The sequence below is a fragment of the Acinetobacter sp. ANC 5414 genome (assembly GCF_013004295.1).
Classification (GTDB): Bacteria; Pseudomonadota; Gammaproteobacteria; order Pseudomonadales; family Moraxellaceae; genus Acinetobacter.
Map to the genome: position 1 here is coordinate 230686 of NZ_JABERM010000001.1, position 57671 is coordinate 288356.

Genomic DNA, 57671 nt, shown 5'->3' on the forward strand with positions numbered 1-57671 from the left:
CAGCATCCTGCACCTCAATCAGGCCATAATCAATGGCAGCAAATACACTTTGCGGTTTAAGCACCCATTTGACTTCTGTATAAAATGCATCAAAGTCAAACCAGTGAATGGCTTGTGCCACGGTAACCAGATCAATAGATTGTGCAGGAATACTGGTCTGCTCGGCCGCCTGCACCTGATAGCTGACATTTTCAAAATAAGGCGCTTGCTGCAACTGTGCTTCACTGATATCAGTTGCGATCACATAATCGAAATACGGGGCTAATAATTGGGTGAATTGTCCAGACCCTGCTCCACAGTCCCATGCAAACGCCCGTCCTGTAACATGCTTTAAAATTTCTTTCACAATTTGGATGGAATAATTTGGGCGGGCTTGTTTATAGCGAAGACTCTGATTGGAAAACAGGTCTTTCATTGAATGATTCTCAAAATATTCCTTAATTCAATCAATCACCTGATCAATTTTAAAACTGGTTTAGGTATCATTGGTAAATCTTAACACGCAGCCATCAGTTGTTACTCTATGCGTATTTGCGACTGGCTGAGCACATACTTGAGTAATCACAGGTGAAGATGATGACTGTAATTCACATGCTGAACAGTCCTGACTCGCACCGCCACAAGCATTGGCCGCTTTTTCACTGCGACAAACATAGGTTTGTGAACCGAAGGTAAAAGTTTGCTCAAAAGAAGAGTTGAAGTGATCTCCGCCGCCACCACTACAAGCCGTGAGTAACACCGATAAAAAAGTGAATACGGGGAGCACCATTCTTTTCATTTTTTATTATCGAATTGTTATTACTTTGATTCTATTAAGAAATAAAGCTCAATCTGTAGAGATGTAAAGCAAGAAAAATTGTTACTTTTTCGGTGTCATAACATCAGGTACAGAAAAATTATTAATAGACTGTTCAAGCGTACCAATGCTGACATTGTTCAGGTCGATCTGTATATGCATACCACGGTCAATATGTTGCATACTGTTGCTACTGTCGATCTGCACATTACCACGTTCGATATGTCGCATACTGTTGCTACGGTCTATACCAAAGGGTTGCAACATAATATACAAGCCTTGTGTAGGATCACTCGACTGTAAACCCTGAGCAATACTCAATACATACTGTTGTAGTAAGGGGGATAACGAATTCAGGTCTGGTTGTGGTTCTAAGGGCTGAATGTCAAGATTGGCAATCATATGGCTGTCGATCATAAAGTTTTGTGCTTCACGTGAATTACGAATGACTTGATGCTGTAATGCACGGAGATTTTTTTCCTCATTCTGATATGGCACAATCCCTGTTTCTTTACGTAATTCTGGCTCAGCCAATACTTTTAGTGTTGGCAAGATCACAATGTCATCAGCGTGGGCCATCATGCTCCAAGTACAACCTAATATCAGCATTAAAGCAGAAATTTTTATAAGATTCATAAACTTGACTCGCAACGTAATTTCAAGACAATCCAGTTTCACATCATGCAAGAAAAATATTTTTCACTGTAATTGTATACATTACAGCCTACATGAAATTCCATTGTGGCTCACCTTGACTCGGATGAACGGTCTTTCAGCCCAAATCTATTCTTGATATGCAATTTTTCTCGGTGTTTTACTGCACTTTGCATGCAATTATAAATGCCCATAGCCAACAGCTAGACAAAAAAAAACCTCAAACATTGTTTGAGGTTTTTTCAAATATGGTGGCGAGACCCAGGATCGAACTGGGGACACACGGATTTTCAATCCGTTGCTCTACCTACTGAGCTATCACGCCGATGCGGTGTATTAAGCCGTATCTGGCATCAATAGTCAATATAATTCATCACATTTTTATTTGATCGAATATTTTTTACCCAAAAAAAATCCCTGATCGGATCAGGGATTGAAATCTTGAAATAGATTTTGAATATGGTGGCGAGACCCAGGATCGAACTGGGGACACACGGATTTTCAATCCGTTGCTCTACCTACTGAGCTATCACGCCGATGTCGCGTATTAAACAGTTTAAGTGTTTTTCAGTCAAGCAGGTTTTATGCTTTTTTAAACAAGTGTTTATTTTTACAGCAAATCTCAAGTTATTTGCTTATTTTTTATTTAAAACTCAATTTATTATTTAACCCAGTACTATTTTCAGGCATAAAAAAACAGCGCAATGGCTGCTTTTTTATAAGGTATTCAAGCTTAAATTTTTTCTAAATGCGCTAAGCAACGATGAATTGCCCCACATCCCGGTTCAAAAACTTTAACGCCTTTTTCTTCTTCCAGTCGGCAGACTTCGCTCACCAGTCGTTCTGCAACCCCGCGTCCACGGTTAGCCGGATGCACTACAATATTTTCCAAAACTCTACTTTCCCCTTGTCCGGTACACCAAATCGCCCCAATCAACTTAGTATTAAATTCTGCTGTGTAAACTAAGGTATACTGAGCCAAGTTTTGCTCTAGTTGTTCAATGGCATCCTGCCCATCTCCAAATTCCGGGCTGGTGTCATACAGTCGCTCAAGCTGGCTGCGCACTTCGTCATTTTCTAGTGAAGTATAAGCATGTACGGTAATAGGCATTGATTAACCCTCCTGAGCAATCTAATATGCGATGATTTCGTCATCGCGAAAAATTTTTACATCATCATTTTTGACGTTTTTTGAGGAACGTGTCTATGACGCAACGTATCAGTGAAGTGGTAAGAAACACTAACGAAACCAAAATTCGAGTTCGGGTGAATCTTGATGGTACGGGTCAAGGCACCCTCAACACAGGTGTTCCATTTTTAGATCATATGATTGATCAAATCAAGCGACACGGCTTATTCGATATCGATATTCACTGTGATGGTGACCTGGATATCGATGATCATCATACAGTAGAAGACTGCGGGATCACACTCGGACAAGCATTTGCGCAAGCACTTGGCGACAAAAAAGGCTTAAAACGCTATGGTCATTTTTATGCACCACTGGATGAGTCTTTAAGTCGTGTCGTGGTCGATTTATCCGGTCGTCCGGGCTTGTTTATGGATATTCCATTTACACGTTCGATGATTGGTCGTTTTGATGTGGATTTATTCTCTGAATTTTTTCAAGGCTTTGTAAATCATGCATTAATGACGCTGCACATTGACAACCTGAAAGGTAAAAACAGCCATCACCAAATCGAAAGCGTGTTTAAAGCATTTGCACGCGCTTTGCGTATGGCCTGTGAAGTCGATCCACGTGCAGAAAATACTGTTGCTTCAACCAAAGGTACTTTGTAATGACCCGTATTGCCCTTCTTGACTATGGCATGGGAAATTTACACTCTGCAGCCAAAGCCCTGGAACATGTGGGTGCAACTGTAGATGTGACCAATGATCCCAAACTGATTGCCCAAGCCGATAAAATCGTATTTCCAGGTGTAGGTGCCATGCGTGACTGCATGCAAGGCATGCATGAAGCAGGTATTGATGAAGTGGTACGCAATGCCGTATTCAACAAGCCTGTTCTTGCAATTTGTGTCGGCATGCAAGCTTTGATGCAGCACTCTGAAGAAAATGGCGGTACCGATGCGCTGGGCATTTTTGAAGGTGAAGTGAAACATTTTCCAGAGATGGCGGGTTTAAAAGTTCCCCATATGGGCTGGAACCAGGTACATCAGGTCGACCCAAGTCATCCAATGTGGAAAGACATTGAACAGGATGCGCGCTTCTACTTCGTGCATAGTTTCTATGTTGAACCGAAAGATGCTGCTCTGGTCGCTGCAACTTGTGATTACGGTTTAAAGTTCTGCACGGCGCTGCATAAAGACAACCTGTTTGCTACTCAGTTCCATCCAGAAAAAAGCCATACTGCTGGTTTACAATTGCTGAAAAACTTTGTGGAATGGGATATCTAAAGCTCTTCCAACCAGTTTTAAACAAAGCTCACTTCGGTGGGCTTTTATTTTGCCTAAACTCGGAAAAGCGATTAAGCTGAATCATAATCCCCCCTCTATTGATAATTATGGAAGTACCACTGCTTCAAACCTTACCGAGCAAAGAACAAATTCAGGAATTGCCTTTATTTCAGAATCTTCCCTTGCAGCAGATTCATGTGATTCACAGCATTGAACAATGTCTTGCCCTTGAACAAGAGCTGAAAAGCTGTGCATTACTTGGTTTTGATACTGAATCCAAACCCACCTTTAAAGTCGGTGAAGTATCAACAGGACCGCATCTGATTCAATTGGCCAATCACGATAGCGCTTATTTATTTCAGATTAGCCCACAAATTCTAGAATTTCTAAAACCTGTTTTTGAAAATCGGGATCAAGTTAAAGTCGGCTTCGGTTTAAAAAATGATGCACATCTGTTTCGTAAAAAAGGCATTGAGCTGAATAGCGTGATTGAACTGTCTAAATGCTTCTCCGCCTTTGGTTTCCCCAATCCCATGGGGCTGAAAAATGCCATGGCGCTTTTATTTCAGGTGAATTTTCCTAAAAGTAAAAAAATCAGTACCTCCAACTGGGCACGCAAAATACTGACCCCCCATCAAATTCAATACGCGGCTGCCGATGCTTATGCACCGGTACTAATCTTTGAAAAATTACTTGCTTTGGGCTTACTTCCTAAACATATTCCCAACAGTTCATTAAAATTACGCATTCGCCCGAATAAAATAAAAGCTGAAACTGAGGCTTAGAGATTTAGCAATACTTTGCTAAGATGGCACACAACGAATTTAACGAGATTAGGCAAGGAGCGAAAGCATGCTGATCATCCCTGCAATTGACCTGAAAGATGGCAAATGTGTCCGTTTAAAACAAGGCCGTATGGAAGACGATACCGTATTTTCAGACGATCCAGTTGCAACTGCACAGCATTGGGTAAATGAAGGCGCGCGCCGCTTACATTTGGTTGATTTAAACGGTGCTTTTGCCGGAACGCCAATCCATAAACCTGTGGTTGAAGCGATTGCTAAAGCTCAACCTGACCTTCCAATTCAAATTGGGGGTGGTATTCGCTCGTTTGAAACCATCGAACATTACTTGGATGCAGGTGTATCTTTCGTCATTATCGGGACTAAAGCAGTTCAAAATCCTGAGTTTGTTGAAGAAGCATGCAAGAAATTTGCCGGTCACATCATTGTCGGTATCGATGCCATGAATGGCATGGTGGCAACGGATGGCTGGGCAAATGTCACTGATATAAAAGCGACTGACCTTGCAAAACGCTTCGCAGATGCAGGTGTATCGAGCATTGTTTATACCGACATCGCCCGTGACGGCATGATGCAAGGGGTAAACATCGAACAGACTGTGAACCTAGCGACTTATTCAGGTTTGCCAGTCATTGCCTCTGGCGGTGTAACCAATCTTGACGACGTTCGCAACTTAAAAGGCCAACCGGGCATTTTAGGGGCGATTACCGGTCGTGCAATTTACGAAGGCACACTAAACCTTCGTGAAGCACAATCACTTTGGGATGACCAATCTATTTAAGATTTGATTCCTCCTAAAGAGGTCTTCGGACCTCTTTTTTATTTTTTAGATTCTCAAATGAATTTCTCCCTCGTGTAAATATGTCAAATGCTCCTTCCTGGTTTAAAACCAAAGCCCCGCAACTTGCCTTAATTTTGATTACCATGATTTGGGGTGGGTCATTCCTCACTGTGCAATACAGTTTAAATTTTGCCAGCCCGATGTTTTTTGTCGGCTGTCGTTTTGCTGCAGCGATGTTATTTGTCTGTCTTTTTTCCTGGAAAGATTTAAGCGGTATAAATCTGAAAGAAATTGCTGCAGGTGCGTTGATTGGCTTGGTGATTGCCATTGGCTATGGTACGCAGACGATTGGATTGAAAACCATCAGTAGCAGTGAATCGGCTTTTTTAACTGCATTATATGTGCCTCTAGTGCCGATTTTATTATGGCTGTTGTTTCGTAAAACGCCACAAATCATGACTTGGTGCGGTGCAGGTTTAGCCTTTCTCGGTTTAGTATTTTTAACCGGCAATGGCTTTGGTCAAATCCAGCTGAACTTTGGGCAGATCATTACCATTCTCGGTTCAATCGCCATCGCCCTTGAAATTATTCTGATTAGTTTCTTTGCGGGTAAAGTCAATGTTCGCCGTGTGACGGTGATTCAGCTCGGTTTTGCTTCTCTTTTTGCTTTTTGCATGATGCCTGTGGCCGGTGAAACGTGGAATCCATCATTTTCTTGGCCACTTATTATGATTCTCTGTGGACTGGGCTTAGCCAGTGCAGCCATTCAACTGGTGATGAACTGGGCACAACGCGAAGTTGCTCCTTCACAAGCGGCAATCATTTATTCAGGTGAACCGGTTTGGGCAGCATTGATGGACGTATCGCAGGTGAACGTTTAGCTATACTTGCCATTTTAGGTGGGGTATTGGTGGTGCTAGGTGTGATTGTGAGTGAATGGAAACCGAAGTTTTTAAAGAAAAATAAAGAAGTGAATCCTTAAAAATTTAATTGCTCTCTATTACCCTCACCCTAGCCCTCTCCCATAGGAGAGGGAACAAACTAAATTAGGCGATAAAAAACAATGTTCTGCAAGTAAGAAGTAAGCTACCCATTTTTAAAACAATGTTATTTATAAAAAAAGCAGCTTTACGCTGCCTCTTTATGATCAAATATTGTTATTGATACATTGGCTTATTATCATTCAATCGAATAATGCCTTTGATGGCACGATAGACAATCCAGATCCAGGAAATCCCAATAACACTTAGACAGAACGTGGTTGCAATAAGTGCCACACCCGCGAAAAGATCGGTATTTTCACCCGTAAAAAACAAGAAAAAGAACGGAATAAAAGCAATAATATTCCAGAATAAATACCACCAGAAGGTCCGAATTTGCCAGATAAAATGGCTTTCAAAAATAGAGCCGCGTACATCGCTGCGTTTGACATAGTTAATGATTAATGCAATAACCGCCAGTAAGCCACCGGTAAAAATAGCAATAATATAAAGGACATAAAGAATTAAAGTCAGGGTACGATTGGAATCTTGATCTATAGAATAATTCATTGTTATACCTTTTAAAGTAAGCATTCTCTTTTAAAATTTAATGACATTTAAAGGAGAAATCAGCCATAAAATCAAAAGAATGTTTAAGGCTATAGTACAAAAATAAATTTTTCTAAACGGTTGTTTTTGTGTTTTATGGCGCATTTTTTCCTGTGCCAGCCATGCTGTAGGCCAGCCCCCAAGAAAGGATAAAATATGTAAGGTTTGCTCAGGTACACGGCGATTGCCCAGCAGAGCTTCCTCTTTATCTTGGGCATACATCCAGTAAGTCAGGGCATTAATGATGCTGATAAACAGCAACACCATTCCACTCAACATTCCCAATAGGGTGAAAACAGCCAAAGCCAAAATATAACCCACACAGGCGATTTGCATGGGTTTTAATTTTTGTTGTTGTACATTTACATTTTTCGGTTTGGGCAATATTTTTTGTGTTTGAGATGCTTTGAGATACATCACCTGTTGCGCACGAAAACGCCCTTCTCCATCCAACAATACCGTGTATTCAAGTGCACAACCAATAATAGGACGTGGACCTTGACGAGCAAAATCCTTAATGTGTAAAAACACGCGATCTTTCGAGGCATCATTCGGTTGAATAAAACCATAGCCTTTCTCATCAAACCATTCGACTAATCGCCCCTGATCGCGCATTTTTATTTCCTATTTTTAAGCAGTCACAAATTTTAGTCTCTCTACCAGCATATTACGCATCTCTTGTGGATTTTTCTGCAAAATATCATCTCCAGTACGTCCCTGTTGTGCATTTTTTTGTGCAACTTGTAAACGCATCAGCCAAAACCGAGCTGCTGCCATAGCCAAATATATCTCTAAACAGGCTTTTTCATCAGTTGTTAATGGACGTACGGTTTCATACGCTTCCAAGAAAGCTTGTGCCTTAACTTCGTTTAAATATACGTCTGGATACTCGGTACAGAAGTCATTTAAAGTAATGGCGATATCAAACAGAAACTCATCTTTATTCAGTTCGTAAAAATCCAGAATACCTTTTAATTCGTTACCTTCAAACAAGGTATTATCACGGAATAAGTCTGAATGAATAAAACCTTTAGGACGGTTGGGATAGACCGCAGTTAAAGCCTCATACAGACCCAGAACTTCACTCAACAAAATAGCATCCGCAGGATTTAAAGTCGGTTTTAATTCTTTAGCGACTTGTAACCAATAATCATGATTACGATATTCTGCACGTTCTAAAGGAAAATCTTGTAATGCGATATGCATTTTCGCCTGGGCAATGGCAATCGCTTGTGCTTGTTCCACAGTCGATGGCATCGGGTGTTGACCGATCATGCGTGGTGCAATTTGAGCAGGCTTATTTTTAAGCGTATGAATGGCTTTACCCGCATAATTTAACGGCACGGGTACTGCTAAACCATATTTGCCTAAATGCTCAAGTACTGGAACCAATTCCCCTGCGCCTTGCTCATCCATCTCTTCAAATATAGTCAGCACATACTGCGTAGCATTTTTACAAACTAAAAAATAGTTTGTATTCTGAATACCTCCTTGAATGGGAATCAGGTCAATCACCTCTAATCCATAAGGTGCTGCAAAAGCCTGAACTTCCTGTAAAGTCAAAGTGGTATAAACCGACATAGAAAACCTGCAAAAAAACTTACATAATTTTGATAGAATACATTCTCCAACTACCAAGGTGTAGCACCTTCGTGGCGAAGTTTCATAATCGGCTGTTATTTTTGGAAAAAATTATGCTTGCTAAACGTATTATTCCTTGCCTTGACGTAGATAATGGTCGAGTGGTGAAAGGTGTGCAATTCCTTGATATTCGTGATGCAGGCGACCCGGTTGAAGTTGCACGTCGCTATAACGAACAAGGTGCCGATGAAATTACCTTCTTAGACATTACTGCAACCTCGAGCGGTCGTGACACCACTTACCGTACTGTTGAACGTATGGCAGAAAGTGTATTCGTTCCCTTAACCGTGGGTGGCGGTGTGCGTAAAGTTGAGGATATTCGCTCATTACTCAATGCGGGTGCAGATAAAGTCAGCATTAATTCGGCTGCGGTATTTAATCCGGAATTTGTACAAGAAGCATCGCAACGCTTTGGGGCACAATGTATTGTGGTCGCCATTGATGCGAAAAAAACCGGTGAAAATAAATGGGAAATTTTCACTCATGGTGGTCGTAAACCTACCGGTATTGATGCCATTGAATGGGCTGTGAAAATGGCTGAATATGGTGCAGGTGAACTACTGATTACCTCTATGGATGCGGATGGCACCAAATCGGGTTACGACCTCAAGTTAATGCGCCAAATCAATGATCGCGTAAACATTCCGACCATTGCTTCGGGTGGTGTCGGCTGTTTACAACATTTAGCGGATGGGATTTTACTCGGCGGAGCAGATGCAGTTTTGGCAGCGTCTATTTTCCACTTTGGTCAATACACCATTCCAGAAGCAAAACAATATTTAGCAGCACAAGGCATTGAAATGCGTCTTTAATTTTTTGATGTGATCAAGCTTTAAAAGGGTGTTTTAATAACACCCTTTTTTTATTTTAATAAAGCCAGAATAAAATTTGAGATAAAAAAAAGGAGTCTTAGAGACTCCCTATAAACCAAGAAAACTAGAGCGCGTGGTTTCTTGCAAGGTAAAACAAAAGATATATACACTGACTAGGTCAAGTTTGCTTACAACTTAACGATGTGGCAAATATAGAATAAAAAAGCAGTGGAATATTGACCATCAATGCCAAAAATATTGACAATTTACGACATGACTTTAAAAAGTGAGTATTGATCGTCCATTTAAAATAAAAAGATGTTTAAACTCACTAAAATTAAAAATCATAAATGCTAAATCCTTTACTTCTCAACCGATAATGGAAGCACTTTTTCTACCCATTTTGCCGGAAAGTAAGTCTCTGCCACAAAATTCAATACCTTTGAAATAGATTGAGGTAATGCGATGCCCAGCGGATTCTGTTCTTGCAAATCTTTCGATGAAATCACCCGGGTTCCGAGCAGATAGTCAAACCAAGGTTTGGTCACACACCAGTTGGCATCCTGATTAGCATTCATATGATGATCATAATGCCAGGGAATTTTTTTCATTGCCCAGTCTGGCTCTAAATGGGCACGGCGATGAATATAATAATAATTACAGGCACTATAGACTGCAGCCAAAGCCATGCCTTTCGAGACAGGATAAAACATTAAACTGGTGCTCGTCGCCACTACTGCCAGAGAAACGATTTCATTTTTAGTGCGCCAGTTTGAAATGCCTTCGACATAGCCATGGTCATGAAATGCCGTTTTTCGTACTTCACGATGATGCTCCCAATGCGATTTCATACTCTCTGGCACAGGGCTATAACGCGGCTTTCCAGTACGATGCGTACCATGCAGAATATATTTATGTGCAATCCATTCAAAGCCATTGGCCACCACCAATCCAACCAAAAAACCTTTCCACATATCAGTTCTCCTTCAATTGTATTGAATATAGACAATGAACTGTGCTAAATATTGACCCTAAAATAAAATTTCATTGACAAATTACGACAATAAAAAGATCAATATGCAACAACTCAAGGATTACACAGGCTCCGTTTACGGGGGACTTGGACATTTACTTTATGCCTATAGCCAGGCTAAAGGCATAACTATTTCTAAAAAACTGGAACAAATTCAAAACTTGGAACGTTTTGACTTCTGTGTTTGGCGTGACTTACTGACGGATATGCAACAGCATATTCAAGTGCCTGCACTGGGCTTGGATATTGCCGAATTTGTACAACCCAAACATCTCGGTATCCTTGCTTATATTGCGCTGTCCTGTAATACCTTAGGGGAAGTGTTACAACGTTATCATGATTTTCACCGCTTGATTTACGATGGCAGTGCTTTACATGTCAATATGCGGGGTGACTATTTAACCATTGGTTGGGGGGATATTCCCTTTCATATGACCACCCAACTCACCCATGAAATTTCGATCGCCTTGCTGTTTCAGTTTGTGAAACACTTCATGGAATTTGATGATATTCATCTGCATGAAGTTCATTTTGTTCATCCGGCACCGAAAAATATCGCGCTATATGAGCAATATTTCCGTTGTAAAGTTCGCTTTTCACAACCGGTTGCACAAATTGTTGTGCCTGTTTACGAGCTTGCCAGACCTTTTCAGCAAGGTGACCAAACCCTGCAACATCTGCTGATGCAGCAAGCTCAAGCGCTGTTGGACAAGCTTCCCAATTCCACCCAACTGGATCAACGTCTACAACAGGCAATTTTAACCGGCTTACAAAAAAACCTGTATCAAATCGAACCCATTGCCCAGCAATTAAACATGTCGGTACGCCAGCTACAACGCCATTTACAACAACAAGGCACAAGCTATCAACAGCGCATGCAAGAAGTTCGACATCTGCTAGCAGAACAATATTTAAAAGATCCGCATTTAAGCCTGCAAGACATTGCTTTATTGCTGAGTTATTCTGAACAAAGTGCTTTCCAACGCGCCTTTAAACAGTGGACTGGCTCTACACCACAACAATGGAGACAACAACAATATTGCTAAAATCTAATCCCGGTCATACTAGTGTCATGTCTCTTCATCCTGTTGGGATTGAGAAATGTTCAATTACTTCGGTTAATCCAGCACGGAGTACCGGCGTTGCCTTCTTTGCGGAAACAGCTGTGTTAATTCAGCTTTGGCTATTCTGGGTAGCTCCGATTTTTGGTGCCATTGTTGGCGCGCTCATTTATAAAGTAGTGGCCTCGAAAAAAGAGTAAAATATCACCCATAAAAAAGCTCACATCAGGTGAGCTTTTTTATGTTCCATGTGGAACATTTTGTTTTTATAGCTATTTATAAAAATGGATTTTCAATTTCCTGTTCATCTTGACGATCAATTTTCTCCGGCAAATTGGGTTCGTTCTCTAAGGCACTGACCACATCATTTAAAAATGCCTGTAAAGCCTTGGCAGCTTGTAAGCCAGCCTGATCTTTAGTCAACTGCAAATTGCCATAAATACTGACACAATCTTCTTGGTTTTCTAAAGTGAGGTCGTGAATAGCATGCGATTCGGTACCATTTACAAAAGGCTTGAACATTGTATTCTCACTGATCTTTGTTGTTATTTAAAAGGTAGGATGATTTCCCTCATCCTACCTAAAAAAGGCTTATTTCAACAACTGTAAAATGTACTGTAAAAGTCCTTCAATCAATTGTTTAACAATTGAATCTTGAGTATTTGAATCCATCGTTGGTGCCACATTCTTGTTCTCACCCACTGGTGTAGTGGTAGCGGTTGCAGACGAGCTTAGCGAGGAAGATTTAAACTGTTTCTGCAAAGTGCTGAGCGCATCTGCACTGACTTCTTCGGCACACTGGCTTTCTGCGTCCCAATGTGAATAGGCAATTTTCTGCGTCGCTTTGACCGCACTTGCCTTTAATGGCAAATTGTAAGTATTGCGCTTTTGGTCTTCTGTTAACTGAGGAAAAATATTAATCCCAGTGAGATCTTCCAATGCACAGATACTGATCACATGCACTTTTGGTGCAGTATCTTTCAGGGTATTGTCGGCATAGTACACACCTGCAGCCCCTGTTTTTGGCATATATATGGCTTTGTAGGTCGCTGTTGGAACAATGACACCCTTACCAATCGTTTTGAGTTTTTTCGCAGAATATACTGGCCCTGTGACCACATAAACTTCCTGCTTCTGCTTGGTCACAATCGCCCGCGTAGCTTCCTCTAACTCACGCCAGACCTGCTGATTATTTTTAGGCGCTTGCGGCACCATATTGGCGAGAGAAAAACTGTCATATTGCGCAGCTTTGGTGGGCATGTCTGCATTCGGTGCCATATGTCCGCGGTCATAACCTGACGCTTTATAATCCGCTAATGTCGCCTGATGTTCCACTTTGAGTTTGGTTTCTTCATGAAAGCTATCTTCACGTGGAATTTTTTGACTTAAGCGTTGTGGAGTCAAAGCTTCTGCAACCCACAAAGGCGTTTTAGACACCCCTGAATACATTACATTGAAACCATTAAAACACAGTGGATAAGTATTTTTATTGAGACTTTCTTTTGTTAAATAAGGTGGAATATCACGATAAAATTGATCTAGACAAGCCGAATTTGATGAAGATGGCAATGAAACAAATTGCTGGATTTTTTCTTGTCCAAACGCAATCGCAAAACTACTGGTCGCGACCAAACCTAAAATAATTTTTAAACTATTTTGATTTAAAAGTTGAACCCAAGATTTACTGGTTTTACGTTTCTTAATTGCCATTTCTAGATAAACACTCATTTTCCATGAGCTTAACAAGCAGGGAAAATGAAGTATATGTAGCGAAAGTTATTTGTTTAACATTTAAGCAAAACATGGTTAACAAAAGCACAGTTGTTGTAACAGTATGTCTCATTTTCTAAAGCTTTTATAAAGACTCTTAATGGCTTTACGTATGTTTGATTGAAAAACCGATCCTCATTATGACAAGGTAAAAATACGCAAGATTCGGAATTATTATTTCTACGGAGTATTTTATGCATTCGAAGCTGTTAAGTTTAAGTCTCATTACAGGACTAATGAGTGCAACTGCATTCGCAGAACCCGCAATTCAACCTGGCGATTCTTTAGAAAGTTTATCTAAAGTTAAAATGACGACTAGCGTGAATGGTCAAGCAGGTTCGATTCAAGATTTAGTGACAAGTGGTCAAATCCGTATTGTCGATGCAAGCCAAATCGCTGCTGAACCGACTCAAGCTGGATCTGAGACACAAGTACAAACCCATTTAGCTACAGATGCATCACAAGCTGCCGATATAAATACAACAGCAAAACAAACCGCTGAGCCAGCCCAAGCAACGTCTGAGACAGAAGTTCAAAGCACTGCAGCTGCACAAGTGCCAGTGAATGATGCCAATGAAAATATGGCGGCGGTACCGGTGAATACTGCAGAAACAGGTATGAACAATGAAGCTTTTGCGGCTGCACCTGAAACTGCACAACCAAATGATGTGGTACAAGCAGCACCTGAAGCTGATGTTACAGATGCGCCAGTGAATGCCTCTCCAGAAGCTCCGGCTGCAGAACAAACAGAGAACTAATCACTCTCTCGTTTTCAGGGCTTTCATCCTCCAAATAAAAAACCAAGGATTTTCCACCTTGGTTTTTTATTGTCTATCATTTCTGGCCGTTAAATTTCGATTTGACTGCCCAGCTCGACCACGCGATTGGGTGGGATTTGATAAAAATCGCTGACTGGACTGGTATTGCGTTGCATGGAAATAAACAGTTTTTCACGCCACGGAGATAAGCCATCTCCAACTGTATGAATCAGTCGATCACGTGAAATAAAGAAGCTCATTTGCATCATGTCGAAGTCAAAACCTAACTGTTGATATGCCTGTTCCAGTGCCTCTGGAATATTGGGCTGATCTTTAAAACCGTAATACACTGAAATACGATAGAAACGATCATCCAGTTTCTCGACTTTATTACGCTCTTCTTCTGCCACATAAGGAATATCACGGGTGATGACCGTCACCATAATATTCAACTCATGCAGTACTTTATTGTGCTTAATATTGTGCAACATGGCATGTGGCACAATATTTGGCGTACCGGTCAGGAATACTGCAGCACCGGGAACAAAGTGTGTTTCTGCACTCATGCCAATACTTTTGATAAACAGATCGATCGGCAATGCATCTCTTTCCAAACGCGCAAGTACAATTTCTCGTCCTGCTTTCCAGGTCATCAAAATGGTATAAACCACTGCACCAATCACAATTGGTACCCAACCACCGGCAATAATTTTTAATGAAGTTGATGCCACAAAAACAAAATCAATCAGCAAGAAAGGTACGGCAAATAACAAAACTTTCCACACTGGCCAACGCCAAAAACCATAGGCCAGAAATGAAATCAGAATGGTTCCGCAGAGCATGGTCATGGTCACGGCAACCCCATAAGCACTGGCTAGGTTGGCACTATTTTCAAACAATAAAATCAGGATAATCACCGAAATGAATAACACCCAATTGATGAACGGCAAATAGATTTGACCTTGTTCAACATCCGAAGTGTGATGCACGGTTAAGCGCGGCAAATAGCGCAGTTGAATCGCCTGATTGGTCATTGAGAACACGCCAGTAATGACCGCTTGTGATGCAATAACTGCCGCAGCAGTTGCTAGACCAATCATGGGAAATAAAGCCCAATCCGGAACCAGCATATAGAATGGATTGGCAATTGCATCGGGGTTACGGAGCAACAGTGCTCCCTGTCCTGCATAGTTAAACAGCAGACAAGGTAAAACAATGATGAACCAAGCGAGGCGTATCGGTAAGCGACCAAAATGTCCCATATCTGCATATAAGGCTTCGCCCCCGGTTATGGTCAGAATCACTGCACCCATGGTCAGGAAAGCCACATACGGCTGATGGACAATAAAGTTAAAGGCCCAATGCGGGCTCACCATGGTCAATACAAATGGCGTTTGGATAATACTCCACATACCTAGTGCACCAATAGATAAAAACCAAGCCATGGTTAAGGGGCCAAAATATTTCCCCATGGTCGCCGTACCATGCCGTTGTACGAGAAATAATCCAGCCAAAATACCAATCGCTAAAGGCATTAACCATTGGTTAAACATCGGTGTCGCGATACTCAAGCCTTCAATGGCTGACAAGACAGAAATTGCCGGGGTAATGATGCCATCGCCAAAGAACAGCGATGCACCAATAAAGCCTAAAGCAATCAGATAAATCTTTTTGTTCTCGGCAATACGTGAGGTCCGCAGGTTCAATGCCAATAACGACATAATCCCGCCTTCACCATTATTGTCTGCACGCATAATGAGGGTGACGTATTTGAAACTAATCGTCAGCATCATGCACCAAAAGATCAGCGATAAAATTCCAAGCACGGAGGCTTCAGTGATAGCGAGATGGGCGGTGAGGAAACATTGCCGAAGGGCATACAATGGACTGGTACCAATGTCTCCGAATACAACCCCAAGTGCTGCGAGGGTAATCACAGGTAAGGCGGCTTTCTTTGCAGTACTTTGCATATTTTGTCTTCGTTTGTAGACACAATTTTTTCGCCATCATATCACCGAGAAAAAACTTTTGCTTTAAATCAATTGTTTCAACTTGGCAGAGTTGATTTTTTTGGTTATCATCGCGGCGCAATGGTGAGGTGTCCGAGTGGCTTAAGGAGCACGCCTGGAAAGTGTGTATACGTTTGCGCGTATCGAGGGTTCGAATCCCTCTCTCACCGCCAGAATTTAAAAAAGACCTAAATCGAACGATTTAGGTCTTTTTTATTGCTTATAAAATCGCTTAAAACCCTACTCGGTGCATTTATTTTCAAAATTTTTATGCATGACTATAAATAATTTTTTAATCTTCTTATTTAAAATTTCGAATCAAGCAACGATAAAAACAACAATTAAAAAAATTATCATCAAGCTGCAATATTCTGCTGATAATAATCGTATTACAGCACCTTCAATCAAATCATAAAAGCATATTCAACATATAAAAAACTTCTATTCGGGAGTAAGCATGAATACCAGCCATAATTATGTAAAACAGATCAAGAATGCGAAACGTGGGGGCTATACCCCAACCATTGCCAAAGATATTAATAAACATAAGGTTCAGAAAGCCATACGTTTAATTGAACAATGGAGAAAGCTCGCAGATGAACTTAAGCCACAAATGCAAATCGACATGGCATTAACATTAGAAGAATGTGCTGAAGATTTATATCAAATTTTAAGGAATAAATAACACTGCTAAAATTGAAAGATTGTTTTACGTCGATACATTTTTTGATTTTTCAAAATATCAAAAAATATGAATGCAATTCAATCGCTCATTTTTTGGCTTGCGTTTTTAACAAAATTCGCTATTATTCATCCCACGTTGCCGGCATAGCTCAGTTGGTAGAGCAACTGACTTGTAATCAGTAGGTCCACAGTTCGAATCCGTGTGCCGGCACCATTTTATACTTAGCCTCGCTTTTTAGTGAGGCTTTGTTGTTTCTGGGCTTTGGCTTTTCAAAGACTATCTAAAATATCAGTGCTTATTATTTTTTCGCGCTGATTTGCACATACTTGACCCAACCATCTGCATAAAGCTTGGCACATAATTTTGCTGTCATGCGAATTTTAAATGCATCTAAATCTGTAGTCTGTTGGGATAATTGCTGCAATTTGTGAAAATATTTTGCAAAACCCTGTAAGACTTCTTCAGATAAATCAAAGATTTCAATCTCTTCAAAATCATAGCTCTGCAAAGTTTGTTTCAGGACTGATTCCGTCATTAAATTATTTAAATTCACATCCGCTGCTTTTAACAACCACTGATACTTTTTCTTTTGGAATGAATTTAAATCCAGCCATTGATCAGACAACATTAGATAATGAAAGCCCAGTCTGCCCTTTGAATTTAAAACACTCCCGACTGAATCTAGAAATGAATTCAAATTTGAGTGATAGGCAGCGTCGATACAGAGCACCACATCAAAGCCAGATTTGAACTGAATCTGTTTTAAATTTAAAAAAGAGTGTGGGTGAATCGCAGCAAGTTGAGGAAGATGTTTTTGAATTTGAATCACACAACTGGATTGTAATTCCACAGCTTCAATGTGTTGAACATGATATTGCTGCTGCCAATGAAGCAGACTTGCGCCCTGCCCACAGCCTAAATCGAGCAATCTGTCATTTGAAGTTAAATGGACTGCTTGCGCCAACTGATCTGCCAATTGACGACAAGCGTCGGGATAGGATGACGTTGCATCATCCCAATAGCCCAAATTACTCCAAGCGAGTTCAGCATCGTCCCCTAACTGTTTTGCGTTAATCGCATACTTATGTTGTGAAAACTGCTGCTGAATCGTTTGAAGCCATTTCATGTATTAGTAGCCGAGTTGTGGGGCAACCTCAACTTTAGGTTTTAATCCCATAAACGGCAATGGGGCATTAAGAATTTCCGCAATATGAATTGCTGAAGTCACTGCCGATTCTAAAAGTGGCAAACCATCGCAAGACCAAGAACCACAATAGAACACTTTACGGTTTAGATCTTTATGGCGTTGTTGCAGCTCTTTATTTAAAGCCACTGTTTGTGAGTCCACCACAGCACGAGTTAAGGTAACGCTGGAAATGATTTTTTTAGGATCAATTTCAGTCACCGGCTGCCAGGTCTGGAATACCGGATTTTTACCGACCAGACTTGGCTCAACCGAATTCAACCATACCGTGAACTGTTGACGGGTAAATTTACGATCCATCATATAACTGAGTACCGCCCAGTCTTTACGCTTGGGTGGCATCACGGTTTGATCGGTGTGAATCACCAATTGACCCTGTTCAAATTTGAATTTCTTTAACAGCTCAATATCATCTGAAAATTGTTCATTATTTAAAAAGGTTTCAATTTTATTGGTCGGTGTCGCCACAATGACACGGTCAAAAATGCGTTGCTCACCTAACGCATTTTCAACTAAAACACCATTTTCTTGTTCTTTGACCTGGGTAATGGCAGAGCTATTATGAATTTCAATGCCTTCAATCAGCTTGTCTACCAACGCCGGTGTGCCACCCTGAAGACGCAGCAAAGCATCGCCATCGGTCAATTGACGCAAGAACGTCAATAAAGGTTTTGCCGGCCATTCGCCAATGGTTTTCGGGTTACAGGTACAAATGGTATAGAGTACCGGCATCACTGCGCCATGCCAGAATACTTCTTCAATATCATTATTATTTATAAATTCAGCCAAGGTAATATCTTGATTCTTTGATTTGAAGAATCGAGTGATGGCCGCTTTCAGTTGCAGCATGCCTTTGACCAAGCGCCAACCGTATTGTTGAAGCCCTTTACGGTTGTTAATAATCGGAAAGTTACCAATACGACTACGCGTGGTGGTCAGCCATGTTTCAGTACGGTCTTCAAACAACCAGCTGCATGCCATATAGGTACGCACCGGGAAAGTGGGGATACCCAAATAAGTCGCCAAACTGAGGGTGTTTTTCCACAAATGAGGATTCATCACACGCAAGGGCGCATCAATTAAACCGCCTTCAAATTCAATGCTATGGCTATCCATACCACGTCCAGGCAAGGCTTCAAAAATAGTTATACTATGCCCTGCATCTTTAAGAATTCTGGCGGCAGCTAGCCCAGCCATGCCACTACCAATAACTGCAATATCCAAAATTATTATCCGTCAGTTACACATAAGATTATTGAAATTATGAACCAAACGAGATTAAAAGGCGGTATTAAAATCTTCCAGAATATGTTTTTTTAACAAAAGTCATCATGATGAAGATCCGAAAAACTTTTACATTTATTTACATAGAAAAAATCTAAAATAAAAACAATAAATTATTAAAATTTATCCAAATAAACCTCAAAAACCCTTTAAAAAAGAACAGATATATTAACCAACATTATAACGATCGTTTTACAAAAGCATAAAATACCACTATGATGCATCACATAATAATTTGACTATCAGATCCACTATTAACCCCCTATAACTATGCAAATGCTGTAAAAACAACAAAATTTATTTCGCAAAAAGCCCCTAAATATTTTAGGGGCTTCTTTATTTCTTGAATGAGCAATGAATGGCCAAAATTAACTGGCAACCGGGATCTCACCGAACTTGCCATTGTTAAAATCATTGAAGGCTTGCACGATTTCATCTTTGGTATTCATCACAAATGGACCATAGCCTTGAATGGGCTCATTCAAAGGTTGACCCGTGAGCATCAGGAATTTGCTGTCTTTAATCGCTTGCAGCTGAATATCGGCTTCACCATCTTGAGCAAACAGGACAATTGAACTGTCTTGAACATGCTGCGTTCCATTCAACTGCATTTCACCGGATAGCACCACAACCAGTACATTGTGGTCGACAGGTACATGAATATGATGCACATGTTCTGCTTTCAACTCACCATCCCATACATTTACAGGGCTATAAGTAGAGGCAGGACCTGAATGCTCTGCATGCTCGTCTATATAGCGACCTGCAATCACCCGCAGATGTCCTGCACCCTTTTCAAGCTCAATGACCGGAATATCTTGTGCTTCAATGGCCTGATATTTAGGTGCAGTCATTTTCTCTGCCGCAGGTAAATTCACCCAAAGCTGCACCATTTCAAACAAGCCTCCATTCTTAGCGAATTCTTCAGAGTGAAACTCTTCATGCACCAAACCTGCCCCCGCCGTCATCCACTGCACATCGCCAGTTTTAATCTGACCGCCACCGCCTGCTGAATCTTTGTGAGTAACCCCACCTTGATAGGCCAGCGTCACCGTTTCAAAACCACGATGCGGATGTGAACCGACGCCATGCTGCTGTGTGGTCGGACTAAAATGATACGGTGCTGCATAATCCAAGAGTAAAAATGGACTAATCGCCTGCCCTAAACGATCGTAAGAAAACAGGTTTTTAACCGGAAATCCATCACCCACCCAATGCATGTTTTGGTTACGGTAAACGCCAATAATTTTTTTCATTTCAAAGCTCCTATCACTAGGAAATAATATGGATTTATCTTAAAACTTTTAAAGTAGCTAGCCTAGCGCATGAGCAATATAGAGCGTCCCAAGCATAGGATAATCTGCTGACTATTTTAAAATGATAGAAATCCGCATAAATGGCTTTTAATCCGGATCACCTTTTTCCAATCGTAAAACCAGCTATTCATTCCATTCAGACTAATCCTGTTGAGCGAAGTGCCATTGAAGTTGTATTACTTTAAAAAAGTCTGAGTTACTTTAAGCAGTTAGTAACCCCCCTCTAAAAAATAAAGTCATGCAGAAATCATTCATTAAAGATGAAGACCAAAAAATTGAGCGGCAAATAGCCTAGTAACCCAGCTTTATTTATTAAATTCAAGCTATAAAAAATCCAGGAGCTAAGTCCTAGATTTTTGGGGAGAGTATTTTAACTTGAGATTAAATTTTACCAATCAAATCGATTGAAGGTGCAAGTGTGGCATCGCCTTCTTTCCATTTTGCCGGGCAAACTTCACCTGGGTGTGCATGTACATATTGCACTGCTTTAACTTTACGTAGAAGCTCTTGTGCATCACGACCAATACCACCAGCATTGATTTCGATAATCTGGATTTTGCCTTCAGGGTCAATCACAAAAGTACCGCGATCTGCTAAACCTTCAGACTCAATCAGAACTTCAAAGTTTTTCGCCAAAGTCCAAGTTGGGTCGCCAATCATTGGATATTGGATTTTTTTGATTTCGTCAGAACTGTCATGCCAAGCTTTGTGGGTAAAATGAGTATCAGTCGATACTGAATAAATCTCAACGCCCATTTTTTGGAATTCAGCATAGTTATCTGCCAAATCACCGAGTTCTGTTGGACAAACAAAAGTGAAGTCTGCAGGATAGAAGAACACCACTGACCATTTACCGATCATGTCTTTTTCGGACACTTGAATGAATTCACCATTTTTATAAGCTGTTGCGTTGAATGGTTTTACTTCAGTATTGATTAAACTCATGAGATATTTCCTCTAGCTGATTTCTGGGATTGCTTATCTTGTGAAGCTAGAATACGAAAGTTTCCAGAATAGGTAAAACCGTACTTTTTTATAAAAACAATCGAATTACACGATTATTAATTCCTGTTCATTTTGTAAAAGTGATTGGTTTTGACAATAAAAAACCCTTTGTTGTTACAAAGGGTTTTGGATGACGATTTGCCGTTTTAATTCAGTTAGAACGGTAGATCATCATCTAAATCAGCAGGTGCAGCGACAGGCGCAGCAGGTGCAGATTGCGGTGCTTTCGGCTGGAAAGCAGACGGGTTATTGTTGGCATAACCGCCTTGTTGGTTGTTATTAAAACCACCACCTTGATTGCCATAACCACCTTGGTTATTATTATTGTTGTTATAACCGCCGCCTTGATTGTTGTTGAAACGTGGTTGGTTATAACCCGCGTTGTCACCACCCGCAGCTTGTTCACCTTGCTGACGGTTGCTATCCAACATTTGCATTTGTTCACCACGAATTTCTGTGGTGTAGCGTTCCTGACCGCTTTGGTCTGTCCACTGACGCGTACGCAATGAACCTTCGATATAAACTTTTGAACCCTTGCGTAGATATTGCTGTGCAATTTCGCCTAAGCGGTTATGCAACACAATACGATGCCATTCAGTTTGTTCTTTACGCTCACCGGTATTTTTATCAGTCCACGAATCGCTGGTTGCAATTGAAAACTGAGTAAGAGAACCACCATTCGGAAAAGTTTTGGTTTCAGGATCTTTACCTAAAGTTCCGACTAAAATTACTTTATTAACACCACGCATCAGACGTACACTTCCTATTTATTTCTGTATTTTACTTTATAAGAGTTATGCTTAAATGGCTACCTCTTTACCCAACAACTGCGTTAAATCTTGTCGCGCAGCTTCATCTATAAGCTGTTTATCAATTTTAACATAAGCAAATTGCTGATCAGACATCACCACAACCTCTTCAATACCACGAATCGCCAAAAGTTGAGAAGTCCACTCATCCGTTTGTTTTGTCTCGGGCAAGGCCAATACCAGCGATGAAAGATAACGCGGTTGAGCCAGGCCAAAGCTGATCAATAACCAGACTACAGCGATCCCCGCCAGGATGCTCCAACCCATCGAAGTATTATTTAGTAACAAGAGTTGACCGCCAATCATGCCGCCAAAAAATGCCCCTAAAAACTGGCTGCTGGCATTCACACCCATCGCTGTGGCTTTAGACTGAATCGGTGCAGATTTGGATAGCCAAGAAGGCAACAAGGCTTCCATCACGTTAAAGGCAATAAAGAAGCATCCTAAACCTGCCAATAAAATATATTTTGATTCATAGCCAAAAATCAGTACCAGTAAACCCAGAATGATCCCGCCAATGGCAGTCAGGAAAATGCCGCGCATTTTACGATATTTTTCCGCCAAAATAATGCTTGGAAAAGCAAAAAACAGGCTAATGATCAGCAATGGCAAATACACCAGACCATGACTGGCCAATGGAATATCAGCAAACTGAATCAACTGTGATGGCATATAAATAAACATCGCAGTCAGCAATAAATGCAGCGCAAACACTGAAACATGCAAGCGGTTTAAATCGCCCATTTTCAGTACCTGTTTTAGTTGTGCCACATAACCTTGCTGATAGTTTTTATGATGACGGGTCACTTTGGGAACCAACAGCAATATCGAAATTGCCGCCAAACCCATCAGCGTCGTCACCCAGAACAGTCCGGAAATACCCACCAGACTGGTGAGCCAAGGTCCAAGACTGAAGGCGACCATAAAGGACACGCCAATACTCATCCCCATTACCGCCATGGCTTTGCTGCGCTGCTCTTCACGGGTGACATCGGCTAACAATGCCATCACCACGGCAGAAACCGCACCACCACCGGCAATCGCACGACCAATGATCACGCCATAAATGGTTTCAGACATCGCGGCAATTGCACCACCTAGCGCAAACAACAATAAGCCTAAAACCACCAAAGGCTTACGGCTAAAACGGTCAGCCAGCAAGCTAAAGGGGATTTGTAAAATCGCTTGGGTTAAACCATATACACCTACCGCCAAACCAATCAGCGCAGGTGTTGCCCCTTGATATGACTGCCCTGCCACAGAAAACACAGGAATAATCATGAACAAGCCCAACATACGCAGGGCAAAAATACTGCTTAAGGCAAAGGTTGAACGGCGTTCTAAAGCATTCATCATATCAATAAGCTTAGGTTTATAAATTTAATTTCGATGGGCTATCCTACAACATTCATGTTATGGATGTTGATTTATTCAAGGATCAACCATCATAAAAAAGGGCGCATTTTCATGCGCCCCTATTGTAACCGTTTTTCTTAAAAAACCATTAACCGATCCGTTCTTGACGCTTACTATATTGAATGGATGCAATCACTGCCCAAACAATAAATGCCACACCAATCAAACCAGTCACGACTTCAGGTACGTGTAACCCAGTACCGCTCGCCAGCATAATGAATGCCAAAGCACCAATGGCATAGTGCGCGCCATGTTCAAGGAAAACATACGCATCTAATGTACCTTTTTCGACCAGATAAATGGTCATTGAACGCACGAACATTGCACCAATAGCAAGACCGAGCATAATGATCACAACATCCGATGTAATCGCGAAAGCACCGATGACACCATCAAAACTGAACGATGCATCAAGTACTTCAAGGTAAATAAAACCACCAAAACCGGCTTTAATCACACCTGTAGATGCCCCACTGGCATCATGTGCCACAGCATTGCCCTGTTCATCAATTTCAGGTTCACCGCCTAACAAGTGACTCAGTACTTGAACCCCAATGTAAATGACGATCCCCCAGATCCCGGCCATGGTCACAGCTAAACGTGCAGTTTCCTCTACATTTGCTGCCATGATCAGCAAGCCAACCAGTGAAAGGAATACTGACATTGCAGGTACGTTGGCTAGATTAGACAAACGTGCCTCAAGCCATCTAAACCAGTGGGTATCTTTTTCGCTATCCAGGAAGAAATTTAGGAACACGAGCAATAAGAATGAGCCACCAAATGCTGCAATTTCAGCATGATGTGCCATCAGTTTTTCTGAATAACTAATCGGATCATTGATCGCCATTTTCACAACTTCAAACATGCCCATGTCCGCAGTGACTGCAACAATCACAATCGGGAACACCAAACGCATGCCAAATACAGCAATAACAATACCGACGGTCAAGAAAATCATTTTCCAGAAATGATCCCAACCGCGCAGTACCGAGGCATTCACCACGGCATTATCGAAAGAAAGTGATACTTCCATGACGGCCAGAATGGCAGTAATGGTTAACGCCGTGAACATGGTCTTTAAACCTGCTTCCGGGCCATGCGTAAAGCCCCAATATGCAGATATAGCCAGACACACGATCGTAAAAATGATTGAGAAACCAAAATGTTTCATCATGATAGATCGACCTATGAACAAATATGTATAGAGAGTAAATTCGGTAAAACTTAAAAATAGAAGCTTAAGATTTTATGTGCACAATTATGACGACTTTTTGATATTAATCCAAAATTCTTCGTATGATTTTTTTTGAAGATAAATACACTATTTATGCGGCTTGATATCTTAGCGCGAAAACTCTTGCTATAGTCCAGCCTTCTGTAAATTCTTCTTTTATTATCGACAGGATGATGACATGAGCTTTTCTCAAGAGGTATGGCAGCGAAATCTGGCTTTATATCAAAAAACTTTAGCCCTGCCATTTAACCAAGAACTTGCACAAGGGACTTTGAGCAAAGACGTTTTTAGTCATTATGTGATTCAAGATGCGCATTATTTACTGGCTTATGGTCGATCACTTGCAGTTTGTGCTGCCAAAGCCTTCGAAGCTGATGACGTGATTCAGTTTGCGGAAGCTGCCAGAATTGCCATTGTGGTTGAACGCAGTCTGCATGATGGCTTTATGCAAGAATTTGATATCACCAAAAAAGAATTTGAATCCACTCCTTTAACCTTGGCTTGTCATCATTACACTTCATTTTTAACCGCAACGGCATGGTCTGAAAGCTATCCGGTGGTCTTGGCTTCCTTACTTCCTTGTTTCTGGATTTATGCAGAAGTCGGTAAAGATATTGTTGATAATTCAATACCGAATAATCCGTACCAAGCTTGGGTCGATACCTATGCAGGTGAAGAATTCAATGAGGCTGTACGTAATGTGATTGCCACGGTTGATAAAGTCGCTGCACGCTGTGATGCCGATACCCTTGAGAAAATGCATCATGCCTATACCACGGCTGCCAAACTGGAATGGTTGTTCTGGGATAGTGCCTATGATCAACGCCAGTGGTTAGGTTTGGATGAATTATAAGATTCGATAGTCAGTATCTAAATTATCCCCCTCTCCTTCAATTTGTGATCAAGATTATTTTTACTTCCACTTTAAAAGTAGGAGTAAATTAAAAAACTCCTCCATTTTTAAATGGTGAGGAGTCTCAAAATATATTTTGAGTCCGCAAGGGGAGGGATTTTTTTACGGCTGAAACATCTGCCATCCATAAATCAGCCCTGCCGCAGCCACAATCCAGCATAGTGTCGCTATACCTAGACATGACCACATCGACATCTTGGTTGCCAATACATATACCAATAGCAAATAAATAAAATATGGAATAAGCGACCATAAACCGAATAATGCAGTTTTACGCAAAGCTTCTGCACCCTGCTGTTGCGACACAATCACATGTGCAATCAAGGCAAAGGTCGGAAATAGTGGGACCAGACCGGCAATATAAAAAGCTTTACTCTTGGAAAGGATAGAAATAATTAAAACAACGGCTGCCCCTAAACTACATTTAAAAAATAAAGCCAGCATCCCTATCCATCCGAACAGATCAATTGATTGAGTCGCATAGTCTACGTCGCAAAATATCTTTTGCTTAAATTAAATTCACCACAATCAAGGCAATCAATGCAGGGATAGCCTGAACATAAATAATCTTTTTACTGGCGGTGATGCCACCATAAATTCCGGCAACCAAAACACAGCCTAAAAAGAAGTTGGCCAGTGCCGTGGCATAAGCTTCTGGTGCAAACAGCGACCAAATTAATCCGGCTGCTAGAAAACCATTATACAAACCCTGATTTTGCGCTAAAACTTTGGTCAATTTTGCCTTTTCTGCATTATTACCAAAGGCTTTCATGCCCATGGTTTTATCCCACAGGAACATTTCAAGAACCAAGAAATAAACATGCAGTAATGCAATCAGTGTGATTAAAATTTTGGCAATCATTGTTTTAATTTCCTTTTTTATTTTCATGCTATTGTGCGGTGATTTTGCTTTTTTAGCGATACCCTCTGCAACACGATTCACATTAAAAGTAGCTTATTCAGGCTTGTGACTATTCCTAAAGCTCGCTACAGTCTTATAAAATTTAACTAAACTGATTCAGCCGACATAATATGTCGTTAAAAAACGATTTTATTCAGCTTGAACAAAATTAAATCGCTATCATATATAACCTTCAATTTGCACATTACCGAGATGTTTTATGAGCCAAAGTCATATCCGTATTCGAGGCGCACGTACCCATAACTTAAAAAATGTGTCACTCGATATTCCACGCGACAAATTCGTGGTCATTACGGGACTCTCAGGCTCAGGTAAATCTTCCTTAGCTTTTGACACTTTATATGCTGAAGGTCAGCGCCGTTATGTGGAATCGCTTTCTGCCTATGCACGCCAGTTCCTTTCGCAAATGGAAAAGCCAGAAGTCGATTCTATTGAAGGTTTAAGCCCTGCTATTGCAATTGAACAGAAATCAACCAGCCACAACCCACGTTCAACTGTGGGAACAATCACCGAAATTTACGACTATTTACGTCTTTTATATGCACGTGTCGGAACACCGTATTGTCCTGAACATGACCTGCCGATGGTGGCACAAACTGTTTCAGAAATGGTCGATGCAGTTAAAAACTTAGAAGAAGGCACGGCTTTAATGCTGCTTGCCCCTGTGGTGCGTGAGCGTAAAGGTGAATACACCAACCTGTTTGAACAACTGCAAAGCCAAGGTTTTGTCCGTGCCCGTGTAGATGGTGAAATTGTCGAAATTGATACCCCACCCGAACTGGATAAAAAGAAAAAACATACCATTGAAGTGGTCGTGGATCGCTTTAAAGTTCGTGATGATTTGGGCAACCGGATTGCTGAATCTTTTGAAACTGCGCTGCGTTTAGGGGGTGACATCGCGATTTTATCGTGGATGAAAGGCGAACAAGCAGATCGTGTGTTTTCGGCAAAACATTCTTGCCCTGAATGTGATCGTGCTGTAGCCGAACTTGAACCACGTTTGTTCTCGTTCAACAATCCATTTGGTGCCTGCCCGGTCTGTGATGGCTTAGGTACCCGCAGTCATTTCAGTGCAGACAAACTGATTCCAAACAATGAAGTTTCAATTAGCCAGGGCGCGATTCGTGGTTGGGACAGACAACGTCCGTATTACTACAGCATGATTGAAAAAGTCGCAGCGCATTTTGGCTTTTCTTTGGATACGCCTTGGAATGAACTGGATGCCGACACCAAAAAGAAATTCCTCTACGGAACCGGCAAAGACAAAGTTGATTTAAGCTATATCGATGAACGTGGTCGTCAGCATAAACGTGTGCAACCTTTTGAAGGCATTTTGCCGCATCTGGAACGTCGTTACCGTGAAACGGAATCTAATTATGTACGTGATGATTTAGCGCAATACTTATCTAATGCAGCCTGTGATGCCTGTGGCGGTTCACGTCTGAATGAAATTTCACGTAACGTCCGGGTCAAAGACAAAACCATCGCGCAGATTACCAAAATGTCGATTGGCGATGCCGAAAGTTACTATCAGGATTTAAACCTTGAAGGTGCTAAAGGTGAAATTGCCGACAAAATTTTTAAAGAAATCCGTGAGCGTTTGCATTTCCTGGTGTCTGTCGGTTTGAACTATTTAAGTCTTTCACGTTCTGCCGAAACCCTGTCGGGTGGTGAAGCACAGCGTATCCGTTTGGCTTCGCAAATTGGTGCGGGCTTGATGGGTGTGATGTATGTCCTCGATGAACCGTCGATTGGTTTGCATCAACGTGATAATGACCGTCTGCTTGAAACTCTGGTTCGCCTGCGTGACTTGGGCAATACAGTTTTAGTCGTTGAACATGATGAAGATGCGATTCGTGCTGCGGATCATATTATTGATATTGGCCCGGGTGCAGGTGTGCATGGCGGTCATATTATTGCCGAAGGCACCTATGAAGAAATTTTGGCAAACCCTGATTCACTTACCGGACAATATTTATCCGGAAAGTTAAAAATTGAAGTGCCGAAAGTCCGAACTCAACCGCCAAAACCTGAAGAGAAAATCAAGTTGATGGGTGCTGCAGGTCATAACTTGCAGAATGTTGATTTAACCATTCCTTTAGGCATTATGACTTGTGTGACGGGTGTTTCGGGTTCGGGTAAATCTACGCTGATTAACCGTACCCTATTACCGCTTGCAGCAACCCAATTGAACGGTGCAACCACTTTAACCGCTGAAAAATTTGATTCGATTGATGGCTTACAATTCCTCGATAAAGTCGTGGATATTGACCAAAGTCCGATTGGGCGTACGCCACGTTCTAACCCTGCAACCTATACAGGTTTGTTCACCCCGATTCGTGAATTATTTGCGCAAACGCCTGAAGCTAAAGCCCGTGGTTATGCTGCGGGTCGTTTCTCGTTTAACGTGAAAGGTGGTCGTTGTGAAGCATGCGAAGGCGACGGCATGATTAAAGTGGCGATGCACTTCCTGCCCGATATGTATGTGCCTTGCGATGCCTGTCATGGCGACCGTTATAACCGTGAAACGCTAGAAGTCGGTTATAAAGGTAAAAACATTTCCGATGTTTTAGGCATGACTGTTGAAGATGCAATGCATTTCTTCGAAGCCATTCCAGTGATTCACCGTCGCCTGGAAACTTTAACGCAAGTCGGTTTGGGTTATATCCGTTTGGGTCAATCTGCGACCACCCTTTCAGGTGGTGAAGCACAACGTGTGAAATTGGCACGTGAGCTTGCAAAACGGGATACAGGTAAAACCTTATATATCCTAGATGAACCGACCACAGGTCTGCATTTCCACGACATTGCCAAGCTGTTAGACATTCTGCATCAACTCCGCGATAAGGGTAATACCATTGTAGTGATTGAGCATAATCTGGATGTGATTAAGACTGCTGACTGGGTGATTGACCTGGGTCCTGAAGGTGGTGCCGGTGGCGGGATGATTATTGCCGAAGGTACGCCTGAAGAAGTGGTGAAATCTAAGGTTTCACATACAGCGAAGTTCTTAAAACCTTTGCTTAAATAATTTTCTATTTCAGCTAAATACATGATAAAACGGTGATTCATTCACCGTTTTTTTATTTTTAGATATGACAGAATTAGAAATTATAGATACAGCCGTTAAAATTGGATTAGGCTCAATTATTACAGGATTCTTTGCTTACTTTCTTCAAAGAACTAATATCAGTGCTTCAGTATCCAAAGATAAATTAGAAAATAACCGAAAAATTTTAATGCAGATTTCTGCAGACATTGAGGAAATAAATCATCTAGTTTTAAAAGTATGGAGTATTTTTGATTTTGAAATTAAGAAAGATCCAATCGATAAAGAAAATATATATTTAAGATTAACGCCATTAAAAGCATCCTTATTTAATGACTTTCAACTATTAAGTAAAAATGAAGGCTTACTATTATTATATGGTTATAAAGACCAACAACAATGCCTAAGAAAATACGGAGAGTTTTTAGTAAAGTTTAATTCTTATACTTATTTCAATGGAGAAAAAGTTACTCAAGAAAAATCAACTTGGTATCGAGGAGAAATTCTAAGACTCAGATATGAATTATATGAAAGTTTACATAGTGCTCTTTTCCAATAAAAATGCATGTATTCCATCACCCCGCGACTTTATTCTTCCCATTTTCTTTGGCCTGAAATAAAGACTTATCGGCTTTTTCAAGTAATGCCATCCACGATGCTGCACCAACTGCCACACCTGCACTCACAGAAATCTGGATATTCTGATTGATCTCGGCAATGTACAGTTCAGAGCTACCAATCTCTTCAAGAATTTTATTCGCGACAACCCAAGCATCCTGAAAATCAGCCTGTTCGATTAACACCAAAAATTCATCACCGCCATAACGCACAATCAAATCCGAAGTACGTACATTAAATTGTAATTTTTCCGCAACTAGCCTAATAACTTCATCGCCGATAATATGCCCAAATGTATCATTTACATATTTAAAATCATCAATATCAAAAATAATCAGGGCTGTTTGAGTAAATTTTTCAGGTTTCTTTTCCAAATACTTAATGTATTCATCCAAAGCCAAACGGTTGGATACACCAGTCAAACTATCAGTATTGGCAATATTTCTGAGTTGGAATTCTAAAGCATCGCGTTGCTGTAGCACGGATTTCAACTTTTTAATTGCCTGTAATAATGTTACTGGATCATTTGATAATTCATCAAATTCACTATCTGCAACTTTATGCTGTGCCAAACGAAGAATTGCATTTTTGGCTTTAAGTAAAGGTTTAAATACCCCATTTCGCGCATAAATCATGGTAAAACATGCGGTAACCAAACAAATTACTGCAACCAACAGCGTTATTATAAATTGTTGTTTCGCTTGATTTTTCTCATCTTGAGCAACGCTAACACTGTAATCTAAAATATAAGTTTGCAAATTTACCACTGTGACAAATTTGTCGACCATAGCCTCTGTCAATTGCGTACCGGTTAATGAATAACGCTTATTATGCAAACTTTCATTAATTAAACCCGCAACAATTGGAATGCCTTTATCTAAAAACTGTGTTTTTACTTTTTGATGCAAAGCTAAATATTCGGGGGTTTTACCTTGTTCAGGTTGTATGGTATTGACCAAGCCCCATAAATAATTTGCCTGATGTTGAGTCTGTAATGATCGAGCCAGATTATCTTCAGGTATTTTTTCTGCAAAAGTGACAGATGCAATGACATTCGATGCAATTCGCCCTGCCTGGTCACGTAAATCTGCCAGAATTAAAATCAGCGTATAGTATTCAGAAACAGATGTGCTTTTAGCTTCAGCGTGTACCAATACATTTTTTAAAATTTCGTGACAACTATCCCAAGCCGTGAACATTTGCTTAATCGCATCATCAAGTTGTTTTGAAGTACGTTTAGATCGGGGCAAAGCAGCATACGCGTCTACAGCTTGACGACCTTGCTGTAAAATTACTTTTAAATTGGAAGATAAGCCTCGTACCTGAGCAGAAAAGCCCGCTGCATTTAAAATCTGTATGGTCTGATCAATTTGTATATCAACTTCTTTTCGATGCGCTTGCAGCTCTTGTAGATTTTCAGCTAATTCTTCAGCAGTGCTCGACATCACCTTATTCGCAGGTGCTCGCTCGCGTGAAACTTTATTGGCTAAATCGGCAACTGCACGTAACGCAGAAATTTCAGTTAAGGCTCGATCTGCTTTTTGATAGCTCTGATAGCTACTGACAATTAAGGGAACAGAAAGAAAAAGCAGTGAGAAGATAATGATAATCATCGACAAGAAAAGCCGTTGACTAATATGTCCCGAACGTAATTTATACATGGATTCAGTACGTCCCACACAAAAACAACTGGCCAATCATCATCATATTTCGTTTATAATACAATCGTATATATTACATGATTTTCATACTACTAATTCTTTCTTATCAACCGTTTATCTTATTTTTTATAAAAAATTATTATTAATACTACTCTCTAATGAAGATAAAAGAATAAACCAAGTTTATCCAAAATATCTAAGCTCAATTGCTTGCGCTCATCAGCATCATGGATTGATTATAGAATTCTGTTCGCTTTTCTTTTGACAAGCACTTAATTGCATTAAGACCATTCAGTAGCTTAAGTAAAACAATCCTTGTTTCACCTAAATCTCTTAATGCCTAAATTTTCTACTTTTATTAAATTCATTCAGATCATTTTGTATGAATGACACATAGCTAAAAATATTTTTATAACAGGTCTAAGAAAATATTTACACATGCCACAAATAAGTGCATAATGCACCGCATTAGGGCAAGTCAAAATCATTCCTCAGCAGGATTTTTGAATTATCCGAGATTTTTGGCTAAAAAACCCCAGTTTTCACAGAAAACTGGGGTTTTTTATGACTAAAAATTGAGAAATAGCACAAAATCAACATTAATAACGCACTATATTGATGCACAATTATTACAAATCATTCCCAATGCACCTTTTCAACTATTCTGCTTTGTAATCAATCATTGATCAAAAAATAAAGAAGAATATTTTTTTAGTTTCAATACTTCGCTGATACTTGGATATTTTCTTTATTAAATATGAGATCTTAGTCAGAGCACATTTATTTCAGGCAAAAAAAAACCCAACCTTGGGGAAAGTTGGGCATATAAAAACAAAACTTGTTCATGGAGAATCAGATCATCATCACATTATTTTAATGTAACATGACTTGATAGATAGATTATGATAAAAATCACCAAATAAGTAAAGCCTATCGAATTAGTTGGCTTTTAATTAAATCACAATAATTAGACAATAATGCAAAAATCATCACATAAATAAAAATGATATGTTTATTTTTTATACTCAAATGAAATATTTTAAGGCTAACTTTGGTATTAAATTCTAAATAAAATTAAGAATATGCAAAACAATTCACACTTAAGCCAGCTCTATAAATTGTTTTTTACAATTAATAAAAAAATTTTATCAAATTTTACATTGTTAAAAGGCTCTCGAATTTTCCGTTTTTTTCCAAAAAAAGCTGTAAAAATCCGTATATTCATTTGTTCTAAAAAAAGTTTTTTAACGTTGACATAAAATCAATCATCTGCACATTTTTTAACCATTTATATAATTTAATACAAAAACTCAACAAAATAATGTCATTATAGTTCATTGACTTAATGTTTTGTTACAATACAATGCCTACTGTTTAATCATTTTTTAACAGAACGGGTAATTATTATGAAAAAACTTGGTTTAGCCACTGCTTTATTATTAGCCATGACCGGTGCTCAAGCGTACCAATTCGAAGTACAAGGTCAATCTGAGTACGTTGATAACACAGCAAATGACAAAAACTTTACCGGTGCTGTACAAGGTACTTACTACCTTAAAGATGTTGATTCTTCAAAAGGTCCATTGGCTGAAGCAGCTTTCTTAAACCAAGCGTCTAACATATCTGTAGCTTATAACTATGGCGAATATGATGATGAAGATGGTTTAGACATCGTTTCTCACACTTATGGTGCTAAAGCTGAAGCATATATTCCAACTAAAGTAGTTCCTGTATACGCTAGTGCTTCTTATAACCACACAATTAACGACAGCAAAAACAATGTAGAAAAAGATGATCAAGGTGATCGTTATGCATTAGAACTTGGTGCTCTTGTAATCCCTAACTTCTTGGTAGCTGTTGGTTATACAAGCGTTGCTGATCAAGATTCTTATGATGCTTTCAACATTCTTTCTAACGGTGTTGTTAAAGCTGGTTTAGAAACTGAAACTATTGCACGTGACCAAGATGCGATCACTGCACGTACTAAATACGTAGGTGCTATTGACGGTACGAATATGTCAATCGGTTTTGAATCTGGTTTAGTTTACGGTGAAGACACTGCTTACAACCTAGGTACAACTCTTTTTGTTACACCGAAATTAAGCGTTGGTGCATCTTACATGGAATCTAGCTTCGCTGGTTCACCAGACAAAGCTTGGGGTGCAAACGTAAATTACTTCATCACTCCAGCAGTTGCAGTTGGTGCAAGCTATGTAAATGCGAATGCTGAACAACTTGCACTTGATACTCAAACTGTAGGCGTAAATGCTAAATTCCGTTTCTAATTAGAAATTAGAAAAAGAATTCAAAAAAGGACTCAATTGAGTCCTTTTTTATTGTCTAGCTTTATTCAGATGGAAAGCCATTATTCTCATGCATCGCTCTGCTCTTATTTATTAACGTCGTCATGATCGGGTAAATATGTAATATATTGCAGGGCAATTAAACGCGAAACAATCAGTGCCAAGTACATGACACCACAAAACATTTGTAGCACTGCCAGCACACGTGCAGGTGCACTCAACGGCATTAAATCAGACAGGCCTGTTGCCGACTGCAAACTAAAACTTAAAAACAATAAATCCAGCCATGTTTGTAAACCAGTCATATTGGGATTTTGAAAACTCCCCGGTACCAAAAGCTGGCAAATGTTATATAAAAAAGCAAAACCCCAAGCAAGAAGCGTAAATACTGCACCCGCAGCGAACAGTTCATCTCGGGTTAAATAACGGTCTTCGAACATATAACGCAATAAACCATATGCAGCACTAAAATAGGCTGCAGCTTCGAAACCATGCGCAATCACTTGAAGCATGGGATATTTTAAGCCGAATAAAATCAGTGAAGAAAAAATTACCGCTCCACCAACAAAACTCAGTCCTAAAATGGTAAACATCGGTGTTTGTCGAATGACTTTAGCGATCACCAGTAAAACCAAGACCCCTAAAAGCCAGGTCAACGTCCGATAGGTCATACTGTAATTGCCTGCCACAGATAATATTAAAATGATAAATTGCAATAAGATCAGCCATGCTGAAGGTAATAAGCGAAAAATTTTCCAAACATCAATAAAGGCCTGCATTTACCCCTCCAAGATATTGCTGTTTTTGTTTATTATGCTGTTTTCTTTATTTTTCATCTGATTAACTTAGCATGAATTAAGCACCCTACCAGTGACCCATTTGTATGAAAATCACCAAAAAAATCATTAACAAATGCCCCCTAATTAAATTTTAACAATGAAATCCTCCAAGATAAAATTCAAAATCACTACCCAATAAACTGATTAAAGTTTAAAAAAATATTTTATCAATCAAACATATCTTAAATATCAGACAATAAAAAAGTCCCTGAGGGGACTTTTTTATTGGTTCAGTTTTCAGTCTTAGTGATCAGATGCACCTGATGCGCCAATACCTGTCATTGAACGAACATACTGTGCGTCAAATGCCTTACGCTCTGCTTGTGCACGTGCTGAATTATCAGTCACAGAGAACAACCAGCAGCAGAAGAACGACAATGGCATAGCGAAGATTGCAGGACCGTTAAATGGATTGATTGGCGTATCAGAGATACCTAGTGTATCCACCCAAACTGCTTTAGACAGCACAATCAACAGCACTGCAAGACCTAGACCCACGACACCACCAATAACCGCACCGCGCGTGGTTAAGCCTTTCCAGAACATTGACAATACAAGTACCGGGAAATTGGCACATGCAGCCACCGAGAATGCCAAACCGACCATGAAGGCAACGTTTTGCTTCTCAAATAAAATACCCAAAATCATCGCAAAAATTGCAAGACCTAGAGTCGCAATTTTTGACATGCGAAGTTCAGATTCAGGAGTCGTTTGACCTTTCTTGAATACGTTTGCATACAAGTCATGTGAAATTGCTGAAGCACCAGACAATGTCAAACCTGCAACCACTGCAAGAATTGTTGCGAATGCCACTGCTGAAATGAAGCCCATGAACAAGTCACCGCCAAGCGCATCACTTAAGTGCACCGCAGCCATGTTGTTACCACCAACAAGCTCTAACTTGCCAGTCACTGCCATTTTCGCCACATCAAGGAATTGTGGATTGTTCGATACGTACATGATCGCACCGAAACCAATGATGAAGGTTAAAAGGTAGAAATAACCAATGAAACCTGTTGCAACAACCACTGACTTACGTGCTTCTTTGGCATCCTTCACCGTAAAGAAACGCATCAAGATATGCGGTAAACCGGCAGTACCAAACATCAATGCAAGACCTAAAGAGATTGCATCAAGTGGATTTGCGGCTAACTTACCCGGCCCCATGATATTTCCGGCTTCTGCCAAAGTAATATCATGAACTTTAGAGAAGATATGAATCGATTGATCAAACATTTCAGTGAAGCTAAAGCCCACACCTTTCATGACCATAAATGCCATGAAGCTCGCACCTGAAAGTAACATCACCGCTTTGATGATCTGTACCCAAGTGGTTGCCAACATACCGCCGAAAATCACGTAAGCCATCATCAGCAAACCAACAATCACCACTGCAATGTTGTAGTTCAAACCAAACAGCAGTTTGATCAGCTGTCCTGCACCGACCATCTGAGCGATCAGGTAGAACGCAACAACCACAAGTGAGCTCACGGCCGCCAAAGTACGAACTGGCTTTTCTGCCAAGCGGAAAGACACCACGTCAGATAAGTTGAATTTACCTAGGTTACGTAGACGTTCAGCCACCAGGAACAATACGATTGGCCAACCCACCATGAAACCAAGTGAGTAAAGTAAACCGTCAAAGCCTGAACTAAAAACAAGTGCGGAAATACCCAGGAACGAAGCAGCTGACATATAGTCACCGGCAATCGCCAAACCATTTTGGAAACCTGAGATCCCACCACCGGCAGTATAGAAATCTGTCGTACTGGTGGTTTGCTTCGCTGCCCATTTGGTAATGACCAAAGTAAAAGCAACAAAAATCACAAACATGATGATTGCGTGCCAGTTGGTTGGTTGCTGCTCAGCAGCTCCAAGATCTGGGCCAGCCATAACCATACCCGACATGAGCAGCGTTGATGCTGCAAGGGCTTGAGCCTTCAATGAATTCCATTTCATATTAGTGCGGTCCTTTTTCATTCGCAATTGCTTCTACTTCTCTCATTGCTTCTTTTGTTAATGGATCTAACTTGTTGTTAGCAATATAGGAATACACACCACAAAGTAGAAATGATAATACGATGATGCTTAGACCCAGTGGCATGCCCCACGTTGTTACACCACCGCTAAAAGAACTCATTAAGAATTCTTTGTTATAACCGACGAGCAGCATGAAACCCACGTAGACGAACAACATAATTGCTGTAAGTGTCCAGCTCAGTGTGCTTTTTTTACTGACCATCTGTTTAAATTTTGGATTCTGTAGAATTTGCTCTACCTGTCTCTCATCCATAACCAATGCTCCTGTTTGTGCCCAGCCTTAGGCGCTATTTTTTAATTCGAATTATTACGTTGTATAACTTAACAATCTTGTTGGGTTGTTGTAATTAATACTTTGGTCGTTAAATTTTAACCAATTACACTGGTCAGATTACCAGATAGGGTATGATTACGATATAGTTTTACACTGTAGGCAATATGAACAGCTGGCTCATTATCGGGGTTCTCGCCCTCTATATCGCATTACTTTTTATCTGTGCCTTTTTTGGGGAAAAACACGCGAGTCGATTAAGTACCCGTGGTCGCATGCTCCTCTTTAGTTTGACTTTAGGGGTTTATTGTTCATCCTGGACATTCTATGGTGCGACCGGTGCCGCTGTTCGTGAAGGGATTATCTTCCTGCCGATTTATTTGGGACCCTTAATCTTTGTTGGGGTCGGTTATGATATTTGGCGACGCTTGGGTCGAGTGCGTCAACATCATGCCATTTCTTCCATTGCCGACTTTGTTGCCGCGCGTTATGGCAAAAGTGGAACCTTGGCCTCACTGGTCACCATTCTTGCCGTCATCGCGATTATTCCCTATCTGGCCTTGCAGCTTAGAGCCATTGCCTTAAGTGCTGCCGTGGTTTTGCAACAAGATACAGGTATAGAAGGTACCACCAATGGTGTGCTGTTCTTAACTGGGATATTAGCCATTTTGGCCATGATTTTTGGAACCCGGCAAATTGCCAATACCGAACAACATGGCGGTTTAATGTTAGCCGTTGCGTTTGAATCCTTTGTTAAATTATTTGCTTTAATTTGTGTTGCGTTATTTTTTGTGTTTGATGCTCCCGGCAATCTGGGGCAAATTTCAAGTGATGTCGCAGATACCTTTAAAGAGGTTCAACTGTTTGGTGTACCGGAAACTTTTTGGGTACAAACGGTCTTGGCAGCACTCGCAATTATTTGTTTGCCGCGCCAATTCCATGTGGCTGTGGTTGAATTACGCGATGAAAAGCATATTCGTGGTGCACGTCGCTGGTTTGCCACTTATCTGATTTTGACCACCATCGCGATTATTCCCATTGCCAGTTGGGCATTGCATGCAGCACCGCACTTTTTAGCCATTCCCGATGTTGCCGTTTTGTCATTACCGCTTAGTTATAACCAGGAATGGTTGACGCTATTGGCCTTTTTGGGCGGTTTTTCTGCATCAACCGGCATGCTGTTGGTGTCCTCTGTCGCTTTGTCGATCATGCTCAGTAATGACCTGATTATGCCGGCACTCTGGCGCACGGGCATACTTTCACGTCACGATAAACGTCTGCCTTTGGTACTGAAATTTACCCGTCGTGTCTGTATTTTAGCGGTCATGTTACTGGGCTTCCTGTTCTTCCATTTCTTTAATGACATTGACCAGCTCTCTGTTTTTGGCTTGTTGGCATTTAGTGCAGTGGCACAATTCTCCCCTGCCCTGATTGGTGGACTCTATTGGCGTGGTGGCAGTAAACAAGGGGTTTATGCAGGTCTGATTACCGGCTTTGTAATGTGGGCATATACCTTGCTGTTACCGACGGTACTGCGTAGCTTGCCTGCTGAATATAGCCAGTTTACCCAACAATTCCTGACTCTGGGACCTTTGGGAATTAACTGGTTACGTCCAGAAGCATTGCTCGGTTTTCAGTCTTTTGCAGCATTGACCCACGGTGTGGTGTGGTCTTTAGGGCTTAATATCCTGCTCTATGTTTGGGTGTCTCGAATTTTCCGCCCAAGTATTGCAGAACAAATTCAAGCAGAAAGTTTTTTCTATTATGAAACCAAGCCCTTACCCTCGCATAGCACGACCAGTGATATTAATTACCTGCAACATGATGTAGCCCGTCTAAAAGTCGGAGATTTAATTGCCTTGGCCAAACGGATTACCGGTGAAGGTGCTGCCACTCAAGCCTTCCAGCAATTCTGTGCGCAAAACAATGTCATTCTGAATGAAAACAGCAGTGCCAATGGCATGTGGTGGCGCTTCACCGAGCAATATCTGGCAGGAACCATCGGTTCAGCTTCCGCACGTACCCTGCTCACCACGGCTATGGTGAATAATGGCTTAGCTCTCGGTCAGGTGGCGAATATTCTGGATCAGGCATCGCAGTGGCAGCGTTTTAACCAAAACCTGATCATGACCATGATTGACCATATGACCCAAGGGGTGAGTGTGGTGGATGAAAATATGTGTCTGGTGGCATGGAATAATCAGTACCTTAAACTGTTCGATTATCCAAAAGACATTGTCTATGTCGGCTGTCCAATTGCAGATTTAATTCGCTATAACGCAGAACGTGGTGAATGCGGTCCGGGTTCCGTTGAAGAACACGTCCGTAAACGGATTCACTGGATGGCCATGGGTAGCGCGCATGAATTTGAACGGATTCGTAAAGATGGTCGGGTGATTCAAATGCGCGGCAATCCGATTGAAGGCGGTGGTTTCGTGACTACATTTGCCGATATTACCGCATTCCGTGAGAATGAAGCCATGCTTGAAGGGCGAGTTCAGGATCGAACCCAGCAGCTTGCCAATGCGCTTTCCGAGCAGCAGCTGGCACGCGAACAAGCCGACCGTGCCAATATGTCAAAAAGTCGCTTTATTGCAGCAGCCAGTCATGACTTGTTACAACCGATGCATGCTGCTCGTTTGTTTAGTACCGCTTTGGAACAAAGCGTTCAGTCGGATGAAGATCGCAAGACCCTGCAACAACTTGATCGTGCCTTGCATGGGGCAGAAAGCATGTTGTCTGCCCTGCTGGATATTGCACGTCTGGAAGGGGGAACGATTCAACCGAAACGTCAAGCTTATCCCCTGCATGACTTGCTTAGTGATTTAGAACTGCAATTTAAATCGATTGCGGCACAACGTGGGATTAAATTCAGTGTGCATGATGCGCAATTCTGGATTGATACCGATCCGCAATGGATTCGCCGTATTATTCAAAACTTTGTCAGCAATGCCTTGCGTTATACCGCTAAAGGCAAGGTGATTGTCGGCGTTCTGCGTTCTGCAGAAAAACCCAACAATATCCGTATTGGGGTTTGGGACACTGGTCCCGGTATTGCTGAAGAACAACGGATTAAGCTGTTTCAGGAATTCGAACGTTGCGGTCATACCTCGCCTTGGGGTGAACAGGGTCTGGGACTCGGCTTGGCCATCGTACAACGCATGACCAGCATGCTGGACTACCCTGTACATGTCTATTCTGAATATGGCAAAGGCTCTTGCTTCATGATTGAAGTGCCGATTGTGGAAGCACCAAAAGTGGTAGCCGCGCCAGTCCAGGCAATTCCACTGAAAAGCAAAGCCTATAAAATTTTATGCCTGGACAATGATGAAACCATTTTGGAAGGGATGTCGACCTTGCTCACCAAATGGGGCTATCAAGTCTTCAAAGCCACCGAACCTGAACTGGCACTAGAACTGATTCAGCAAGAAAACATTCAGGTGTGGCTGGTCGATCAGCATTTGAATAACGGTAAAATCGGTCTCGATTTCATTCTGGAAAATCGTCAAGAGCAAGTTCCTGTGGCGCTGATTACTGCAGATTCCGACCCTGAACTTCCACAACATTTGAAAGAACTGAATATTGTGCTGCTGAAAAAACCGTTAAAACCGGCATCGCTTCGGTCATGGTTATCGGGATTAAAAATTTCCAGTCCTTAAGTCTTAACTGTAAAACCGGACGTCCATTTCAAATTGATGAAATGGACGTTTTTTTACATATATACATCTATAATTACGCGTACTGGCAATTTAATTTGTCATCTAGACAAAATTGTTCAAAAGTCTTATTTAAAGGTCTGTTACATTGAACACAAATCCCAATCTGGGGTTTGCTATGGCAAAGTACATCAAAATTTAAATATACACTTGTATAATTAGTTACAATTTCACAACTTATTGTTATTAAAAATATTTTTTTAATAAAAGTTGCATCTATAACTTTAGTCGTATTCCGTTTGTCGCCATCCTGGCTCATATATGAGAGCAACAAATGATCAGTTTAATCTGTCTATCAGTACGTACATAAAACGCTGCCCAAGAAACTGGTCATCATAGAGAAATACAGGAGTTTAAGATGAACATTTCTGAAGCCAGAAGTCATGGCGTAGATCAATCGCAACAATTTTACCGTCAATATGGTGCCAATGCCCTGTTACCTGAAATTCAATGGACTGAATTATTTAAGCCCAGCCACTTAAAAGATACTCACATTCAGGCATTAAACACCTTGTATCAAAGTGCGGTTCCACTTGCATTACAAGTGTTTGATGAATTGAATTTTGATGTATTCAGCCCTGCAGCCTATAAACCGCAAGGCTTGGGTCTATTTGATCGACTTGCTGAACAAGAAGATAAGCTGATCCAATCCCTAAAAGCCGAATCTAAAGACCTGACTGATCAAGTACGTCATCAGATTTGGAGCATGTTATTGCGTGGTGGTGCGGTACTGGTCTTTAAAGCATGGCTTGGCAAAGTCAAAACCGATGAGAATCTATTGGATACCACCCAATTTGATGAACTGTCTGATCTGCTCTTTATTAAAACCCCACCCCTCGAATTGGCAAAGCACCTAGATGTAAATACCCATGCCAATGAAGATCATATTTTCCTGCTGTATGGCAGTGATGTTTATTTAGACCGTTTTAACAGCTTAGAAACTGCGGCTTTATTTGTCGATTTAGGCGTATATGATGCAGCATTTTTAAGTTTAAGAGATGATAGCGTGGCTGAATATCTGAAAGAGAAAGCCTATGTCTCTCAAGAGCAAATTGATGATCTGCAATGTGCCTTAAATCCATTATTTTGCACAAACCATACTCCCAGACAAAGCTGTGTCGCGTAATCTAAAGCGCTAAATGCTTTGACTTGCAAAACATCCCTCGCAATAAAAAGGCACTTAATTTAAGTGCCTTTTTAGTTCAATGCTGGGTTTAGCAAATTACATTTTCTTTTCTTCAATATTCAAAGCACTGATCGCCAATACCGCCTGAGTCCGGTTTTGCACATTCAATTTACGGAAAATGGCAGTGACATGTGCTTTAATGGTTGCTTCAGAGACATCAAGCTCATACGCAATCTGTTTATTCAGTAAACCTTCCGCCACCATCATCAATACACGGAATTGTTGCGGTGTAAGTGATTGAATACGTTCTGCCAGTGCAGTTTCATCTGCTGCACGTGGATCAAAATTCAGATTGGCAGGCAAGTTTGGCGGTAACCAGATTTCACCGTCCAGCACATGGCGAATCGCCTCACCAATATGGCTTGGATGGGCTGATTTAGGAATATAGCCCATTGCACCATGCGCAATGGCACGTTGAATAATTGAAGTTTCTTCATGCGCAGAAACCACAATAATTGGAATCGAAGGATATTGTGCACGGACGTGAACCAAAGCCGAAAAGCCCGACGCCCCTGGTAAATTTAAATCCAATAAAACCAAATCCGGTTCTGGTCCGTTATCTAAGCGTTCATACAACTCATTTACTGCAGCTGTTTCATGAATTTGAGCTTGCGGCAAGCTGTAACGAACGGCCTGAATTAAGGCATGACGAAACAACGGATGGTCATCAACGATTAAAATATTCATAAGCGACATGAAAGATCTTGTGCACAGTGGTTTCTATTCTAACCATAGTCACACATCTAAGGATATGCAAGATCTCACTATTTTTGCATTTAAGCCGACATTCGGCTTAAGAAATTGACAAAATTCTGCATTTTCTTAATTTCTTTAAATCTAATCACATTTTGATATAAATTTTATCGGATAAAGAAAAATGCTTATTAACAATCAAGATAAACCTATAAATCAAATAATTAACCACCATTTAAAGCTGAGTTAATGGCAATTTTACTTATATCTTAAAATCAGATAACTTTTCTGTATTTGCTTATTTTACAGAATATCTCAGGTATTGATTAATAAACACATTCCGAGATTTTATTGTTTTAGGTTATTCCAAGATGTCTATTTTAAATACACAAAAACCACTGAATATTGTTGCTGTATCGGGTGGTTTAAACAACCCGTCAAAAACCGAAGCTCTAGTTCAAGCCATTCTAGACGAACTGGGTGAAGCAACACCGATTAATGTCCATTTCATTAAATTCAGCGAAATTGGTCAATTGATGGGTGGAGCGATCTACCGCAATCAATTACCACAACGTGTACAAGATGATTTAGCTGCCGTAGAAGCAGCAGATGCGCTGATTGTGGGTACGCCAGTGTACCGTGCATCATTTACCGGTCTATTTAAACATTTTTTTGATTTTGTAGAACAAACCGCATTGGTTGATGTACCAGTCCTTCTTGCAGCATCAGGTGGTTCTGAACGCCATGCCTTGGTTCTTGAGCACCAGTTACGTCCACTGTTTAGCTTCTTCCAGGCGCAAACTCTACCGATTGGTGTATACGCAACAGATAAAGATTTCACCCCTGAATACACCATTCACAGCGAGTTCTTACGTGACCGTATTACTTTAGCAGTGGCACGTGCTTTACCAATTCTTGAGTGGGCGCCGGCTAAAGGTCAACGCGCTGAAGTGGTGAAAGAGAAAACCCAACAGGCCAACCAAAACCTGGGCATTAATAAACAAATCGAGCAGGAAGAAGTACTTCCTTCTGCGGCAGTGCCAAGCCTGGATGCAGCGGAATCTCGCTTGCACAGCAAAAAAGCACCGAAGACTCAAGTCGCTTAATCAGCAACTTCCACCTCGAGGGTTTTAATATGTCAAATCAACAAGAAAACCAGGTTAAATTTGCCTATTGGGTACCGAATGTCAGTGGTGGCTTGGTGGTCAGTAATATCGAACAGCGTACCGACTGGAGCTATGAGTACAATGTACGCTTGGCTCAAGCGGCTGAAAAAAACGGTTTTGACTATGCACTGACTCAAATTCGCTTCACCGCAGGCTATGGTGCAGATAACCAGCATGAATCTGTCAGTTTCAGTCACGGACTTTTGGCCAAGACTGAACGCCTCAAGATAATTGCAGCTATTTTACCCGGCCCCTGGAAGCCTGCTTTAGCTGCGAAACAGTTGGCAACGATTGACCATCTAACAAATGGTCGGATCGCGATTAATGTAGTCAGTGGCTGGTTCCGTGGCGAGTTCGATGCCATTGGTGAAGAATGGCCGGAGCATGATCAACGTTATGCGCGTTCTGAAGAATTTATCCGTTCTTTAAAAGGCGTCTGGACTCAAGATAATTTCAGTTTTGATGGCCAGTATTATCAATTTAAGGATTACACCTTAAAGCCCAAACCGCTGCAAAAACCGCATATCGAAATTTTCCAAGGTGGCAGTTCACGTGCGGCACGTGACATGGCTTCACGCGTTTCCGACTGGTACTTTACCAATGGCAACACGCCGGAAGAAATTAAAAAGCAGATTGATGATATTCACGAGACAGCCAAGGCCAATAACCATCAGGTCAAAATTGGAGTGAATGCCTTCATTATTGCCCGAGATACTGAAGAAGAAGCGCAATCTGTGCTGCAAGAAATTGTAGATAAAGCCAATATTCAAGCTGTGAATGCATTTGGTGATGCTACCCGTGAAGCAGGTGCTTCCACCACTGAAGGTGAAGGTAACTGGGCAAAATCAACTTTTGAAGATTTAGTACAGTATAACGATGGTTTTAAAACCAATCTGATTGGTACTCCACAGCAAATTGCAGAACGTATTCTGGAATTGAAAGCAGTCGGTGTCGATTTGGTACTTTCAGGCTTCTTACACTTTATTGAGGAAGTCGAGTATTTCGGTGCGAAAGTCTTGCCATTGGTTCGTAAGTTAGAAGCAGAGCAAGCGGAACAGCTGCAAGCAAAATCAGCTTAAGACAGTCAAATTATAATAATAATGCTTTACCCTATTCTCCCCCTCAAGGCTCGGCTTGAGGGTTTTTTTATGCATAGACTTTTTTAATATTACCCGTCTGCCCTTTCGATCAACATCTTACCTCTCCCTTGCTAACTCAGAATATATTCTGAGGATTCTCATGTTCTAAAAGGAGGAACTTCCTCTCCCTGAAATAGATGGTTGGAGGGGAAACGAAGGCTAAAGAGAGGGCTCCCCTTTTTTCGCTATTATTAAAAAGAGCAGATACCTCAATAAAAAAGCCTCCATCTTTGGAGGCTTTTTTGAATCATTACATCAAGAATAAAAACTTGGATCAGGTACTTTACCCGTCAGCACCCATTCCCCCACTTCCTGATATTTATAATCAATCGGGTCATGCAGCGTCTGGGTACGAACATTGCGCCAGAAACGGTCGAGATTCAGTTTAGCAGTCGTCGCGCGTGCGCCCATCACCTGAAAAATATTTTGCGTGATATAGAGCGAAGTCTGGGTTGCGGCAATTTTTGCAGTAGCAATCGCAATACTCACTTCACCGCGCTGCTCAGCAGTTAATGCTTCACCGATGCTCCAGGCATGTTGCAGCGTTTCAACTGCTTTATTGGTCAATAAACGCACCCCCTCAAGCTGCACATAAAACTCGGCAAAATGCTTCTGGGTAAATGGATCATTGACGGCATGTTCAGCCAAAGATTTTAACCATGCTTTTTGAGTTTGCACGGTTTGTTTTGCTGTTTCAAATGCGCCTTCTGCCACCCCCAAAAACAGATGCACAAAAATCAATTGTGCAATCAGCGGACGTAAACTTGAATACGGTGTACTCAGTGGGCCTGGATTTAACAGCAACTCATGCTGCTGGATTTTGACCTGCTCAAAATGACTGGTTCCGCTGTCGGTCTGGCGTTGTCCCATATTATTCCAGTCACCTAAAAAACTGACCCCGTCACGCGCTGTTGGAATTACCCCAATCAGTAATTTTCCTGCATCGTTATAGCCCGAGCATAACAACACATCTGAATCCATCGAACCTGAACAAAAGCTTTTATCGCCATGAAATACGTATTCAGTTTCAGAGACTTTGACTGCTGTGGTTCGTCGGTCTAAGGGATTTAAAGTATTGCCCCAAAACAGGTTTTCTTGCGCTGTTTGCTGAAACCATTTTCCATATTGTTCAGGTTGTGAAAACAGTTGTACCGTTGCAATCAGTAAATGGTGAAAACCATAGACATGGGCCAATGAACTATCAACCTGAGCAATAGTTCGAATGGTTTGAAAAACCGTTTTCCAGTCTGCCCCTTGCCCGCCGTATTGGGTTGGAATAGAAAGACCCAATAAGCCACTTTGACGGATTAAATCGCGCTCGGATTTTGGATTGCCACCTTGCTTATCACGTTCAGCAGCAGTCTTTGCAAACTGTTCTGCCAGTTGTTGAGCAATCTGTAATGGATTTGAATTTAAAAGTGGCGATGAGGCATTCATAATCATATCTATCTGTTTCTATATTTTTAGCTTAGCAGATGATGTTTTTCATCTTTATCTGAATGCCTGCTGTCCTTATACGTAAAATAAAAATACCGCCTGAAAAATGCAGGCGGTAATGGCTAAAATGACTTAGTTATTGGGATAGACGGTCGCGATCAGATTATCCACCACCTGTGGATCTGCCAGGGTTGAGGTATCCCCCAAGGTATCCAGTTCATTGGCGGCAATCTTTCTTAAAATACGGCGCATGATTTTACCGGAACGGGTTTTCGGTAAAGCGGGTGCCCAATGCAAGGCATCCGGTGTAGCCACAGGTCCTAATACTTTACGCACCCAGTCGATCAGTTCTTTACGCAGCTCTTCGGATTCCTCAAAATCGGCCTGCAAGGTGACAAATGCACAGATGCCCTGACCTTTAATGTCATGTGGCATACCCACTACCGCAGCTTCGGCGACATGCTCATGTGCCACCAAGGCACTTTCCACTTCTGCCGTGCCTAAACGGTGTCCAGAGACATTCAGTACATCGTCCACCCGTCCGGTAATCCAGTAATAGCCATCCTTGTCACGGCGTGCGCCATCTCCGGTGAAATAGCTTCCCGGATAAGTTGAGAAATAGGCTTCAATAAAACGTTCCGGATCACCCCAGATGGTGCGCATCTGACCCGGCCAGGAATCCTTGATAATGAGGTTGCCTTCGGCTTCACCCTCCAGTTCCTTGCCTTCAGCATCGACAATGGCAGGTTGGATGCCAAACAATGGTCGGGTGGCAGAACCCGGTTTCAAATCGGTCGCTCCCGGCAAAGGTGAAATTAAAATTCCGCCAGTTTCAGTTTGCCACCAGGTATCGACAATTGGACAACGGCTTTCACCGACCACGGTGTAATACCAGTTCCATGCTTCCGGATTAATCGGCTCACCCACGGAACCAATTAAACGCAAGCTGCTGCGGTCACTTTCGCGGATAAAGGCATCACCTTCGCGCATCATGGCACGAATCGCTGTCGGTGCGGTATACAGAATGGTGATATTGTGTTTGTCGACAATATGACCGGTACGTGCCCAGGTCGGATATTGCGGCACACCTTCAAACATTACGGTGGTTGTTCCATTGGATAATGGCCCATACAGCACATAGGAATGCCCGGTAATCCAGCCCAAGTCTGCAGTACACCAGAACACATCATCCTGCTTGATATCAAAGACTTCACGAAAAGTCGAGTTCACATAAGTGAGGTAGCCACCCGTGGTATGCAATACCCCTTTCGGCTTGCCGGTCGAACCCGAGGTATATAGAATGAATAAAGGATCTTCGGCATTCATCGGTTCAGGTGGGCAGATTTCATTGACCGACATGATTTCCATGTGATACCACAGGTCGCGCCCTTCCTTGAGATCAATCGGATTACCGGTACGGTACACCACAATCACATTTTGAACCGATTCGGTTCCCTGTACTTTAAGTGCCGCATCAACATTTTCTTTTAGTGGAATCGGCTTGCCGCCCCGCATGCCGGAATCGGCGGTAATCACGATTTTCGCCTGGCTGTCTTCAATACGACTGGCCAATGAGTCTGGAGAGAAACCACCAAACACGACACAATGCACCGCACCAATTCGCGCACAAGCCAGCATTGAAATGGCAGCTTCGGAGATCATTGGCATATACAGCACCACACGATCGCCTTTGGTCACCCCATTTTTTTTCAGCACATTGGCAAAACGGCACACTTCATCATGCAGTTCTTTAAACGAAATAATTTTATGCCGTGAAGGATGATCACCTTCCCAGATAATGGCTGGTTTATGCGGATGTTCTTTTAAATGGCGATCTAAACAGTTGGCACTGATGTTCAGTTGCCCATCGGAGAACCATTCGATTTTAAAATTATCCTTATCAAAACTGGTATTTTTGACTTGGGTAAAAGGTTTAATCCAGTCCAGTTTATTGGCTTGCTCTGCCCAATACTCATCAGGCTGATTGATGGATTTCTGATAACGCTCGAAATATTCAGACTCAACGGTACGAGCGGTTTTTTTAAATTCTTCTGGTACAGGATAGATCTCTTTCATAAGTACTTCCTTGCTCTTCTTCATCTCATCACGAGATGCTATGCCACGTTATTGATTTTATTGACTGCATTTCCACAGTATGACGATTATTTTTCAACCACTCCAATCATGCTTTGGTCGTAGTTTATTTATACAATTTAAAACACAGACTGCTTATCGTATACAACAAAAAAAACAGTGTTATTCGTATCTGATCTGTTTATTTAATCTTATACTTTAACCATAAAATGTACTTTTAACTCTGCTAAATACAACATTTTTCTTATCTAAATTTTATCCGGAAAAAGCGTATGAACCCGCAAGACTCCTCTCCTTTTTTTTCCAGGCCTCAACCGACCAGCTCAGATAATCCCCTGTCGCCAGAAGGTCGTTTTGGTCGTTTGAGTTCAATTGGCTGGTATGGTTTTGTGCATTTAATTACTTTCTTTGCCACGATTGCACTGAGCTTGGTCATGGGTATTTTCAACCTGAATACCCTGTCGGTAGACAATCAGTTTGTGAACACCATAACGGGAATCGCAGGACTCGGATTCGTGGTTATTTTGGTGCTGTACATCTATCTGGTCATGGTGATTACCATACGCCGTTTGCATGACATGAACCGAAGTGGCTGGCTAATTCTGTTGTTTTTACTGCCTGTAGTAAATATTTTGCTCGGTTTATATTTACTTTTAGGTTCGGGTACAGCAGGAATCAATAACTATGGTTTGCCCCGTGAAACACCGGTCTGGGAAAAAATACTGGCCTGGCTGATGATTATCATCACTGTGTTAAGTTTCTTGGCTTCAGGCAGCATGGTGTCTTATATGTTCGGTAAGGGTGAACTGGAAATGCCGCAAGAAGTGATTCAAAAAGGCACTCAATATTTTTAAAAGCTGCTGACAGTTTCTTCACAAAACTACAGTGAATACCCCGTATGGCTGGTTAAATTATTGCTGAGTTTCAGGCAAAATAGCGCATAATTTTTATGATTCGGAAAACCAGTGGCTGAACAAAACAATGCCTTGAGTGAAGTGACTCAGGGCACATCCGATCTGCTACAAGAAGCAGGTGAAAAAACAGCACAAACCGTGCTTCAACATACCGCAAAATACAATGATGCCTACTCGACCATCGATAAATTTGTCGAGGCATTCTGGGAACGTTTACCTTATATCTGTATTGCGTTGGTGGTATTTACCCTCTTCTATTTACTGTCAAAATTATTTAAATTTTTTGTCCGTAAAGCCTTGGCCGACCGCAGCTATACCAAACAAAATTTAGTGCTGGTACTCAACCGTGTTGGTAGTTCAGCCATTATTTTCTTTGGTTTCCTGATTGCCATGGTCATTGCCATTCCAGGATTCACCCCAGGTCAGCTGATGAGTGCCTTGGGGATTGGTTCGGTCGCGATCGGTTTTGCGTTCAAGGACATTTTCCAGAACCTGCTTTCCGGTATTCTGATTTTATTGGGCGAACCGTTCAAAATTGGCGATGACATTATCGTGTCGGGCATGGAAGGTACGGTTGAAGATATTCAGATTCGTGCGACGTTTTTGCGTTCACCCGATGGCCGTCGTATCGTGATACCAAACGCAACGGTTTATACCAGCCCAGTAACGGTAAATACCGCCTATCAACGTCGCCGCTGTGAGTTTGTGGTCGGCATTGGTTATGAAGATGATGTGCAAAAAGCCAAAAACATCATCATGGGCATTTTGGATAAAGACCAAACCATCCTCAGCCAGCCAGCATTTAGTGTAAATGTCAGTGCGCTTGCCGATTTCTCAATTAACCTGAATGTGCGCTGGTGGGTAGACACCACTGAAACCACAACCTCCGCATCCATCAGTGACGTTCAAGAACATGTGATTGAAGCCTTCGCTGAACACAATATTTCTATTCCTTACCCAGTTCAGGAAGTAAAAGTCTATCGTGGAAATGAGGGAGCGGAAATGGCTGAATCAGCACGCGCTAAATAAGCGACCGAGTACATAAGGAATTACAGTTTCGGTTCGAATAATACGGTTGCCTAAGCTGACTGCTTGGCAGCCATTTTTTATCAGTAAATCCACTTCATAAGGTATAAAACCGCCTTCGGGTCCAATCACAATCGTACATGGATGATCAATCGCAAACGGCATTTTCAGGTCTGCATAAGGATGGGCCACATAAGCCGGACATTCCGCGGTAATTAAACTAGGCAAGACATCTTCTACAAAAGGTTTAAAACGTTTATAGATTTCAATTTTCGGTGCAATGGTATCACCGGCCTGTTCCAGCCCCAGAGTTATATAATGATCGATTTGTTGTAAAAAAGGCGTCTGCCAATAACTTTTATCTACCCGATAACTATGCAGAAGAATAATTTTTTCGACACCCAAGGTCACACTGTCCATAATTAAACGGCGTAGCACTTTCGGACGCGGCATCGCCACAATTAAAGTGACCGGTAATTTTGCCGGAACCGGTTCGATTTGAATCGGCTTGAGTTTAACGACTTGTTCAGTCACTTCGACCACTTCGGTCAGGTAACGTTGCTCTTCTCGAATGCCGACTTTTAAGGTATCACCGACTTGTACATTTATATGCTGTTTTAAATGTTCAAGCTGTCGTTTAGAGCTAATCGACCAAAGCTCTGATTCAGTTTGGCGAGGGTCAAGAAGGACGATGTTCATAAACTATAAATCAACTATTAAAAGCAAAGACACCTGCACAGCCACCTATCATTTCATGGCTTTATTTTACGTTGCGTAGGCATGTTCCTACTTTTGACAGAGCAAAAGTAGGCAAAACTCTTTGTTAGGCTAATGGTAAGTCCCTTTACCATAGCCTAACGGCGGCATCCATGCCGCCTCCGCGAAATAAATTTCAACGTAATGCACACAGGGCTTTTTAGAGATACTGATCGATCACCGCAATATGCTTTGCTAACGAACCTGTATTTTTAAGCATGATCTGCTGTGCCTGTTGATTCAATTGCTTTGCAGCCACGTGATCATTTAACAGTTCAATTAAAGCTTTCGCTGCCTGTTCTGCATCATCCACAACTTTTACCCCATCCACTGCGACAAATTCATCAACAATGGTCTGGAAGTTAAAGTAATTTTTACCCAAAACCGTCGGTACATTTAATACAACCGGCTCTAAAATATTATGTCCACCACCCGGTTCATTCAGCGAACCACCGACAAAACAGACTTGGCTTAAGGCATACCACAGCCACATTTCACCCATACTATCGGCTAAATACACTTGAGTATCAGGATGAATAGATTCACCTAAACTGCGACGTTGAGTCTCTAGATTCAACGCTTGTGCAATCTGAAAAACTTCGTCAAAGCGTTCCGGATGACGCGGTACCACAATCACCACAATTTCTGGATGTTGCGTAAGATAAGGTTTTAACGCGGTAAGGAGTTTTTGTTCTTCTGGTGAATGCGTACTGGCAAGGGTGATGATTTTACGTGCTGATAAATTCCAATCTTGTTTTAGTTGCTGAGCTTGTTGAATAAAGCTTTCAGGTGCATGAATATCAAATTTAATACTACCCAACACCTGACTTTTATTTTCAGCCATCCCTAAATTTAGAAAACGATCTAAGGTTGCTTGGTCTTGAGCCAGTAACTGGTTCAAACCATTCAGCATGCCTTGGCTAAGCCCTTGAACCTTACTGTAGCCTCGGGCGGATTTTTCCGAAAGTCGTGCATTGATCAGTAAACATGGCACTTTCAATTGCTGGGCTTGATCGATTAAATTTGGCCAAATTTCAGTTTCTACTAAGGCCAATAATTTCGGCTGATACTTTTGATAAAACGCCTGAACTAATTTTTTCTGATCGGCAGGCAAATACACTGCCTGGCACAAATGCTCATACGGTGCTTTTAAAAACAGGGACTTGGCACGTGCCTGTCCGGTCTTGGTAGTATTGGTCACTAAAACAGCATGACCCGATTTTAAATAGTGTTCGATTAAGGGTTGTGCCGCATTGGTTTCCCCCACCGACACCACATGAAACCAGATGGCATGCAGATTTTTTGGTGTCTGGAATGGGCCAAAACGCTCAAGACATTCTTGTTGCAATTGCTCCATATTCAACGCACGTTTTTTGATCCGCCATTGATACAATGGTTTAATGATTGATAATGCTGCGTTATACCAAAAAGGAGTAGCCAAACAAGTTGCCTCAAATGATGTTCAATCGGCAAAATATAACAGAGCAGCCTCCACATGTTAATGAATTCTGCTCTGTGTAATGATTTATTCTGCTTTATTGATATATCAACTCAGCTTTCGGCTAGCTGCTTATTTAAAAATGGATAGTCGATATAGCCTTCTGCTACATCGGTTCCAATCATATTTTCAAACTTCAATTCATTTAGTGGTTCATCTTCCACCAAACGCTCAAAAAGGTCAGGATTGGCAATATAGGTTTTACCAAAAGACACCGCTTCTGCTTTTCCCGATGCCAATAATTCAAGCGCATCTTCACGGCTTAAACGCATATTGGCAATATACGGCACACCATTTGAACGTGCTTTCATATCCAGGCTGATGCTGTCTTCCGCCAAGTATTCACGGGTAAAGAAGAAGGCAATTTTACGCTGACCCAATTGTTCCAGCACATAACCAAAGGTTTCTTGTGGATTGGCATCGCCCATATCATGCTCATCGCCACGTGGTGCCAAATGCACACCGACACGACCTGCACCCCAGACTTCAATCAGGGCATCCACCACTTCAAGCAAGAAACGCGCACGGTTTTCAACCGAACCGCCATAGAGATCGGTACGTTTATTGGTTAAACTTTGCAAGAATTGGTCAATCAGATAACCATTCGCTGCATGCAATTCTACACCGTCAAAACCTGCAGCTTTGGCACGAATGGCAGACTGTTTATATTGCTCGGTAATCGCTTGAATTTCTGAAATTTCCAGTGGACGTGGCACCACATATTCACGTTTTGGACGCAGTAAGCTGACATAACCCGCCTGTTTGACATCACTTGCAGAAACCGGGGTTTCGCCGTTTAATAAATCAGGATGCGATACACGACCGACATGCCACAATTGCGCCACGATCAAACCATCTTTGGCATGCACAGCATCAGTAACCAGTTTCCAGCCTTCTACTTGCGCATCAGTAAATAAACCGGGGGTTTTTTCATAACCGTTGGCTTCTTCTGAAATTACCGTTGCTTCAGAGATGATTAAACCTGCACTCGCACGTTGCGCATAGTATTCGGCCATCATTGGTGTAGGTACACGATCTGCTGTGGCACGGCTACGTGTTAATGGTGCCATCACCACGCGGTTTTTAAGTTTAAGTTCACCAAATTGAATCGGTGTTGAAAAATCTGTCATCCAGCAATCCTCTTACAGCTTGCCCGGACTGATTAAAGTCTAAAGCGCATGCTGTAAATGTTGTAAAAACTCTTCGATCAGTGCTTCATTACGTGAGAAATAAGACCATTGTCCATATTTAGTGACATGAATCAGTCCTGCCTGTTGCAGCACCGATAAATGGTTAGACATGGTCGATTGAGAGATATCGGCAATTTTTTCCATCTGCCCTGCGCACACGCCACGACTAAAATCAGTTCCACATTCTTCAGCAGAAATATAGCGTTCAGGTTCTTTTAAACATTGCAGAATCTGACGTCTAATCGGGTTGGCTAAGGCTTTATAAATTGCTTCTGTGTCCATCTCATTTCACTCATGTTCATGATCAGCACCTTACCTAGAATCATTATATCGAATTTATGCGATATTAATATCGAAATTTATCGATATTATATATTCATTTTGTAAATTGCTGCAATCTTGTACAAATTCACTCTATTCTAACATTGTCTGATCAATGGATTGGATGAACTCGACTCACCCAATTTTAAAGCTAAAAAAACAGAGGACCGGCCTCTGTTTTTCCAGCAATAAACTTATAAACCCTGTTTTAAACTGGCTTCAATAAATTTATCCAGATCACCATCGAGGACTGCACCGGTATTCGAGCTTTCTACACTGGTACGCAAGTCTTTAATCCGTGAGTCATCCAGTACGTATGAACGAATCTGGCTGCCCCAACCGATATCAGACTTGGTATCTTCCAGTGCCTGTGCAGCATCAGTACGTTTTTTCATCTCTAATTCATAGAGTTTTGCACGCAACTGTTTCCAGGCATGGTCACGGTTGGCATGTTGTGAACGCTGATTCTGACATGCAACGACAATTCCTGTTGGAGCATGGGTTAAACGTACCGCAGAATCGGTTTTGTTAATATGCTGACCACCCGCACCCGATGCACGATAAGTATCGGTACGGACATCTGCAGGATTGATATCAATTTCAATATTGTCATCAATTTCAGGTGAAACAAACACAGCTGAGAATGAAGTATGACGGCGGTTACCCGAGTCAAATGGCGATTTACGCACTAAACGGTGTACACCGGATTCGGTACGTAACCAGCCATAGGCATACTCACCTTCAACGCGGATGGTTGCAGATTTAATACCCGCAACATCACCGTCAGATTCTTCCATCAATTCTGCTTTAAAGCCGTGACGTTCAATCCAGCGCATATACATACGAAGCAACATGGATGCCCAGTCTTGTGCTTCCGTACCACCCGAACCGGCCTGAATTTCCACATAACATGGGTTCGGATCCATTGGATTACTGAACATACGACGGAATTCAAGTTTTGCCAGTTCCGATTCAGACGCATCTAACTCTGCTTGTACATCTTCAAGCAAGCTTTCGTCGTCTGCTTCAACCGCTAAATCAAGCAGCGCTTGCGCGTCTTCAAGCTGTGTTGATAAACCTTCAAGCACATTTAATACGTTTTCAAGCTCGCCTTTTTCTTTGGCCATCGCTTGCGCACGACTTTGATCATTCCAGATTGCTGGATCTTCTAACTCGCGGAGAACCTCTTCTAAACGCTCTTTTTTCAGATCGTAGTCAAAGATACCCCCGTAGTGTTTGACCACGGTCGTTTAAGTCTTTTAATTGGTTTAGATAAGGATTAATTTCCACGTGAATTACTCTCAATCAGAATATTAGGCTTAAATAGCCGTCAATTATAACACAGAGCATGGATGCAATTTTAGAGGGCAGAGATGCAATAATAGTTGTCCAGAATGTCTTTTTTATAAACAATGTGCATGTTTTTTATACACTATTACAATTTTGTTACAACAATAACCTTTGGGGATTTTATGAAACGCACGCTATTAGCGCTGGGTCTTGCTGCAATTGCTTCTTCAAGTTTTGCTTATAATGCTCAATTAGATGGTGGCTTCACTTACACGGATCATGATGATAATTTTACCGATACAGACCATCAGTTTGAGCTAAAAGGCACTTTTTACTTCAATCCTGTTTCTACTAAAAATGCACCTCTTAATGAAGCCGCATTTTTAGGTCATAACAGCAATGCTTATCTTGGCTATGCCTATAACTATTTAGAAAGCAAAACTATTTTAACTACAAAATCTGAGGCTGATTTACATACAATTTATGGTGGAATTGAATATTTTATTGAACAATTTTATTTAAATGGTGAATTAGGTTTTGGTCAGAGTGAAATCAAAGTGACCTCTCCTTTGGGAAAAGTCACTAACGATTCTGATGTTACGACTTATCGTGCATTAGTCGGTTATATGCCTTTATCAAATCTATTATTGGCGGCAGGTATTGATGGCTATCAAGGCGATGGGGACTTGGAAGATAATCGCTTCGCAGTACGTGCAAAATATGTAGCACCCATGGATCAAGGTCAATTTTTAAATCTGGAAGCTGACGGTTCATTTGGCGATGAAGATGAAGTGACCCTTGCTGCAGACTACTATTTCGACCGGGCTTTCAGCTTAGGTGCAGCTTATAATATTCAAGATGATGGCGAAGACGATGTTGATTTTTTTCGCCATTCGTTCTAAATATTTCATTAATTCTAACTTTGCAGTGGGTGGTGAAGTTGGTTTTGGTGATGATATTCAAGCATTCAATATCAATGCAACTTATCGTTTTTAATTGAAAAAAAAGCACTCAAATGAATACTTAAAAACACGCTCAATTGAGGGTGTTTTTTTATGGTTAACTCATTATTATGTTACGAAATACTTAAAATTTTATTAAAAATTCACATAAATCCATTAACTCTCCACAATTTTAATAAAACAAAACATTTTAATATTTTTATATTTTTCAAATATTTATTGAATATTAATTACACAACATTACGTTAGAAACATTTCTGTAACTTTCCATGGATTGACCTGGTTTTGTTTTGCTCTAGACTGAAAGTTGTAACAAAAAATGTATTAATTTTAAACGAAATTTGAGGGGTAGTATCCATGAAAAAATTAGCCATTGCTTCAGCACTTCTTTCTGCTCTAGCTATTACGGGTACAGCAGCACATGCTTATCAGGCAGAAGTCGGTGCATCTGCAGGACTGATTGATCCTGATAATGGTAGCTCAAGCGGCTCTTTCGGTGTTGATGGCACCTACTACTTTAATCCGGTTCAAACCCGTAATGCTCCATTAGCCGAAGCAGCTTTCCTTGATCGTGCCAGTAACGTCAGCGC

53 protein-coding genes, 4 tRNA genes and 2 pseudogenes (2 of these 59 only partly in view) are annotated in these 57671 nt (G+C 41.3%); 25 read left to right on the forward strand and 34 right to left on the reverse strand.

The genetic code is table 11. The annotated features are described in order from the left end of the window. The 6 genes from HLH18_RS01140 to HLH18_RS01165 all read right to left on the reverse strand — a co-directional run. Positions 1-415, reverse strand: partial view of a class I SAM-dependent methyltransferase gene (locus tag HLH18_RS01140; protein WP_171545489.1) — the 5' portion only. Its footprint begins 320 nt before the window's first position; only the first 415 of its 735 coding nucleotides appear in the window; the start codon lies at positions 413-415; its stop codon lies beyond the left edge, outside the window. Positions 416-475: 60 nt separating this feature from the next. Then, positions 476-778 carry a hypothetical protein gene (locus HLH18_RS01145; protein ID WP_171545490.1) on the reverse strand — a complete coding sequence of 101 codons (303 nt, stop codon included), beginning with the start codon at positions 776-778 and terminating at the stop codon, positions 476-478. 81 nt (positions 779-859) lie between these two features. Beyond that, complete coding sequence (locus HLH18_RS01150) at positions 860-1432, reverse strand: hypothetical protein (RefSeq protein WP_171545491.1); 573 nt, start codon at positions 1430-1432, stop codon at positions 860-862. A 267-nt stretch (positions 1433-1699) separates the two neighbouring features. Continuing rightward, a tRNA-Phe gene (locus HLH18_RS01155) sits at positions 1700-1775 on the reverse strand. A gap of 135 nt (positions 1776-1910) precedes the next feature. After that, a tRNA-Phe gene (locus HLH18_RS01160) sits at positions 1911-1986 on the reverse strand. A 197-nt stretch (positions 1987-2183) separates the two neighbouring features. Next, a complete protein-coding gene (locus HLH18_RS01165) occupies positions 2184-2561 on the reverse strand; it encodes an acetyl-CoA sensor PanZ family protein (protein WP_131290718.1) in 378 nt (125 codons plus the stop codon). Between the two features lie 95 nt (positions 2562-2656). Between HLH18_RS01165 and hisB the strand changes: the two genes are divergently transcribed. The 5 genes and pseudogenes from hisB (at position 2657) to HLH18_RS01190 (ending at position 6433) form a co-directional block, all read left to right on the forward strand. Further along, positions 2657-3250: an imidazoleglycerol-phosphate dehydratase HisB gene (gene hisB / locus HLH18_RS01170; protein ID WP_171545492.1), complete on the forward strand. Its 594-nt coding sequence runs from the start codon at positions 2657-2659 to the stop codon at positions 3248-3250. Next, positions 3250-3867, forward strand: coding sequence for an imidazole glycerol phosphate synthase subunit HisH (hisH, locus tag HLH18_RS01175; RefSeq protein WP_171545493.1), 618 nt, complete (start codon positions 3250-3252; stop codon positions 3865-3867). The genes hisB and hisH overlap by 1 nt, the downstream gene beginning before the upstream one ends. Positions 3868-3974: 107 nt before the next feature. Next, on the forward strand, positions 3975-4652 hold the full coding sequence (locus HLH18_RS01180) for a 3'-5' exonuclease (RefSeq protein WP_171545494.1): 678 nt from the start codon (positions 3975-3977) through the stop codon (positions 4650-4652). Positions 4653-4719: 67 nt separating this feature from the next. Further along, the gene (gene hisA / locus HLH18_RS01185; RefSeq protein WP_171528240.1) at positions 4720-5451 is read left to right on the forward strand and encodes a 1-(5-phosphoribosyl)-5-[(5-phosphoribosylamino)methylideneamino]imidazole-4-carboxamide isomerase; all 732 of its coding nucleotides are present in this window, start codon (positions 4720-4722) and stop codon (positions 5449-5451) included. An 80-nt stretch (positions 5452-5531) separates the two neighbouring features. Next, positions 5532-6433 (forward strand): annotated as a pseudogene (locus HLH18_RS01190) (DMT family transporter). 175 nt (positions 6434-6608) lie between these two features. Here the strand turns inward: HLH18_RS01190 and HLH18_RS01195 are convergent. Genes HLH18_RS01195 through HLH18_RS01205 form a run of 3 tightly spaced genes read right to left on the reverse strand, consistent with a single transcriptional unit; the run spans position 6609 to position 8621 of the window. Continuing rightward, the gene (locus tag HLH18_RS01195; RefSeq protein WP_171545495.1) at positions 6609-7001 is read right to left on the reverse strand and encodes a DUF4870 family protein; all 393 of its coding nucleotides are present in this window, start codon (positions 6999-7001) and stop codon (positions 6609-6611) included. A 30-nt stretch (positions 7002-7031) separates the two neighbouring features. Next, a complete protein-coding gene (locus HLH18_RS01200) occupies positions 7032-7655 on the reverse strand; it encodes a DUF1294 domain-containing protein (protein ID WP_171545496.1) in 624 nt (207 codons plus the stop codon). Positions 7656-7670: 15 nt separating this feature from the next. Then, the gene (locus HLH18_RS01205; protein ID WP_171545497.1) at positions 7671-8621 is read right to left on the reverse strand and encodes a homoserine kinase; all 951 of its coding nucleotides are present in this window, start codon (positions 8619-8621) and stop codon (positions 7671-7673) included. Positions 8622-8734: 113 nt separating this feature from the next. On the opposite strand from HLH18_RS01205, the gene hisF reads away from it, so the two are divergent. Continuing rightward, positions 8735-9493: an imidazole glycerol phosphate synthase subunit HisF gene (gene hisF / locus HLH18_RS01210; RefSeq protein WP_171528235.1), complete on the forward strand. Its 759-nt coding sequence runs from the start codon at positions 8735-8737 to the stop codon at positions 9491-9493. A 362-nt stretch (positions 9494-9855) separates the two neighbouring features. Here the strand turns inward: hisF and HLH18_RS01215 are convergent, their stop codons facing one another. Continuing rightward, positions 9856-10467 carry a sterol desaturase family protein gene (locus HLH18_RS01215; RefSeq protein WP_171545498.1) on the reverse strand — a complete coding sequence of 204 codons (612 nt, stop codon included), beginning with the start codon at positions 10465-10467 and terminating at the stop codon, positions 9856-9858. A 103-nt stretch (positions 10468-10570) separates the two neighbouring features. Here HLH18_RS01215 and HLH18_RS01220 point away from each other — a divergent pair, with 103 nt between their 5' ends. Beyond that, positions 10571-11572, forward strand: coding sequence for an AraC family transcriptional regulator (locus HLH18_RS01220; protein ID WP_171545499.1), 1002 nt, complete (start codon positions 10571-10573; stop codon positions 11570-11572). 65 nt (positions 11573-11637) lie between these two features. Continuing rightward, positions 11638-11787: pseudogene (locus HLH18_RS01225) on the forward strand (aquaporin); the annotation flags it as partial. Between the two features lie 76 nt (positions 11788-11863). Here HLH18_RS01225 and HLH18_RS01230 read toward each other — a convergent pair. Continuing rightward, the gene (locus HLH18_RS01230) at positions 11864-12109 is read right to left on the reverse strand and encodes a hypothetical protein (protein WP_067725561.1); all 246 of its coding nucleotides are present in this window, start codon (positions 12107-12109) and stop codon (positions 11864-11866) included. 69 nt (positions 12110-12178) lie between these two features. Beyond that, positions 12179-13297 carry a DNA/RNA non-specific endonuclease gene (locus tag HLH18_RS01235; protein ID WP_171545603.1) on the reverse strand — a complete coding sequence of 373 codons (1119 nt, stop codon included), beginning with the start codon at positions 13295-13297 and terminating at the stop codon, positions 12179-12181. Positions 13298-13551: 254 nt separating this feature from the next. Here HLH18_RS01235 and HLH18_RS01240 point away from each other — a divergent pair, with 254 nt between their 5' ends. Beyond that, complete coding sequence (locus HLH18_RS01240; RefSeq protein WP_171545500.1) at positions 13552-14115, forward strand: prolipoprotein diacylglyceryl transferase; 564 nt, start codon at positions 13552-13554, stop codon at positions 14113-14115. A gap of 89 nt (positions 14116-14204) precedes the next feature. Here the strand turns inward: HLH18_RS01240 and HLH18_RS01245 are convergent, their stop codons facing one another. Next, positions 14205-16085, reverse strand: coding sequence for a potassium transporter Kup (locus HLH18_RS01245; RefSeq protein ID WP_171545501.1), 1881 nt, complete (start codon positions 16083-16085; stop codon positions 14205-14207). 122 nt (positions 16086-16207) lie between these two features. Here HLH18_RS01245 and HLH18_RS01250 point away from each other — a divergent pair. The 3 genes from HLH18_RS01250 to HLH18_RS01260 all read left to right on the forward strand — a co-directional run bounded on the left by HLH18_RS01250 (position 16208) and on the right by HLH18_RS01260 (position 17022). After that, positions 16208-16297: transfer RNA gene (locus HLH18_RS01250), tRNA-Ser, on the forward strand. A 284-nt stretch (positions 16298-16581) separates the two neighbouring features. Then, the gene (locus HLH18_RS01255) at positions 16582-16809 is read left to right on the forward strand and encodes a hypothetical protein (protein WP_131290763.1); all 228 of its coding nucleotides are present in this window, start codon (positions 16582-16584) and stop codon (positions 16807-16809) included. A 137-nt stretch (positions 16810-16946) separates the two neighbouring features. Then, a tRNA-Thr gene (locus tag HLH18_RS01260) sits at positions 16947-17022 on the forward strand. Between the two features lie 85 nt (positions 17023-17107). Here the strand turns inward: HLH18_RS01260 and HLH18_RS01265 are convergent. From HLH18_RS01265 to HLH18_RS01295, 7 genes are all read right to left on the reverse strand, one after another. After that, positions 17108-17935 carry an SAM-dependent methyltransferase gene (locus tag HLH18_RS01265; protein WP_171545502.1) on the reverse strand — a complete coding sequence of 276 codons (828 nt, stop codon included), beginning with the start codon at positions 17933-17935 and terminating at the stop codon, positions 17108-17110. A gap of 3 nt (positions 17936-17938) precedes the next feature. Further along, the gene (locus HLH18_RS01270; RefSeq protein WP_214647221.1) at positions 17939-19237 is read right to left on the reverse strand and encodes an FAD-dependent oxidoreductase; all 1299 of its coding nucleotides are present in this window, start codon (positions 19235-19237) and stop codon (positions 17939-17941) included. 428 nt (positions 19238-19665) lie between these two features. Beyond that, entirely contained in the window at positions 19666-20553 is an 888-nt protein-coding gene (locus tag HLH18_RS01275) for a pirin family protein (RefSeq protein ID WP_171545503.1), read from the reverse strand. A 441-nt stretch (positions 20554-20994) separates the two neighbouring features. Next, the gene (gene ahpC, locus HLH18_RS01280; protein ID WP_171545504.1) at positions 20995-21558 is read right to left on the reverse strand and encodes an alkyl hydroperoxide reductase subunit C; all 564 of its coding nucleotides are present in this window, start codon (positions 21556-21558) and stop codon (positions 20995-20997) included. 215 nt (positions 21559-21773) lie between these two features. Further along, entirely contained in the window at positions 21774-22367 is a 594-nt protein-coding gene (gene ssb / locus HLH18_RS01285; protein WP_171545505.1) for a single-stranded DNA-binding protein, read from the reverse strand. Positions 22368-22418: 51 nt separating this feature from the next. Then, positions 22419-23783, reverse strand: a complete 1365-nt coding sequence (locus HLH18_RS01290) for an MFS transporter (protein ID WP_171545506.1) — start codon at positions 23781-23783, stop codon at positions 22419-22421. Positions 23784-23931: 148 nt separating this feature from the next. Further along, positions 23932-25017, reverse strand: coding sequence for a DUF475 domain-containing protein (locus HLH18_RS01295; protein WP_171545507.1), 1086 nt, complete (start codon positions 25015-25017; stop codon positions 23932-23934). Positions 25018-25255: 238 nt separating this feature from the next. Here HLH18_RS01295 and tenA point away from each other — a divergent pair, with 238 nt between their 5' ends. Continuing rightward, positions 25256-25930: a thiaminase II gene (gene tenA, locus HLH18_RS01300; RefSeq protein WP_171545508.1), complete on the forward strand. Its 675-nt coding sequence runs from the start codon at positions 25256-25258 to the stop codon at positions 25928-25930. 162 nt (positions 25931-26092) lie between these two features. Here the strand turns inward: tenA and HLH18_RS01305 are convergent, their stop codons facing one another. Both HLH18_RS01305 and HLH18_RS01310 read right to left on the reverse strand, forming a co-directional pair. Continuing rightward, the gene (locus HLH18_RS01305) at positions 26093-26434 is read right to left on the reverse strand and encodes a GlpM family protein (RefSeq protein WP_171545509.1); all 342 of its coding nucleotides are present in this window, start codon (positions 26432-26434) and stop codon (positions 26093-26095) included. Positions 26435-26498: 64 nt separating this feature from the next. Beyond that, positions 26499-26852, reverse strand: a complete 354-nt coding sequence (locus HLH18_RS01310) for a DUF1304 domain-containing protein (RefSeq protein ID WP_171545510.1) — start codon at positions 26850-26852, stop codon at positions 26499-26501. Between the two features lie 259 nt (positions 26853-27111). On the opposite strand from HLH18_RS01310, the gene uvrA reads away from it, so the two are divergent. Together uvrA and HLH18_RS01320 are read left to right on the forward strand one after the other, a co-directional pair. After that, positions 27112-29943: an excinuclease ABC subunit UvrA gene (uvrA, locus tag HLH18_RS01315; RefSeq protein ID WP_171545511.1), complete on the forward strand. Its 2832-nt coding sequence runs from the start codon at positions 27112-27114 to the stop codon at positions 29941-29943. Between the two features lie 64 nt (positions 29944-30007). Next, positions 30008-30520, forward strand: coding sequence for a hypothetical protein (locus HLH18_RS01320; protein WP_171545512.1), 513 nt, complete (start codon positions 30008-30010; stop codon positions 30518-30520). Between the two features lie 16 nt (positions 30521-30536). Here the strand turns inward: HLH18_RS01320 and HLH18_RS01325 are convergent, their stop codons facing one another. Continuing rightward, complete coding sequence (locus HLH18_RS01325; protein WP_171545605.1) at positions 30537-32240, reverse strand: GGDEF domain-containing protein; 1704 nt, start codon at positions 32238-32240, stop codon at positions 30537-30539. 1406 nt (positions 32241-33646) lie between these two features. On the opposite strand from HLH18_RS01325, the gene omp33-36 reads away from it, so the two are divergent. Continuing rightward, the gene (gene omp33-36 / locus HLH18_RS01330) at positions 33647-34525 is read left to right on the forward strand and encodes a porin Omp33-36 (protein WP_171542345.1); all 879 of its coding nucleotides are present in this window, start codon (positions 33647-33649) and stop codon (positions 34523-34525) included. Between the two features lie 104 nt (positions 34526-34629). Here omp33-36 and HLH18_RS01335 read toward each other — a convergent pair whose 3' ends face one another. From HLH18_RS01335 to HLH18_RS01345, 3 genes are all read right to left on the reverse strand, one after another. Next, positions 34630-35322, reverse strand: a complete 693-nt coding sequence (locus tag HLH18_RS01335) for an ion channel (RefSeq protein WP_171542344.1) — start codon at positions 35320-35322, stop codon at positions 34630-34632. A 303-nt stretch (positions 35323-35625) separates the two neighbouring features. Continuing rightward, entirely contained in the window at positions 35626-37341 is a 1716-nt protein-coding gene (locus HLH18_RS01340; protein WP_131292564.1) for a cation acetate symporter, read from the reverse strand. 1 nt (position 37342) lies between these two features. Then, positions 37343-37675 carry a DUF485 domain-containing protein gene (locus HLH18_RS01345; protein WP_067725504.1) on the reverse strand — a complete coding sequence of 111 codons (333 nt, stop codon included), beginning with the start codon at positions 37673-37675 and terminating at the stop codon, positions 37343-37345. Between the two features lie 185 nt (positions 37676-37860). On the opposite strand from HLH18_RS01345, the gene HLH18_RS01350 reads away from it, so the two are divergent. Then, on the forward strand, positions 37861-41352 hold the full coding sequence (locus tag HLH18_RS01350) for a hybrid sensor histidine kinase/response regulator (protein ID WP_171545513.1): 3492 nt from the start codon (positions 37861-37863) through the stop codon (positions 41350-41352). Positions 41353-41767: 415 nt separating this feature from the next. Continuing rightward, a complete protein-coding gene (locus HLH18_RS01355; protein WP_171545514.1) occupies positions 41768-42535 on the forward strand; it encodes a hypothetical protein in 768 nt (255 codons plus the stop codon). Between the two features lie 96 nt (positions 42536-42631). On the opposite strand, the gene HLH18_RS01360 is transcribed toward HLH18_RS01355, so the two are convergent. Then, the gene (locus tag HLH18_RS01360) at positions 42632-43282 is read right to left on the reverse strand and encodes a response regulator (protein WP_171545606.1); all 651 of its coding nucleotides are present in this window, start codon (positions 43280-43282) and stop codon (positions 42632-42634) included. 377 nt (positions 43283-43659) lie between these two features. Here HLH18_RS01360 and msuE point away from each other — a divergent pair, with 377 nt between their 5' ends. Next, positions 43660-44394: an FMN reductase gene (msuE, locus tag HLH18_RS01365; RefSeq protein WP_131271351.1), complete on the forward strand. Its 735-nt coding sequence runs from the start codon at positions 43660-43662 to the stop codon at positions 44392-44394. 29 nt (positions 44395-44423) lie between these two features. Further along, complete coding sequence (gene sfnG, locus HLH18_RS01370) at positions 44424-45533, forward strand: dimethylsulfone monooxygenase SfnG (RefSeq protein ID WP_171545515.1); 1110 nt, start codon at positions 44424-44426, stop codon at positions 45531-45533. Positions 45534-45848: 315 nt separating this feature from the next. Here the strand turns inward: sfnG and HLH18_RS01375 are convergent, their stop codons facing one another. Both HLH18_RS01375 and acs read right to left on the reverse strand, forming a co-directional pair. Then, complete coding sequence (locus HLH18_RS01375) at positions 45849-47030, reverse strand: acyl-CoA dehydrogenase family protein (protein WP_171545516.1); 1182 nt, start codon at positions 47028-47030, stop codon at positions 45849-45851. A gap of 132 nt (positions 47031-47162) precedes the next feature. After that, positions 47163-49106, reverse strand: a complete 1944-nt coding sequence (acs, locus tag HLH18_RS01380; protein ID WP_171545517.1) for an acetate--CoA ligase — start codon at positions 49104-49106, stop codon at positions 47163-47165. A 290-nt stretch (positions 49107-49396) separates the two neighbouring features. Here acs and HLH18_RS01385 point away from each other — a divergent pair, with 290 nt between their 5' ends. Next, entirely contained in the window at positions 49397-49978 is a 582-nt protein-coding gene (locus HLH18_RS01385) for a DUF805 domain-containing protein (RefSeq protein WP_171545518.1), read from the forward strand. 111 nt (positions 49979-50089) lie between these two features. Then, positions 50090-51067, forward strand: a complete 978-nt coding sequence (locus tag HLH18_RS01390) for a mechanosensitive ion channel family protein (RefSeq protein ID WP_171545519.1) — start codon at positions 50090-50092, stop codon at positions 51065-51067. Here HLH18_RS01390 and HLH18_RS01395 read toward each other — a convergent pair. The 5 genes from HLH18_RS01395 to prfB all read right to left on the reverse strand — a co-directional run bounded on the left by HLH18_RS01395 (position 51050) and on the right by prfB (position 56119). Then, the gene (locus HLH18_RS01395) at positions 51050-51763 is read right to left on the reverse strand and encodes a 16S rRNA (uracil(1498)-N(3))-methyltransferase (protein ID WP_171545520.1); all 714 of its coding nucleotides are present in this window, start codon (positions 51761-51763) and stop codon (positions 51050-51052) included. The genes HLH18_RS01390 and HLH18_RS01395 overlap by 18 nt on opposite strands. A gap of 217 nt (positions 51764-51980) precedes the next feature. After that, positions 51981-53261, reverse strand: coding sequence for a 3-deoxy-D-manno-octulosonic acid transferase (locus HLH18_RS01400; RefSeq protein WP_171545521.1), 1281 nt, complete (start codon positions 53259-53261; stop codon positions 51981-51983). A 110-nt stretch (positions 53262-53371) separates the two neighbouring features. Next, a complete protein-coding gene (locus HLH18_RS01405) occupies positions 53372-54448 on the reverse strand; it encodes an alkene reductase (RefSeq protein WP_171545522.1) in 1077 nt (358 codons plus the stop codon). Between the two features lie 39 nt (positions 54449-54487). Beyond that, a complete protein-coding gene (locus HLH18_RS01410; RefSeq protein ID WP_086174683.1) occupies positions 54488-54790 on the reverse strand; it encodes an ArsR/SmtB family transcription factor in 303 nt (100 codons plus the stop codon). 233 nt (positions 54791-55023) lie between these two features. Beyond that, positions 55024-56119, reverse strand: a protein-coding gene (gene prfB / locus HLH18_RS01415; RefSeq protein WP_131288284.1) for a peptide chain release factor 2 whose coding sequence is annotated in 2 segments (ribosomal slippage) — positions 55024-56046 and positions 56048-56119 — 1095 coding nt in all. Because the reading frame shifts where the segments join, the coding sequence is not laid out codon by codon here. Positions 56120-56301: 182 nt separating this feature from the next. Here prfB and HLH18_RS01420 point away from each other — a divergent pair. The 3 genes from HLH18_RS01420 to HLH18_RS01425 form a co-directional block, all read left to right on the forward strand. Further along, the gene (locus HLH18_RS01420; protein WP_250852347.1) at positions 56302-57021 is read left to right on the forward strand and encodes a putative porin; all 720 of its coding nucleotides are present in this window, start codon (positions 56302-56304) and stop codon (positions 57019-57021) included. Next, complete coding sequence (locus tag HLH18_RS16190; RefSeq protein ID WP_284729603.1) at positions 56993-57115, forward strand: hypothetical protein; 123 nt, start codon at positions 56993-56995, stop codon at positions 57113-57115. Before HLH18_RS01420 ends, HLH18_RS16190 begins: the two co-directional genes overlap by 29 nt. 323 nt (positions 57116-57438) lie before the next feature. After that, positions 57439-57671, forward strand: the start of a protein-coding gene (locus HLH18_RS01425; RefSeq protein WP_171545523.1) for a putative porin. The gene runs 547 nt beyond the window's last position; the window shows 233 of its 780 coding nt (coding positions 1-233); its start codon is at positions 57439-57441; its stop codon lies off the right edge, out of view.

What these genes read in the sequence shown, in the direction of transcription:
- HLH18_RS01145 (WP_171545490.1), bottom strand. Translation starts at nt 778, where the DNA reads ATGAAAAGAATGGTGCTCCCCGTATTCACTTTTTTATCGGTGTTACTC.
- HLH18_RS01150 (WP_171545491.1), bottom strand. Translation starts at nt 1,432, where the DNA reads ATGAATCTTATAAAAATTTCTGCTTTAATGCTGATATTAGGTTGTACT.
- HLH18_RS01165 (WP_131290718.1), bottom strand. Translation starts at nt 2,561, where the DNA reads ATGCCTATTACCGTACATGCTTATACTTCACTAGAAAATGACGAAGTG.
- hisB (WP_171545492.1), top strand. Translation starts at nt 2,657, where the DNA reads ATGACGCAACGTATCAGTGAAGTGGTAAGAAACACTAACGAAACCAAA.
- hisH (WP_171545493.1), top strand. Translation starts at nt 3,250, where the DNA reads ATGACCCGTATTGCCCTTCTTGACTATGGCATGGGAAATTTACACTCT.
- HLH18_RS01180 (WP_171545494.1), top strand. Translation starts at nt 3,975, where the DNA reads ATGGAAGTACCACTGCTTCAAACCTTACCGAGCAAAGAACAAATTCAG.
- hisA (WP_171528240.1), top strand. Translation starts at nt 4,720, where the DNA reads ATGCTGATCATCCCTGCAATTGACCTGAAAGATGGCAAATGTGTCCGT.
- HLH18_RS01195 (WP_171545495.1), bottom strand. Translation starts at nt 7,001, where the DNA reads ATGAATTATTCTATAGATCAAGATTCCAATCGTACCCTGACTTTAATT.
- HLH18_RS01200 (WP_171545496.1), bottom strand. Translation starts at nt 7,655, where the DNA reads ATGCGCGATCAGGGGCGATTAGTCGAATGGTTTGATGAGAAAGGCTAT.
- HLH18_RS01205 (WP_171545497.1), bottom strand. Translation starts at nt 8,621, where the DNA reads ATGTCGGTTTATACCACTTTGACTTTACAGGAAGTTCAGGCTTTTGCA.
- hisF (WP_171528235.1), top strand. Translation starts at nt 8,735, where the DNA reads ATGCTTGCTAAACGTATTATTCCTTGCCTTGACGTAGATAATGGTCGA.
- HLH18_RS01215 (WP_171545498.1), bottom strand. Translation starts at nt 10,467, where the DNA reads ATGTGGAAAGGTTTTTTGGTTGGATTGGTGGTGGCCAATGGCTTTGAA.
- HLH18_RS01220 (WP_171545499.1), top strand. Translation starts at nt 10,571, where the DNA reads ATGCAACAACTCAAGGATTACACAGGCTCCGTTTACGGGGGACTTGGA.
- HLH18_RS01230 (WP_067725561.1), bottom strand. Translation starts at nt 12,109, where the DNA reads ATGTTCAAGCCTTTTGTAAATGGTACCGAATCGCATGCTATTCACGAC.
- HLH18_RS01235 (WP_171545603.1), bottom strand. Translation starts at nt 13,297, where the DNA reads ATGGCAATTAAGAAACGTAAAACCAGTAAATCTTGGGTTCAACTTTTA.
- HLH18_RS01240 (WP_171545500.1), top strand. Translation starts at nt 13,552, where the DNA reads ATGCATTCGAAGCTGTTAAGTTTAAGTCTCATTACAGGACTAATGAGT.
- HLH18_RS01245 (WP_171545501.1), bottom strand. Translation starts at nt 16,085, where the DNA reads ATGCAAAGTACTGCAAAGAAAGCCGCCTTACCTGTGATTACCCTCGCA.
- HLH18_RS01255 (WP_131290763.1), top strand. Translation starts at nt 16,582, where the DNA reads ATGAATACCAGCCATAATTATGTAAAACAGATCAAGAATGCGAAACGT.
- HLH18_RS01265 (WP_171545502.1), bottom strand. Translation starts at nt 17,935, where the DNA reads ATGAAATGGCTTCAAACGATTCAGCAGCAGTTTTCACAACATAAGTAT.
- HLH18_RS01275 (WP_171545503.1), bottom strand. Translation starts at nt 20,553, where the DNA reads ATGAAAAAAATTATTGGCGTTTACCGTAACCAAAACATGCATTGGGTG.
- ahpC (WP_171545504.1), bottom strand. Translation starts at nt 21,558, where the DNA reads ATGAGTTTAATCAATACTGAAGTAAAACCATTCAACGCAACAGCTTAT.
- ssb (WP_171545505.1), bottom strand. Translation starts at nt 22,367, where the DNA reads ATGCGTGGTGTTAATAAAGTAATTTTAGTCGGAACTTTAGGTAAAGAT.
- HLH18_RS01290 (WP_171545506.1), bottom strand. Translation starts at nt 23,783, where the DNA reads ATGATGAATGCTTTAGAACGCCGTTCAACCTTTGCCTTAAGCAGTATT.
- HLH18_RS01295 (WP_171545507.1), bottom strand. Translation starts at nt 25,017, where the DNA reads ATGATGAAACATTTTGGTTTCTCAATCATTTTTACGATCGTGTGTCTG.
- tenA (WP_171545508.1), top strand. Translation starts at nt 25,256, where the DNA reads ATGAGCTTTTCTCAAGAGGTATGGCAGCGAAATCTGGCTTTATATCAA.
- HLH18_RS01305 (WP_171545509.1), bottom strand. Translation starts at nt 26,434, where the DNA reads ATGCTGGCTTTATTTTTTAAATGTAGTTTAGGGGCAGCCGTTGTTTTA.
- HLH18_RS01310 (WP_171545510.1), bottom strand. Translation starts at nt 26,852, where the DNA reads ATGATTGCCAAAATTTTAATCACACTGATTGCATTACTGCATGTTTAT.
- uvrA (WP_171545511.1), top strand. Translation starts at nt 27,112, where the DNA reads ATGAGCCAAAGTCATATCCGTATTCGAGGCGCACGTACCCATAACTTA.
- HLH18_RS01320 (WP_171545512.1), top strand. Translation starts at nt 30,008, where the DNA reads ATGACAGAATTAGAAATTATAGATACAGCCGTTAAAATTGGATTAGGC.
- HLH18_RS01325 (WP_171545605.1), bottom strand. Translation starts at nt 32,240, where the DNA reads ATGTATAAATTACGTTCGGGACATATTAGTCAACGGCTTTTCTTGTCG.
- omp33-36 (WP_171542345.1), top strand. Translation starts at nt 33,647, where the DNA reads ATGAAAAAACTTGGTTTAGCCACTGCTTTATTATTAGCCATGACCGGT.
- HLH18_RS01335 (WP_171542344.1), bottom strand. Translation starts at nt 35,322, where the DNA reads ATGCAGGCCTTTATTGATGTTTGGAAAATTTTTCGCTTATTACCTTCA.
- HLH18_RS01340 (WP_131292564.1), bottom strand. Translation starts at nt 37,341, where the DNA reads ATGAAATGGAATTCATTGAAGGCTCAAGCCCTTGCAGCATCAACGCTG.
- HLH18_RS01345 (WP_067725504.1), bottom strand. Translation starts at nt 37,675, where the DNA reads ATGGATGAGAGACAGGTAGAGCAAATTCTACAGAATCCAAAATTTAAA.
- HLH18_RS01350 (WP_171545513.1), top strand. Translation starts at nt 37,861, where the DNA reads ATGAACAGCTGGCTCATTATCGGGGTTCTCGCCCTCTATATCGCATTA.
- HLH18_RS01355 (WP_171545514.1), top strand. Translation starts at nt 41,768, where the DNA reads ATGAACATTTCTGAAGCCAGAAGTCATGGCGTAGATCAATCGCAACAA.
- HLH18_RS01360 (WP_171545606.1), bottom strand. Translation starts at nt 43,282, where the DNA reads ATGAATATTTTAATCGTTGATGACCATCCGTTGTTTCGTCATGCCTTA.
- msuE (WP_131271351.1), top strand. Translation starts at nt 43,660, where the DNA reads ATGTCTATTTTAAATACACAAAAACCACTGAATATTGTTGCTGTATCG.
- sfnG (WP_171545515.1), top strand. Translation starts at nt 44,424, where the DNA reads ATGTCAAATCAACAAGAAAACCAGGTTAAATTTGCCTATTGGGTACCG.
- HLH18_RS01375 (WP_171545516.1), bottom strand. Translation starts at nt 47,030, where the DNA reads ATGAATGCCTCATCGCCACTTTTAAATTCAAATCCATTACAGATTGCT.
- acs (WP_171545517.1), bottom strand. Translation starts at nt 49,106, where the DNA reads ATGAAAGAGATCTATCCTGTACCAGAAGAATTTAAAAAAACCGCTCGT.
- HLH18_RS01385 (WP_171545518.1), top strand. Translation starts at nt 49,397, where the DNA reads ATGAACCCGCAAGACTCCTCTCCTTTTTTTTCCAGGCCTCAACCGACC.
- HLH18_RS01395 (WP_171545520.1), bottom strand. Translation starts at nt 51,763, where the DNA reads ATGAACATCGTCCTTCTTGACCCTCGCCAAACTGAATCAGAGCTTTGG.
- HLH18_RS01405 (WP_171545522.1), bottom strand. Translation starts at nt 54,448, where the DNA reads ATGACAGATTTTTCAACACCGATTCAATTTGGTGAACTTAAACTTAAA.
- HLH18_RS01410 (WP_086174683.1), bottom strand. Translation starts at nt 54,790, where the DNA reads ATGGACACAGAAGCAATTTATAAAGCCTTAGCCAACCCGATTAGACGT.
- HLH18_RS01420 (WP_250852347.1), top strand. Translation starts at nt 56,302, where the DNA reads ATGAAACGCACGCTATTAGCGCTGGGTCTTGCTGCAATTGCTTCTTCA.
- HLH18_RS16190 (WP_284729603.1), top strand. Translation starts at nt 56,993, where the DNA reads ATGTTGATTTTTTTCGCCATTCGTTCTAAATATTTCATTAATTCTAAC.